At 62.2% G+C, this 56,737-nt stretch carries 53 protein-coding genes (2 of these 53 cut by a window edge); 24 read left to right on the top strand and 29 right to left on the bottom strand.

Annotated elements, in window-relative coordinates:
* The 5 genes from ACR9Y2_RS28730 to ACR9Y2_RS28710 all read left to right on the top strand — a co-directional run.
* A protein-coding gene (locus ACR9Y2_RS28730; RefSeq protein ID WP_435045314.1) for a carboxypeptidase regulatory-like domain-containing protein crosses the window boundary here: on the top strand, positions 1-629 show its 3' end. It extends 1,033 nt beyond the left edge of the window; only the last 629 of its 1,662 coding nucleotides appear in the window; its start codon lies off the left edge, out of view; it ends in the stop codon at positions 627-629.
* A 1-nt stretch (position 630) separates the two neighbouring features.
* Positions 631-2,385: a carboxypeptidase regulatory-like domain-containing protein gene (locus ACR9Y2_RS28725; RefSeq protein WP_435045313.1), complete on the top strand. Its 1,755-nt coding sequence runs from the start codon at positions 631-633 to the stop codon at positions 2,383-2,385.
* A gap of 120 nt (positions 2,386-2,505) precedes the next feature.
* Complete coding sequence (locus tag ACR9Y2_RS28720; protein ID WP_435045312.1) at positions 2,506-4,101, top strand: carboxypeptidase-like regulatory domain-containing protein; 1,596 nt, start codon at positions 2,506-2,508, stop codon at positions 4,099-4,101.
* A 1-nt stretch (position 4,102) separates the two neighbouring features.
* Positions 4,103-5,839 (top strand): carboxypeptidase-like regulatory domain-containing protein, encoded by a 1,737-nt coding sequence (locus ACR9Y2_RS28715; RefSeq protein ID WP_435045311.1) that lies wholly within the window; start codon positions 4,103-4,105, stop codon positions 5,837-5,839.
* Positions 5,840-5,849: 10 nt separating this feature from the next.
* Positions 5,850-6,692 (top strand): M55 family metallopeptidase, encoded by an 843-nt coding sequence (locus ACR9Y2_RS28710; protein ID WP_435045310.1) that lies wholly within the window; start codon positions 5,850-5,852, stop codon positions 6,690-6,692.
* On the opposite strand, the gene ACR9Y2_RS28705 is transcribed toward ACR9Y2_RS28710, so the two are convergent.
* Positions 6,689-7,288: a hypothetical protein gene (locus tag ACR9Y2_RS28705; RefSeq protein ID WP_435045309.1), complete on the bottom strand. Its 600-nt coding sequence runs from the start codon at positions 7,286-7,288 to the stop codon at positions 6,689-6,691. The genes ACR9Y2_RS28710 and ACR9Y2_RS28705 overlap by 4 nt on opposite strands.
* Before the next feature lie 223 nt (positions 7,289-7,511).
* Here ACR9Y2_RS28705 and ACR9Y2_RS28700 point away from each other — a divergent pair, with 223 nt between their 5' ends.
* The 3 genes from ACR9Y2_RS28700 (at position 7,512) to ACR9Y2_RS28690 (ending at position 11,658) form a co-directional block, all read left to right on the top strand.
* Positions 7,512-9,977 (top strand): glycosyl hydrolase family 95 catalytic domain-containing protein, encoded by a 2,466-nt coding sequence (locus tag ACR9Y2_RS28700; RefSeq protein WP_435045308.1) that lies wholly within the window; start codon positions 7,512-7,514, stop codon positions 9,975-9,977.
* 180 nt (positions 9,978-10,157) lie between these two features.
* Entirely contained in the window at positions 10,158-10,454 is a 297-nt protein-coding gene (locus tag ACR9Y2_RS28695) for a helix-turn-helix transcriptional regulator (RefSeq protein ID WP_435045307.1), read from the top strand.
* Positions 10,444-11,658: a type II toxin-antitoxin system HipA family toxin gene (locus tag ACR9Y2_RS28690; RefSeq protein WP_435045306.1), complete on the top strand. Its 1,215-nt coding sequence runs from the start codon at positions 10,444-10,446 to the stop codon at positions 11,656-11,658. Before ACR9Y2_RS28695 ends, ACR9Y2_RS28690 begins: the two co-directional genes overlap by 11 nt.
* A gap of 6 nt (positions 11,659-11,664) precedes the next feature.
* Here the strand turns inward: ACR9Y2_RS28690 and ACR9Y2_RS28685 are convergent, their stop codons facing one another.
* The 3 genes from ACR9Y2_RS28685 to ACR9Y2_RS28675 form a co-directional block, all read right to left on the bottom strand.
* Positions 11,665-13,626, bottom strand: coding sequence for a hypothetical protein (locus ACR9Y2_RS28685; protein WP_435045305.1), 1,962 nt, complete (start codon positions 13,624-13,626; stop codon positions 11,665-11,667).
* A gap of 307 nt (positions 13,627-13,933) precedes the next feature.
* Entirely contained in the window at positions 13,934-16,243 is a 2,310-nt protein-coding gene (locus tag ACR9Y2_RS28680) for a carboxypeptidase-like regulatory domain-containing protein (RefSeq protein ID WP_435045304.1), read from the bottom strand.
* Between the two features lie 178 nt (positions 16,244-16,421).
* Complete coding sequence (locus ACR9Y2_RS28675) at positions 16,422-16,919, bottom strand: DNA-3-methyladenine glycosylase (RefSeq protein ID WP_435045303.1); 498 nt, start codon at positions 16,917-16,919, stop codon at positions 16,422-16,424.
* 123 nt (positions 16,920-17,042) lie between these two features.
* Between ACR9Y2_RS28675 and thpR the strand changes: the two genes are divergently transcribed.
* From thpR to ACR9Y2_RS28635, 8 genes are all read left to right on the top strand, one after another.
* The gene (thpR, locus tag ACR9Y2_RS28670) at positions 17,043-17,606 is read left to right on the top strand and encodes an RNA 2',3'-cyclic phosphodiesterase (protein ID WP_435045302.1); all 564 of its coding nucleotides are present in this window, start codon (positions 17,043-17,045) and stop codon (positions 17,604-17,606) included.
* Positions 17,603-18,208, top strand: coding sequence for a glycerol-3-phosphate 1-O-acyltransferase PlsY (plsY, locus tag ACR9Y2_RS28665; RefSeq protein WP_435045301.1), 606 nt, complete (start codon positions 17,603-17,605; stop codon positions 18,206-18,208). Before thpR ends, plsY begins: the two co-directional genes overlap by 4 nt.
* Positions 18,209-19,207: an NAD(P)H-dependent glycerol-3-phosphate dehydrogenase gene (locus ACR9Y2_RS28660; RefSeq protein WP_435045300.1), complete on the top strand. Its 999-nt coding sequence runs from the start codon at positions 18,209-18,211 to the stop codon at positions 19,205-19,207.
* An 80-nt stretch (positions 19,208-19,287) separates the two neighbouring features.
* The gene (locus ACR9Y2_RS28655) at positions 19,288-19,920 is read left to right on the top strand and encodes an RNA polymerase sigma factor (RefSeq protein WP_435045299.1); all 633 of its coding nucleotides are present in this window, start codon (positions 19,288-19,290) and stop codon (positions 19,918-19,920) included.
* 7 nt (positions 19,921-19,927) lie between these two features.
* Positions 19,928-20,383, top strand: a complete 456-nt coding sequence (locus ACR9Y2_RS28650; RefSeq protein WP_435045298.1) for an anti-sigma factor family protein — start codon at positions 19,928-19,930, stop codon at positions 20,381-20,383.
* Positions 20,380-20,865: a DUF3106 domain-containing protein gene (locus tag ACR9Y2_RS28645; RefSeq protein WP_435045297.1), complete on the top strand. Its 486-nt coding sequence runs from the start codon at positions 20,380-20,382 to the stop codon at positions 20,863-20,865. The genes ACR9Y2_RS28650 and ACR9Y2_RS28645 overlap by 4 nt, the downstream gene beginning before the upstream one ends.
* Before the next feature lie 30 nt (positions 20,866-20,895).
* Positions 20,896-21,132, top strand: coding sequence for a hypothetical protein (locus tag ACR9Y2_RS28640; RefSeq protein ID WP_435045296.1), 237 nt, complete (start codon positions 20,896-20,898; stop codon positions 21,130-21,132).
* 32 nt (positions 21,133-21,164) lie between these two features.
* A complete protein-coding gene (locus tag ACR9Y2_RS28635) occupies positions 21,165-22,349 on the top strand; it encodes an acyltransferase family protein (RefSeq protein ID WP_435045295.1) in 1,185 nt (394 codons plus the stop codon).
* On the opposite strand, the gene ACR9Y2_RS28630 is transcribed toward ACR9Y2_RS28635, so the two are convergent.
* The 4 genes from ACR9Y2_RS28630 to acpP all read right to left on the bottom strand — a co-directional run bounded on the left by ACR9Y2_RS28630 (position 22,277) and on the right by acpP (position 25,624).
* A complete protein-coding gene (locus ACR9Y2_RS28630; protein WP_435045294.1) occupies positions 22,277-23,251 on the bottom strand; it encodes an electron transfer flavoprotein subunit alpha/FixB family protein in 975 nt (324 codons plus the stop codon). The genes ACR9Y2_RS28635 and ACR9Y2_RS28630 overlap by 73 nt on opposite strands.
* Positions 23,248-24,018, bottom strand: coding sequence for an electron transfer flavoprotein subunit beta/FixA family protein (locus tag ACR9Y2_RS28625; RefSeq protein ID WP_435045293.1), 771 nt, complete (start codon positions 24,016-24,018; stop codon positions 23,248-23,250). The genes ACR9Y2_RS28630 and ACR9Y2_RS28625 overlap by 4 nt, the downstream gene beginning before the upstream one ends.
* A 69-nt stretch (positions 24,019-24,087) precedes the next feature.
* Positions 24,088-25,335 (bottom strand): beta-ketoacyl-ACP synthase II, encoded by a 1,248-nt coding sequence (gene fabF, locus ACR9Y2_RS28620; RefSeq protein WP_435045292.1) that lies wholly within the window; start codon positions 25,333-25,335, stop codon positions 24,088-24,090.
* Between the two features lie 52 nt (positions 25,336-25,387).
* Positions 25,388-25,624 (bottom strand): acyl carrier protein, encoded by a 237-nt coding sequence (acpP, locus tag ACR9Y2_RS28615; protein ID WP_194449743.1) that lies wholly within the window; start codon positions 25,622-25,624, stop codon positions 25,388-25,390.
* Positions 25,625-25,734: 110 nt separating this feature from the next.
* Here acpP and ACR9Y2_RS28610 point away from each other — a divergent pair, with 110 nt between their 5' ends.
* Complete coding sequence (locus ACR9Y2_RS28610; RefSeq protein WP_435045291.1) at positions 25,735-26,361, top strand: YqiA/YcfP family alpha/beta fold hydrolase; 627 nt, start codon at positions 25,735-25,737, stop codon at positions 26,359-26,361.
* A 24-nt stretch (positions 26,362-26,385) separates the two neighbouring features.
* Here ACR9Y2_RS28610 and ACR9Y2_RS28605 read toward each other — a convergent pair whose 3' ends face one another.
* Positions 26,386-27,495, bottom strand: coding sequence for a hypothetical protein (locus tag ACR9Y2_RS28605; protein WP_435045290.1), 1,110 nt, complete (start codon positions 27,493-27,495; stop codon positions 26,386-26,388).
* A 185-nt stretch (positions 27,496-27,680) separates the two neighbouring features.
* On the opposite strand from ACR9Y2_RS28605, the gene ACR9Y2_RS28600 reads away from it, so the two are divergent.
* Entirely contained in the window at positions 27,681-28,469 is a 789-nt protein-coding gene (locus ACR9Y2_RS28600) for a S1/P1 nuclease (RefSeq protein ID WP_435045289.1), read from the top strand.
* 869 nt (positions 28,470-29,338) lie between these two features.
* A complete protein-coding gene (locus ACR9Y2_RS28595; RefSeq protein ID WP_435045288.1) occupies positions 29,339-30,589 on the top strand; it encodes an energy transducer TonB in 1,251 nt (416 codons plus the stop codon).
* Between the two features lie 163 nt (positions 30,590-30,752).
* Here the strand turns inward: ACR9Y2_RS28595 and ACR9Y2_RS28590 are convergent, their stop codons facing one another.
* From ACR9Y2_RS28590 to tgt, 14 genes are all read right to left on the bottom strand, one after another.
* Positions 30,753-32,048 (bottom strand): dicarboxylate/amino acid:cation symporter, encoded by a 1,296-nt coding sequence (locus tag ACR9Y2_RS28590; RefSeq protein ID WP_435045287.1) that lies wholly within the window; start codon positions 32,046-32,048, stop codon positions 30,753-30,755.
* Between the two features lie 111 nt (positions 32,049-32,159).
* Complete coding sequence (locus ACR9Y2_RS28585; RefSeq protein WP_435045286.1) at positions 32,160-34,490, bottom strand: alpha-L-rhamnosidase N-terminal domain-containing protein; 2,331 nt, start codon at positions 34,488-34,490, stop codon at positions 32,160-32,162.
* 40 nt (positions 34,491-34,530) lie between these two features.
* Positions 34,531-34,884, bottom strand: a complete 354-nt coding sequence (locus ACR9Y2_RS28580; protein ID WP_435045285.1) for a hypothetical protein — start codon at positions 34,882-34,884, stop codon at positions 34,531-34,533.
* Positions 34,881-35,252 carry a gamma-butyrobetaine hydroxylase-like domain-containing protein gene (locus tag ACR9Y2_RS28575; RefSeq protein WP_435045284.1) on the bottom strand — a complete coding sequence of 124 codons (372 nt, stop codon included), beginning with the start codon at positions 35,250-35,252 and terminating at the stop codon, positions 34,881-34,883. Before ACR9Y2_RS28575 ends, ACR9Y2_RS28580 begins: the two co-directional genes overlap by 4 nt.
* Positions 35,253-35,261: 9 nt before the next feature.
* Positions 35,262-37,448, bottom strand: a complete 2,187-nt coding sequence (locus tag ACR9Y2_RS28570; protein WP_435045283.1) for a RelA/SpoT family protein — start codon at positions 37,446-37,448, stop codon at positions 35,262-35,264.
* A 186-nt stretch (positions 37,449-37,634) separates the two neighbouring features.
* Positions 37,635-38,489: a hypothetical protein gene (locus tag ACR9Y2_RS28565; RefSeq protein WP_435045282.1), complete on the bottom strand. Its 855-nt coding sequence runs from the start codon at positions 38,487-38,489 to the stop codon at positions 37,635-37,637.
* 17 nt (positions 38,490-38,506) lie between these two features.
* On the bottom strand, positions 38,507-38,932 hold the full coding sequence (locus ACR9Y2_RS28560; RefSeq protein WP_435045281.1) for an ExbD/TolR family protein: 426 nt from the start codon (positions 38,930-38,932) through the stop codon (positions 38,507-38,509).
* Positions 38,933-39,022: 90 nt separating this feature from the next.
* Entirely contained in the window at positions 39,023-39,484 is a 462-nt protein-coding gene (locus tag ACR9Y2_RS28555) for a biopolymer transporter ExbD (RefSeq protein ID WP_435045280.1), read from the bottom strand.
* 120 nt (positions 39,485-39,604) lie between these two features.
* A complete protein-coding gene (locus tag ACR9Y2_RS28550) occupies positions 39,605-40,336 on the bottom strand; it encodes a MotA/TolQ/ExbB proton channel family protein (protein ID WP_435045279.1) in 732 nt (243 codons plus the stop codon).
* Positions 40,337-40,384: 48 nt separating this feature from the next.
* The gene (locus tag ACR9Y2_RS28545) at positions 40,385-41,140 is read right to left on the bottom strand and encodes an energy transducer TonB (protein WP_435045278.1); all 756 of its coding nucleotides are present in this window, start codon (positions 41,138-41,140) and stop codon (positions 40,385-40,387) included.
* Between the two features lie 149 nt (positions 41,141-41,289).
* Positions 41,290-42,462: a protein translocase subunit SecF gene (secF, locus tag ACR9Y2_RS28540; RefSeq protein WP_435045277.1), complete on the bottom strand. Its 1,173-nt coding sequence runs from the start codon at positions 42,460-42,462 to the stop codon at positions 41,290-41,292.
* Positions 42,463-42,528: 66 nt separating this feature from the next.
* A complete protein-coding gene (gene secD / locus ACR9Y2_RS28535; protein ID WP_435045276.1) occupies positions 42,529-44,154 on the bottom strand; it encodes a protein translocase subunit SecD in 1,626 nt (541 codons plus the stop codon).
* Between the two features lie 22 nt (positions 44,155-44,176).
* A complete protein-coding gene (gene yajC, locus ACR9Y2_RS28530) occupies positions 44,177-44,488 on the bottom strand; it encodes a preprotein translocase subunit YajC (RefSeq protein WP_435045275.1) in 312 nt (103 codons plus the stop codon).
* Positions 44,489-44,553: 65 nt separating this feature from the next.
* Positions 44,554-45,708, bottom strand: coding sequence for a tRNA guanosine(34) transglycosylase Tgt (tgt, locus tag ACR9Y2_RS28525; protein WP_435045274.1), 1,155 nt, complete (start codon positions 45,706-45,708; stop codon positions 44,554-44,556).
* 28 nt (positions 45,709-45,736) lie between these two features.
* Between tgt and cysS the strand changes: the two genes are divergently transcribed.
* Both cysS and ACR9Y2_RS28515 read left to right on the top strand, forming a co-directional pair.
* On the top strand, positions 45,737-47,137 hold the full coding sequence (gene cysS / locus ACR9Y2_RS28520; RefSeq protein WP_435045273.1) for a cysteine--tRNA ligase: 1,401 nt from the start codon (positions 45,737-45,739) through the stop codon (positions 47,135-47,137).
* A 28-nt stretch (positions 47,138-47,165) separates the two neighbouring features.
* Positions 47,166-48,347, top strand: a complete 1,182-nt coding sequence (locus ACR9Y2_RS28515) for a trans-sulfuration enzyme family protein (RefSeq protein WP_435045272.1) — start codon at positions 47,166-47,168, stop codon at positions 48,345-48,347.
* A 58-nt stretch (positions 48,348-48,405) separates the two neighbouring features.
* Here ACR9Y2_RS28515 and ACR9Y2_RS28510 read toward each other — a convergent pair whose 3' ends face one another.
* Positions 48,406-49,059 carry a hypothetical protein gene (locus tag ACR9Y2_RS28510; RefSeq protein WP_435045271.1) on the bottom strand — a complete coding sequence of 218 codons (654 nt, stop codon included), beginning with the start codon at positions 49,057-49,059 and terminating at the stop codon, positions 48,406-48,408.
* 119 nt (positions 49,060-49,178) lie between these two features.
* Here ACR9Y2_RS28510 and ACR9Y2_RS28505 point away from each other — a divergent pair, with 119 nt between their 5' ends.
* The gene (locus tag ACR9Y2_RS28505) at positions 49,179-49,595 is read left to right on the top strand and encodes a hypothetical protein (protein ID WP_435045270.1); all 417 of its coding nucleotides are present in this window, start codon (positions 49,179-49,181) and stop codon (positions 49,593-49,595) included.
* On the opposite strand, the gene ACR9Y2_RS28500 is transcribed toward ACR9Y2_RS28505, so the two are convergent.
* The 3 genes from ACR9Y2_RS28500 to ACR9Y2_RS28490 all read right to left on the bottom strand — a co-directional run bounded on the left by ACR9Y2_RS28500 (position 49,592) and on the right by ACR9Y2_RS28490 (position 52,442).
* Positions 49,592-50,716: a family 10 glycosylhydrolase gene (locus ACR9Y2_RS28500; protein ID WP_435045269.1), complete on the bottom strand. Its 1,125-nt coding sequence runs from the start codon at positions 50,714-50,716 to the stop codon at positions 49,592-49,594. The two genes, ACR9Y2_RS28505 and ACR9Y2_RS28500, sit on opposite strands and share 4 nt — an antisense overlap.
* Positions 50,717-50,743: 27 nt before the next feature.
* Positions 50,744-51,388 (bottom strand): peptidylprolyl isomerase, encoded by a 645-nt coding sequence (locus ACR9Y2_RS28495; protein ID WP_435045268.1) that lies wholly within the window; start codon positions 51,386-51,388, stop codon positions 50,744-50,746.
* Between the two features lie 70 nt (positions 51,389-51,458).
* Positions 51,459-52,442: a cytochrome D1 domain-containing protein gene (locus tag ACR9Y2_RS28490; RefSeq protein ID WP_435045267.1), complete on the bottom strand. Its 984-nt coding sequence runs from the start codon at positions 52,440-52,442 to the stop codon at positions 51,459-51,461.
* 162 nt (positions 52,443-52,604) lie between these two features.
* On the opposite strand from ACR9Y2_RS28490, the gene ACR9Y2_RS28485 reads away from it, so the two are divergent.
* Entirely contained in the window at positions 52,605-53,399 is a 795-nt protein-coding gene (locus tag ACR9Y2_RS28485) for a DUF1223 domain-containing protein (protein ID WP_435045266.1), read from the top strand.
* Between the two features lie 69 nt (positions 53,400-53,468).
* Here the strand turns inward: ACR9Y2_RS28485 and ACR9Y2_RS28480 are convergent, their stop codons facing one another.
* Both ACR9Y2_RS28480 and ACR9Y2_RS28475 read right to left on the bottom strand, forming a co-directional pair.
* Positions 53,469-53,963, bottom strand: coding sequence for a hypothetical protein (locus tag ACR9Y2_RS28480; protein ID WP_435045265.1), 495 nt, complete (start codon positions 53,961-53,963; stop codon positions 53,469-53,471).
* A complete protein-coding gene (locus ACR9Y2_RS28475; RefSeq protein WP_435045264.1) occupies positions 53,960-54,322 on the bottom strand; it encodes a hypothetical protein in 363 nt (120 codons plus the stop codon). Before ACR9Y2_RS28475 ends, ACR9Y2_RS28480 begins: the two co-directional genes overlap by 4 nt.
* A 79-nt stretch (positions 54,323-54,401) precedes the next feature.
* Here ACR9Y2_RS28475 and ACR9Y2_RS28470 point away from each other — a divergent pair, with 79 nt between their 5' ends.
* Positions 54,402-56,737 carry the 5' portion of a bifunctional YncE family protein/alkaline phosphatase family protein gene (locus ACR9Y2_RS28470; protein ID WP_435045263.1) on the top strand. Its footprint extends 199 nt past the window's final position, so only the first 2,336 of its 2,535 coding nucleotides appear in the window; its start codon is at positions 54,402-54,404; its stop codon lies beyond the right edge, outside the window.

Raw genomic sequence — 56,737 nt, 5'->3', positions numbered from 1 at the left:
GGCCAGCCATGCCAGTCAAGGGCCGCATTCGGGTGGAAGGCCCGAACGTCGGCGATCCATCGAGGATGAGAGTCCGCTTAAGCGGATCGGACACCGGCATCCTGCGTGTGCAATCCGCAAAGGTTGAGCCGGATGGTTCGTTCTCGATTCCGGCCGTCCCTGCCGGCGTATGGGAATTGGCGGTAGACACCCTCCCCCAGGGCGGCCACATCAAATCGGCCCTGCTCGGCCGGACGGATGTCCTGAAGGGCGAGCTCCTGGTTTCCAATGACAGTCGCGAGCTGCTGGAAATCGTGGTGAGCACAGTCAGCGCTCAACTCCGGGGCCGCGTGGACGACCGCCGCGCCACTGTGATCCTGGCCGCCCCACAGGGAGATCGAGCCGGAATGCCGCGTTTCTATTCGACAGTGGGCCTGGATGAGGACGGCCATTTCGAGTTCCGCGCACTGCCGCCCGGCGCGTACACCATTTATGCGTTCGAGGAACTGGCTCCGCACGCGTGGCTCGATCCTGAGTTCCTGCCGCACTACGCAGGGCTGGGTACCCCCGTGGAATTGCGCGAAGGCCGCGCGCCGGAGCTCGCCGTCAAAACGATCGTGGGCTCCACCGCCACAAAAAGGGTGCAGTGACATGCCACAATGGCCGCTTTCCTTCATCCTCTGTGCGATCGTGGTCCGGGGCCAGGGCGGAGCCTACCCCGGCAGCCAGGGTCCGCCGCAGAGCCGGCCTGCCTCGGAGCGAGGTTCCGTCAGCGGGCGTGTTGTCAACGCTGCCTCGGGCGAACCCATTGCCGGGGCCCGCGTGAGAATCGGTCGTTCTTCCACCACCGACAGTGTGAAGCTGGCCACCAGCGACCCAGTAGGAGGGTTCTCGGCGAGCGGCCTGACACCAGGCTCATACCTGGTCAGCGCCTCGCACAGCGAGTATCCGGGTGCGCTCAACCTGGCGCAGGCCGGAGCCCGCATCGAAGTCCAGGGAGGCAAGGAGACTACCGGAATCACGGTGAAGATGCACCCCGCGGGCACCATCTCGGGAGTGGTCCTGGACGACGGCGGAGAACCTCTTGCCCAATGCGGCGTCGCCCTGCTGCCGGTGCCACTGGGTGGCGTGGTTCCCCCGGAAGCCGGCCGGGCATCGACGGATGACAAAGGCCGCTTCCGACTGGAAGCCGTCGCACCGGACCGCTACCTGGTGGTGGTGTCCTGCGAACAGGATCTTCCGTCCGAGCACATCCTGGACGTTGTGGGCTGGATGGGCTTCGAACCGCAGGAGACCTGGCAGCGCACGTTCTATCAGAACGGCACGACGCGCTCGGACGCAGCCGAAGTCAGCGTCGCCTCCGGAGCCGAGGTCAAGCTCGAATTCCAACTGAAGCCCGTGGCCGTCCACACCATTCGCGGCACGGTGACACAGGCTCCAGGCGTGTCGTGGTCGACGGCACCCGAGATCCGCCTGATTCCAGAAGGACCACGCGCGGAAGATTCACTGGAGTGGACTGACTACCTCAACGTGGAAACAGGGGTTTTCCGTTTCGAGATGATCCCGCCCGGCGCGTACAGCCTCACAGCCTGGACGACGGATCAGTTCGGTCGTCTGCTGGTTTCGGAGGCCCGCGCGGTGGTGGTAGGACCAACCGCGCCGCCCCCGGTCCGGCTCGAATTACGATTCAGCGCAACGCTCACCGGTCAGGTAGAGAGGCCGGATGCTGGAACTTCCTCGGCGTCACCAGCTGCTGCCGGTCAACAAACCCGGCCAGCCGGAGGGCCGCCAATGGGACCACCGCGTACCTCTGCCGGGCCTACAGTCACCTTGACGCCCACTCGGCCGGGCGGCCCATTTACGACCCTCACCGGCCGGGTCAGTCTGCAGACTGGAAGCTTCCAGATCCCTGGAATGGCACCAGGCCGCTGGCTGGTTCGGTATGAGCAACCACAGCAGCCCGCTTGGGTGGAGTCCATGCAGTATGGTGAGGCGCCGGTTGTGAACAAGGAGATTGAGGTGACGCCGGATTCGACCGCAATCCTGAAAATACGCACAAATAGCAAGCTCGCCAATCTGCAATTGGAATATCTAGACAGCGCCGCGACGGCAAAGTCCAATTGCGCGCTCCAGGCAATTCCGGCCGGAGAGAGCGGCCGGACGATGCCCATTCACATGGACTTCAGCCGTGGCAACAGCCTGGCGCCCGGACGCTACTATCTCTTCGGCGTAGAACAACCGGAAGGAAGCGAGCGCCTGAATGAGCGCGCCCTTCGCCTTCTGGGCAGGCAGATAAACCCGATGGAAGTGGTGGCCGGCCGGGACCAGGCGCTCACCGTGAAATGTTTCTCCGCCGGGGAGCTTCAGAGAATCATCGAGAATTACATCGCCGGAGAAGCGCGCTGAATGATCATATCGCCACTTGCAGATTTCCACGGGCATGTCATAGTGAATAATTGAGAATTACAGTCGGCGTGCCTCACAATGGTCCAGTATAAACTTGCCGTTGTTCTCCTAATTCTAGGAATGGGCCGGGCCTCCGCCCAACCGGAGCGCAACAGCTCGATCGCGGGCCGCGTGGTCAACTCTGTCACCGGCGCGCCCCTGCACCGCGTGACGGTTGAAATCATCCTGGAAGGACGCGACGACGTTCGCGGCCAAGCCGGCACGGAGAGCGACGGGCAGTTTCTTCTTCGAGCGCTGCCCGCGGGCCGCTACCGCATCAAAGTGACCCGGCCCCGCTACGCCGCAATGAACTACGGCGCCCGGCGGCCCAATGCCCCAGGCCAGATCATCACCCTCGGATCCAACGAGAACAAGTCCGGGTTGATCATCCGGATGCCTGCCCTGGGGGCAGTGAGCGGGGCAGTCACCGGACTGCCGGCGACTGCGATGCAACCGCAAGTCGTGGCTCGGCCCGTCGAAGGCACAACCGAGAACCCCTTTGGGCGGGGCGGAATGTTCGAACGCCCGGGAGAATACCGCATTGATGGCTTGATCCCCGGCCGCTACCGCCTCTCTGTGGGCTACACCGTCATGCCCCGGCGGGATTTGTTTCCAGCTGACGCCAAGGTCGACCTCAATCGCCGCTTTACCTCCTACTATCCCTCCACTCTCAATTCCAACGAGGCGGTCATCGTCGAAATCAAGCCCGGCGAGGAACTCACAGGCTTCGATCTCGTCGTACAGGAGCCGGCCCAGGCCGTTCTGGGCATTCGTATCCTGTGGCCTAAGGATGTCGTAATCCCAAAGCCCGCTCCAGGCATGTTCCTAGGCTCCCTTCATCTCCACACACGTTCAGCCGGGAACCCCCAGGGCGTGTATGCCGGCGGTCAATCCCTCACGGCGGGCGATGAGCGCCTCCTCTATCAGTCGCTCATCCCCGGACGCTACACGGTCAGCGGCACTATCCAACTCCAGGGCCGATGCTACTCCGCTCGCGAGGAAGTCACGGCCACTGCGGGGACGCCCATACTGGAATTGCCGCTCCAGCCCTGTACAGACGTCCGTGGCCGCGTACGTATCTCCGGAGCCTCCACACTACCCGCCAAGCTCACCGTCAGTCTCCGCTCGCTGGAATCCGCTCCGGTCAATCTGGACCGTCCCACTCTCCAGCCCGATGGCTCCTTCGTCATCCCTGGCGTCCCCGCTGGTCTCTGGACCCTTGTCCTCTCGCCCCTGCCTCCCGGCAGCTACTTGAAATCCGTGACGCTGGGCAGTCTCGACGTGCTCGACCAGCCCCTCCTCATTTCGCCGGCAACTTCGTCTCGCCTCGAAATCCTCGTTGCAGCGAATGGAGCCGAGTTCAGCGGCCATGTGGAGGAAGGACTTGCCACCATCATCCTGGCGGCCCCGGAAGCTGCCGCTGACTCCCTGCCCAGCCGTTACGCCACCACCAGCGTCGACGAGCAAGGCCACTTCCGCCTGACGGGACTTCACCCTGGCGCCTACCGTGTCTATGCCTTCGAAGACATCGAGCCTGGAGCCTGGCTCGACCCCAACTTCCTGGCGGAGTATCGGGATTCGGGCACACCAGTCCAACTGAAGGAAAGTCCGGGGCCGGCCGTTACCCTCAAGGCCATACCCGCCAATCGTCCGGCAGCGAAGATAGGGGCTCGTTGAAATGCCCAGCCGCCTAGCCTTTCTCTTCTTCGCCGGGCTCGGCGCGATGGCGCAGCAGACACCCGGGACGCTTTCCGGCATCGTCGTCAACTCGGCTGGAGTGCCCATCAACGATGCGCGCCTGCAACTGGTGGACGGCGAGGGGAGTCCGACGAATCTCTTCACCTCCACCCTGGCCGATGGGACCTTCCAACTTGCCGGCGCGAGTCCCGGACGCTGTTTTCTGATTGTCTCCCACGCCCAGAACCCTGGCCCGCTGGGTGGCCCGCAGATTGGCCTTCGCTTGGAGATCAGGCCTGGCCAGCAGATTGAGGGCTTGAAACTGGCCTTCTCTCCGCCCACCGTCGTCTCCGGCCGTGTGCTGAACGATGAGGGCGAACCGGTTGGTGATTGCCACGTGTTCATTTCCCCTGTCGCGGCACAGGAAGGCAGCGCCAGCAGGCTGCACATGGCCGTCACTAACAATCGCGGCTTTTTCCGCCTTGATTCCGTGGCGCCCGATCGCTATGTCGCTTTCACCTCCTGCAACGCCATCCTGCCCACTGAGCACCTGCTCGATGTCGTCCCACGCGACGGTTTCGAGGCTCGCTCCACATGGATGCCGGTCTTCTATCCCGACAGCCCCACTCGTGCCGGGGCTCAGCCATTCGCGGCCGCGCCTGGACTCGACCCGCACCTCGAATTTCGCTTGCGGGCCACCCCCGTCAGCGCCCTCACCGGCCCGCTCACCGCTGCGCCGGGGGTCACCTGGCAGGAGCCGGTATCAATGGAAATCTATCCATCCGACGCCGGCGAAAACCGCGGCTTCTCAACGCTGGACGGAAGCTCCGACGACAAAACCGGAACTTTCTCATTCCGCACCGTGCCGCCAGGCCACTACCAACTCGTAGCCACTACCAGGGATCGCGGAACCAACCCGCCCGCCACGGCAAACTTCCCCTTGACTGTCGGCGATACTGCTCCGCCTCCCTTCCCCATCGTCCTGCGGCCCGGAATCCCCGTCAGCGGAATCGCGGAAGACAGTTCGGGCAGCCGCCTCATTCAGCCCAACCAGAATGTCGACTTCATCGTTGAGAACACCCCCACGGGAGAGGTCCGCCACAGATCGGTCCGGCCAGCCGGAACCATCACGCTGGACTCTGCCGACTCAGGATCCGGACTGTACGCTGCACCTGCCGACATCGATTCCGAGACCGGCCGGTTCACTCTCCCCGCCGTCCCGGCCGGCCGGTGGCGCATCCGCTGCCGTCTCAACTACGACCGCACCTACGTCGAAAGCGTGATTTTCAACGACAAACGAGTGGAAGGGGGCGTCATCGAGATCACGGGAGCGCTCGCGCCAACCCTCCGGCTCCGCCTCGCGCCAAAACCCAACATGAGTTATAAGCTGGAAAACCTGCCGACTGGCAGCGAGAGGAAATGGATGGTGCTCGCCGTCCCGGAGCAACCACTGTCGACTGAGCAGGCTGACCACGTCGTCGAAGGTGATCCGGAATCACTCAAGTACGCCAGCCGGATTGTTCCGGGCCGTTACCGCTTCATCGCGCTGGAAACGGACTTCGCCGGCAGCCGCGACCGCGCGCCGTTGCTCCGCGTCCTCGCCCCCAAAGTGGACCCTATCGACGTCCCCGCGACAGGTCGGCAGAACCTGCCTGTCCGGTGCTTCACCAAAGCCGAAGTGGAGAAGGCGATTCAGACCTACCTCTACGGAGACACCCCACCCCCAGCGGCCCCATAATAGGCTAGTCATGCTACGCAAGCTACTCGTCTTGACCGCCGCTTTTTGCACCTGCGCCGCCGCGCAATCGCCCAAGTCCATCCTGCTCATCACAGACGCGGAAGGCGTCGCCGGCATCTGCCGCCAGGAGCAGACTGAGCCCACCAATCCCGAGCTCCAGAAACTGCTGGCCGGCGAGATCAATGCCGCCATCCGCGGCTTCATGCGCGCCGGAGGTGCCGATGTCGTCGTCTGGGATGGCCACGACGGCAGCCGTACCCTGTCCGCGCTCCAGATCGAACACGCGAAACTTGTCATCGGCTCGCTGGGCCCCAAAATGCTCCTCGAGCGGAAATTCTCCGCCATCGGCTTCATCGGCCAGCACGCGCGCGCCAATCGTGAACGCGCCGTCATGGCCCACAGCTATAGTTCGCAGGGGATCCAGAAGCTGCTCATGAACGGCAAAGAGGTGGGCGAAATCGAAACCCGCAGCGCCCTCGCCGGTTGGTACAACACGCCCGTCATCCTGCTCACCGGAGACCAGGCCGCCACGGAAGACCTGCACGCGATTGTGCCGCAGGCCGTCACCGTCGCCGTAAAAGAAGGCGTCGGCTACTATGCCTGCATCTCGGACGATGCCGCTACCGCCAACATGCGAATTGAAGCCGCCGCCTACGAAGCCCTGCGCAGAATAAATCAGATTCCGCCCTATCGCATCGAAGGGCCCGTCGAGATCATCCAGGAATCCACCACGCGCTCCACGCCCTCGCCCGACGCCGTACTCCTGCCAGGCGTCGAACACATCGGCCCCCGCACGACGCGCTTCCGGGGCAAGGACTTCATGGAGGCCTGGACCCTCTGGGCAGGCCGCTAGTTCTTCGCCGGCTTCACTTCCGACACGACTCCATCCACCACCCGCACCGTACCTACCGCCACGCCGTGATTGGCGTAACGGTAGATCTCCGTCAGGTGCCCTTCCTCGGGCACGCTGATCTTGTACGAGGCCGTCCCCAGGCGCTCAGCCAGTTCGCTCTTGGGCGCGCCTGTGGCCAGCTTCGCGAACTCCTGGGGCGTCGCCACCACCCGCGCCGCCGCCGCGGCGTAGCTCCGCGCAGAAGCATAAGCAGCAGCCGGCTCCGAGGTGTCGGCCGCCGCCGTCTTCCTGCGTGTCACTCGAGTACGCCGCGCATGCGCCGCCGCTCCGGAGGTACCCGCGGATCCATCCACGGACTTCGCGCCCGCCTGAGCCTTGGCCTTGACCTTGACGTCAGGCTCCGGCTGGCCTTCTGCTTCCTTCGTCGCTGCTGCCACACGGCCGAAAACCTTATCCAAGCCGTTGCTGATCGCCTTGCCACCCACGCTGCCGGCCGTACCCACTGCCGCCGCCGCCGCGTGTTCTACCATTGCCTGACCAAGGCAACAGACCGCCGCGGCGGCCATCAGAGTCATTCGCAGGACCAGAATTTTCATGCGTACCTCTTACCGAAGATCCTAACGGGCCTGCCGGCCGCGAACCATCGTAGAACTCCCTTAGTACTCCGCCGAAAATCGCCCGGTGTTTCTCCTACACAACCGTAGCCGGGGAGGCCGCAACCGCTTGGGCGCGCCCCATCGCATCTGATACTGTGGCTCCACGGGAGCTGACTTCCAGACCCGAATACACGCAATGGCCGGGAGCCAGTTGGAGGCACTCATGGACACCACCCGCCGGACTTTCCTAGGCACCACCGCCGCACTGGCAGCCGCTGCCGCCCCCTCATCCGCCGCGCCGCTGGACACGCTCGCCATAGCCCGCCGCCACTCATTCCTGCGCACCCAGCCCACGCCCACCTTCTTTGAAGGACTCCTCCTCGGCAATGGCGACATCGGCGTCTGCCTCACCGTCCGCCCCGACGCGCTGGGCCTCCACATCGGCAAGAACGATTCCTGGGATATCCGCGTCAGCGACGAGCACGTCCCGCACATCAAGACTTTCGCGCAGGTGCTGGATCTCTGGAAGCGTGCCGGAGAAGAGGCCAAACGGCAGGGCAAGCCGGAAATGACCTTCCTGGAGTCGAAGATCGACTTCTTCCGCGAATACTCCGACCTCATGCAGTCGTCCTATCGCAAGCCCTGGCCCCGACCCTGGCCGTGCGGCACCGTCTGGCTGCATTGGGATTCGCGCATGGTGCGCGTGGTCCGGCAGGAACTCGACATCGCCACGGGCGCCGCCACCCTCACCTTCGAATACGACGACCTGCGCGGCACGGTCCGCCCGTTCCACCTGACGTGCTTCGTGAGCCGCGAAAACGGCCATATCAGCCTGTCGAGCGATGGCCCCATACCCGTACTCTCGGTCGCCTACCAGGCCAACTGGGACGACCAGGCCAAGCTGCCGGAACCCAAGCTGTGGGCGGAAGGCAGCCGGTTCTCGGGCTACCAGCACTTCCCGGCGACCGCGCCCACCGACGCCGTTCCCCATCCACCGGCTTCGCCGAAGGACACCAACTTCTCCCTCCACGGGATCCTCTCGGGAAACTGGACGGTCCAGCCGCAGGAACCGAAACGCCACCGTGTCCTGTTGGGATCCACCGCCCCGCAACCCTTCCGGCTCGACCTCACGCTCTTCACTCCACGCGATCACGCCGGCGCCGAGACCCACGCCCGCGACGAAGCCACCCGCCTCTCCGCCGTCCCCATCGCCACGCTGCGCACCGAGTCCGCCAAACAGTGGGCCGCCTTCTGGAACCATTCCGCGGTCGAGTTCCAGAACAAGGACCTGGAGCGCACCTGGTATCAGAACCAATACGTTCTCGCCTGCTGCCTCAAGCCCGGCACAATCGCCCCCGGCCTCTTCGGCAACTGGAGCAGCGGCCGCATCGGTACCGCCTGGCACGGCGACTACCACATGAACTACAACACCCAGCAGGTGTGGTGGGGCGTCTTCTCCAGCAATCACGTGGAGCAGCACGAACCTTACACCCGGCTGGTGGAATCGCTCGTGCCCATGGCCGAGTGGAACGCCCGCGTGCAGTTCGGCCTCCCCGGAGCCTACTTCCCGCACTCCGCCTATCCCGTACCCAGCGCCGCCAATCCCTACCCTGCCCCGCCCTGGGGTTACGAGATCTGCGAGACTCCCTGGACCGTGCAAAGCCTGTGGTGGCAGTACCTCTACACGCTTGATGAGGCGTACCTGCGCCGCGTCTATCCCATGCTGCGCGCGGCGGCCGACTTCCTGGTGGCCTTCGTCAAAAAGGGCGCCGACGGCAAGTACCACATCGCTCCCACTGTCTCGCCCGAGAACTGGGGCGCCACCGTCGACTTCCGCCTGAATCGCGACTGCATCATCGACATCGCCCTCACTGCGTTCCTGCTCGACGCCGTCGGTGAAGCCGCCACGCGCCTCAACATCGATCGAGACCAGCAGGCGCGCTGGAAGGAGGTCCGCCAGAACCTGGCGCCCTACCCCGACGTCGAGGGTCCCTATGGCCGCGTCTGGCTCGATGTGCTCGACGCCCCGGCCGAGTACGTCTACAACGTGCCAGTCACGCTAGCGCCGGTCTTTCCTGGTGAACAGGTCGGTCTCGACCTGCGGAAGGATCAACTGGAGATCGCGCGCCGCACCGCCCGGACCGTCCGGCTGGAGGGCGGCAACGATCTCGTGTGGCAGCCGCTGGCCCGCGCCCGCCTGGGCATGCTCGATCTCGACTGGTTCCAGCGCGAAGTCCGCTACTGCACTACCCCGCTCGGCATCGCCAACGATCGCCTGCGCCAGACCGGCGGCCGCTACCGCGACGAAACCAACTACGACTACATGATGGAGATGGGCGTCTGGACCGAGAACCTCTCCCTGCCCGCGGTGCTCAACGAGTGCCTGCTGCAGAGCTACAGCGGAGTGCTCCGGCTGTTCCCGAATACGCAGAACCTGGGTCCGGCCAGCTTCCGTGACCTTCGCGCCGCTGGAGCGTTCCTGGTCACCGCCGCCTGGAACGGGTCCACGGTGACAACGCTCACCATCAAGAGCGAGAAGGGCGCCAAAGTGCGGCTGGTAAATCCATGGTCGAATGCCAAGCCGCAGGTGATTCGTCTGCCGGGCGGCACGGCGTGGCCACACACCGTCCAGGGCGAGATTCTGGAGTTCGAGACGAAGCCGGGCGAGCTGTACGGTGTGCGCGGGTAGTGCGCATCTACTCCATCGACGTCATATGTTATAACATATCAAACACTCATCGCCATATGTGATTGCATATCAAACGAGTCGACTTCCGATTGACATGTCATATGCAATCACATATAGTTCTCATAGATCTATATGCCATCGCATATTGAATCACGGCGACTCGAAGGCCTCCCCCAAACCATGCGCCAGGCCCTCACCTCGGCTCGTCGCGCCCGCAAATGGAGCCAACTCGAACTGGGCCGCCGCATCGGGCTGCCCCAAGTCCATATCTCCGCCATCGAGTCCGGCAAGGTCACCCCGCGCTTCAACACGCTTCTCGACCTCGTACGTGTCCTCGACTTCGACCTCCTGCTCATCCCCAGGGCGTTGGTGCCTGCCGTCCAAGCGTTGGTCCGTGATCACGAGCAGCCCGCCAGCGAAGACGATCGCCCGCTCTACGCCACCGAACCTGACGACGAGGCCGGCCATGACGCCTGATCTCGAGCGGGTAAATGCTCTCGGCGTGTACCTGCACGGCCAGCTCACCGGCATCCTCACCCGGATGTCGGGAGACCAGCACCTCTTCTCCTTCGATCAGGACTACCTCGACGACTCCAACCGCCCATTGCTCAGCCTGGGCTTCAAGTCATCCGGCGGCGGACTGGTGACCCGAGCCCACCCGACGCGCCGCCGCCTGCCGCCATTCTTCTCCAACCTGCTGCCAGAGGGCGCTTTGCGAACCTACCTCGCGGCCAAGGTCGGTGTGGATCCGGAGCGAGAGTTTCCTCTCCTGGCCGTCCTGGGCGCAGACCTCAGCGGAGCCGTCGTCATCCAACCGGTCGAGAGTTCCAAACCGGCATCCCTACCTCAGCGCCAGGGAAGTCTCCACTTCTCACTCGCCGGATCACAACAGAAATTCCCAGCCATCCTCAATGCCGCGGGCGGTTTCGCCATGCCGGAGCGAGGCATCGGCGGCAATTGGATCGTGAAATTGCCCTCCACGCAGTTCGCCTCGGTCCCAGAGAACGAGTTCGTGATGCTGGAACTGGCGCGCTCCATCGGCATTCCAGTACCAGCCACGCGCCTGCTGCCCGTCGCTGAAATCGGTGGACTCCCGGCCGACGCCTCGCGCATCGCGGGCCAAGCGCTCGCTGTCCAACGCTTCGACCGTCTGGAAAATGGCCGCCGGGTCCACATGGAGGACTTCGCCCAGGTCTTCGGACAGTTTCCAGAGGATAAATACAAAAGCCGCAGCTACGCCAACATCGCAGCCGTGCTACGTGCGGAGACGGCGGGGGACGCCACCGACGACTTCCTCCAGCGCCTCGTCTTTTCCGTACTCATCGGCAATGGCGACATGCATCTCAAGAACTGGTCGCTGCTATATGCCGATGGCCGCGTACCCACGCTGGCTCCGGCCTATGACTACGTCTCTACCCTGCCCTACCTGCGGGAAGACCAACTGGCGCTATCGTTCGGAGGCAGTCGCACCTTGCACGAAATCACGCTCGATCAGGCGCGCCGCTTCGCCGATCGCGCCGGTCTGCCCATGGCGCCCGTCTGGGACACGGTCCGCACGACCGCCGAAACGACCGCCCGCGCCTGGAAGAACCTGCCGCACCGAGACCTCCTGCCGCCCGAACTGCGCCTGACGATTGGAGCCCACATCCGCAAAGTGGCCGCCGCCATTGCCGCCGCCTGACCCGCTTCAGCGGCCCAGCACCACCAGTTCATAGTCCGCCAACCGCGGAACCGTGAATCGTGTGTAGCCATCCACCACGGACACCTTCAGTTCCCCCGCGCTCCGCACCGTTCGTGCTCGTCGAAATACACCTTCCACCGACACTTCAATCCCCTGCATCGGAATCGGCGCGAAACTGGCCGTCTGCGAATGGCCTGACAGGTTGATCAGATGAACCTGCGACTCCCCTTCCCTCTCCATCAGCGTCATCTCGACCAGCGGATGCGCGTTCGTCACCACCTGGCGTTTCGGCATCATCGCTGACACCAAGTCGCGGAACAACCCGGCATGCGCGGGCAGGCTCAGCCGGTAATACATGGCCCCCAGATTCCACGGCAGCCACGTCATGCGGCCCCGCCCGATTGCGCTCGACCAAACCGCCGGAGTATCCGTGTCCTTCATGTCCACATGGATCTTCTCCGGGGGACCAATCATCGAGGGCGGCACCAACGTCAACGGAGCGGCGCCTTCCACCTCGAACTGCGTAAACGCGCCGTTTAGCATCAGCAGGTCTGTGGACTTCAGCGACGGGAAAGCGCCGTGGTCCCGTACACGTACATACCCTTTCACCTCGGCCTGCGTCCCCACCACCCTGGCCGCCTCAAACTCCGGCGGCTTCGAACTCACCAGCAGCAACCGGCCGCCCTGCTCCACATACCGCCTCAACTGCGAAGGCGCCCAATCCGAGGCAATCACCAGATCGTAAGGATGCGCGCCCATCCATTCCAGATTGTTCGAGACCGCAAACGGAATGTGCTCTTCGCTCAACAGCCGGAATAGGCCACGGTAAGACGCATCTTCCGCACTGTTCCTGCCCGCCTTCGTCAGCAGCAGGACCCGCGCCTCGCTGTGCAGTCCCAGATACTCCCGCTCATGCGCGGCCGCCCATTGGAAGATGGGCCGCGCGGTCTCGTAGGCCTGCCGGTCGTGCAGGTCCAACGTGCCGTTCACCTCAAACGTCAACGCCCCGCCGTGAGCCAGCGCCTGCCACATCCGGCGCGCGATCTCCGCCGGCGGCACCGTCGCGAAGCGCCAGGCGTAGTCGACAAACTGCATATTGAGATCCACCGCCATCTTGTCCGGCTGGCTGTTCCGGGCGCGATTCACGTTGTCGCTGGTTGCGTAGGGCCACAACGGCAACGGGCGGTTCACGGCCGTGTTCGACTCCGACATGATGCCGTCGGTGAACTCCTGCATGTAATTGAAGTAACCAGCCCGTTCGCGCTTCTCGCCAATCAGCCGGCCGATCGCCTGGGACACCTCGCGCGCACTCTGCTGCAGGAATTCGCGGTAAATCTCATCGGACTTATCCGGAATTTCGCGATGATATTCTTCCGCGTACTTCTTCCTGCAGGCATCGCAGTGGCACAAGCCGACATAGTTTCCGCTATAGTCGGTCGCCTGGTTGCCAAACATATTGAAGAACAGCCCGTCGACGTCGTACTTCTCCAGGCCTTCGCTCAGGATCTTCATCACCTGGCTGCGATAGTAGCCCCCATTGATGCAGGTGGAGTACAACCCGTTGTAGATGACCGGAGAGCCGTCGGCCTTCTTGAAGAACCACTCCGGATGCGCGTCGTAGACCGCCTTCTGCGTCTTGCTGAAGTCATAGCGGCCCACCACTCGAATGTGCCGGGCATGCGCCTCGCGCAGAATATCGCCGAACATATCCTTGCCTGCCGGCAGGTAGGCGCTGGGATAATGAAACTCGGTTTTAGTCGGATAATAAGCGCAAATTCCACCCATCCCCATCAGCACGACATTGGCCCGCATCTCAGCCAGTTGGGTGGCCAGGCGCGCAGTGTCCATGGCGGCATCGGTCTCGCGTAGATTGGTCTGGACCCAGCGGATCGGCTCGTTCATCCACCAGCCCGGCTGTCCGGATAACACAGCGCAGGCCAGACACACCAGGAGTACGGCGCGAAGCATGCTCCCGAGCATATCTCAATGGGTAGCGGAATCGGCCGGGCTGACCGGAGTGGGATCAAGCACTCCGGCCAGCCGCTGGGGGTCACGAGTTGGAGGGGATTACCAGCACCAGCAGCGACAGAAGCGCTGCCAGGATAACGAACACAACGAAGGCTTCGCGGAGCCAGTCCGCGACCTGGGGGGTGTGATAGCTGCGCATCGGCCAGATCCTCCCGGAAGCATAGTAATGCTGCCGGACGGGCGAATCAAGGATTTTCGGGCCGCGTTTCCCAGATGGGTGGAAATGTCCGCAGTCGCTCTGCAATGGTTAGCGCGCCACCGCCACTTTCACCGCGCGGGTTTCCGCCAGCACCTTGCCGATCCAGATGTGTTGCGCCTCCAGGCGAATGATCGAGCGCGTAATCCTGTTCGGTTCCACGAAGACTGACGCCTGCCCGAAGCCCTCCGGGCAATTGGCCACCATCGTGTACGGACCAGGAACGATGTCTTTCAGCGAAAACCGGCCGCGGCGGTCGAGCTTCGCCTCATAGGCGAGTTCCGGCTGCTTGATGTTGGCGAGCTTGACGGAACCTTCCGCGAAGACGCGCCGGTCTTTGGCAACCACCGTGCCCTCCAGCCGGCCGATTGCGACCTCCACATGGATGGTCACCCCACCCAGGGCCATCGGCTCCGGGTTCATGCGTTTGATCTCGACCGGGAACCGGAATTTCTCTCCGAGTTCGGCGCCCTCCCTGATCTGGAAGGCCACTTTGATCTTCCGTTTCTCGCCGGCCTTGAGGGTGATCTTCGAATCGGGCTCCAGCCCTTCCATTGTTGCCTTCGCCAGACGGCCCTCCAGGCGGCCGACCGGTTTCACGGTAAATACGGCGGACTGCCGCAACCGGTTGTGCAGCAGGAAGACCTTCTCGATCACCATCGGTTTCTGCTGCTGCGACTGGGGTGCGCAGTAGGCCGGATCCATATTGCGCTGGGCCTGATTGTCGTCCAGCAGCATGTCGGTGCCGAAGGGAGCCGCGGGATCGCCGGGACAGGTGGCCCGCGCCATCGCGCAGCGATGGATCAGGGCGCTGGGGAAGTTCCAGTCGACCCACGCGTAATCGTGGTGGCCCGGATTCACGTTGGTCACGGTGGGGCTGCCAACGACGCTGGTGCCGCCGCCGGCCCCAAACGACATCACACGCAGTTCCACCGCAACGTTGCGAGCCGGCGCGCAGCCAAAGTTGTGGACCCTGGCCACCAGCCGGTTCGGTGTGTCGGGGTGGTAGTTGTCGCCCCAGAAGGTCGGATTGCCAGGCACCGTGTTCAGGTCAGTCGGTGTCGTCGCCGGGTCGACCAGAAAAATGTCCGGGCTTTCCCACCAGTAAGGCGCCGCGCTATCCATCACGCGCAAGTCGGGCTTGCCCCAGAAGAGGTTCGTGCCCACACCAGCCGCGGAGACCCCATACTGCGGAGTTTCGATGCCGCTGATGGTGGTGGAGTGGTGCGCGTACATCTCCGTCTGCACAAAGTTCCAGGCGTCTTCGGCGCAGATCATGCCGTCGCCGTTGGAATCGTGCCAGGTCAATTCCCCGGCCGTGAAGCCCGGGAAATCGGCCGGAATGCTGGCCGGGAAACCCCAATTGAGGGATGCGACCAGGACGCCGGAGAAGTAGCCGCCGGCCGAAGACGCGCCGGAAGGATATGCGTTCTGGCTGTCGCTGCAGGCGGTCAGAATGGCGATCGAGCCGGGCCCCGTGCTCGTGAGGACATCCGTCACGAATCCGCCCGAGTAGCACTGGTTCATGGCGACAATCAACTCGCCGCAGTGGATGTTGTCCAACTTCTGTTTCATCCGGCTGCTCGGATAGTGCTGGTTCCAGGTGGGCGCCATGCAGAGGTATGCCTGTCCGGCGTCCGAACCGCCATGATCGAAGGTGTAGAGGAAGAGATGATCGTCCGCGCTCAGCACTCGTGTCCCGCCGGGAGCATAGGAATCCAATGCGGCATCCAGACCGGCAATGGTGCCGGCATAATCCACTAGCAGGTCGCTCCACACGCTGGGGGCGCCCATGGCGATGGTGATGTGCGCAGGATCGTAGCCGTAGCGGTCGATCAGCAGGTCCCTCATCCTCACGAAGTCGTTGTGAAAGTCGGGCATGTTATCCATGCCGGTGACGAATAAGGCGTAGCGATGCGCTGCCTGGGAAGATGGCAGGTCGTAGGACGCCGTGCCGGTGCGCTCGAGAACATCCTCCACCCGCAGGGGTGGCAGTTCAAAAAAATGGGCGTCCTTTGGCTTCTTGAGCTGGGGCAGGTCCGGAATGTGGACCGCTACGATTTCGTCGGTGAATTCCGGGTTCTCCAACGGGTACTTGCTTTGAATAACCCGAATGGCGCCTGTCTCCACGTCGTGCAGTTCATAACGTACGGGGTGCGTCCAGTACGCGCCGGGCGCCTCGTCGATAATCACCAGGAACGATTCGCTGGTGACCTCCTCCTGATCGGATCCGATGTGCAGCATCGTACGAGCTGGCATGGCGCGCTCGACAAGATGGATAGTTTTGGTGCTGAATTCGCGCGGTTCGCGAGCGACACGCGCGAGGAGTTTGCCGGTGAGTTCTTCCCGGGTGAGTCTCATGACCCTCTCCTATTGGTCCTGACTACTTTGGGGTGTGGCGGACGCGCAGCAAGCTGCACAAGTGCGGGTTGAATTGGCTCACTACTTCCGCCAATTTCGCACGGTCGCGGTAATGGTACGCCTACTCTTTCACGGGTTCAAGGGGAACAAAAAGCGTCGTTGCAGGGCCGGATGCAGCTCAGCCGCGCAGCACGAACCGCAGCGGTAGATCCGCATCCAGCCGGATCCCAATCCTCGGCGTTACTTCAATCGCCTCATGCTCAATCGGCGGTCCCGCCAGCACTCGAATTGGCCCCTTCGTCAGGTCGCAGCCGTTGTGCTCCAGCGTGATGCCCAGGGAGCGGGTCAACTTGCCAGGTCCGTTGCCTGCGCCTTCCACTGAACGGATCAGGACGCAGCCCGCCACACCATCCGGTTCCGCCACGATGTTCAGGCAGTAATACATTCCATAGATGAAGTAGACGTACGCATACCCCGGCGGCCCGAAGATCACCTTCGTGCGCGGAGTGATGCCGCGATGCGTGTGCGCCGCCCTGTCCCCTATACCGAGGTACGCCTCCACTTCCAGAATCCGGCCCCGGCGGCCGTTGAATTCCAGAATCTGCCCCAGGAGGGAGCGCGCGACCTCCACAGTGGGCCGTTCATAGAAGGAGCGAGGCAGGACTCGAGGGTGCATATCCGGGCACGTCAAGGTACGCTAAGTACGAGGATAGCGAGGCGAAGGGGAAAGCTGAAAGCTGTTAGCTGATGGCTGATAGCTCTCTCAACCACCCCGAACCCTCTCCAATCACCCCGCACTATGCGCCTGTTCATCGGTCTCGACGTGCCTTACGAAATGCGGCGCAACCTCGAACTGCTGCTGAAGCTGCTGCAGCCCAAGGCCGACATTGCCTGGAGCCCGCTCTCCAACCTCCACATCACTGCCAAGTTTGTTGGGATGTGGCCGGTTGAGCGCCTGGACGAACTCAAGGATGCACTCCGCCAGGTGCCACGCCCTGGCGCGATGCAGATCGGCATCCGCGGCCTGGGCTGGTTCCCGAATCCCCATCATCCCCATGTGCTTTATGCAGGGATTCAGGCGCCCGAGGCGCTGCGCCAATTGGCGAAGAGCTGCGATGAGGCCTGCGCGGAAATCGGAGTCCCGCCGGAGACGAAGGAGTTCCATCCGCACCTGACCCTGGCGCGCATCAAGACCACAGTGGATCTGTTCCCGCTGAAGAAGGCCATCGCTGACCTGCCCAACGCCGACTTCGGCGCCTACACCGCCAAGGAATTCCATCTTTACCAGAGCCGCCCCACCGCCACCGGCTCCGTTTACACGAAGTTCGCGACCTATCCCCTGGAAGCCCCCCAAGAAGTATGATGACCCCTTTGTTGGTTCTCCTGGCCGCCTACCTGCTCGGCGGCGTGCCGTTCGGCTACATCCTTGTAAGGTTAAAGACGGGCCAGGATGTCCGGTCCATGGGCAGCGGCAACATCGGAGCCACCAACGTGCTGCGCACCTCCGGCCGCGGAATAGGCATCCTTACTCTCTTGTTGGATATCGGCAAGGGCTGGCTCTCCGTCTGGATCATGAGCCACTTCACCAAGGGCGACCTGTCGTGGATGGCCGCCGCCGCCGTAGCCGTCGTTCTGGGGCACGCATTCCCCATCTTCTTGAAATTCCAGGGCGGCAAGGCGGTGGCCAGTTTCGCCGGTGCCGCGCTCGCCCTCGCTCCGGCTGCCTTGCTGGGCGTCATCATTGTATTTGTGCTGGTGGTGGCCGTCACCCGTTTCATCTCGCTGGGGTCGATCCTGGGCGCGGCGCTGTTCCCGCTGGGCGTCTGGCTCATCTACCATCCGGAGTGGCCCGTGATGCTGGCCGTCACATTCTGCGGCGCCTTCGTCGTTTGGCGCCACAAGGCCAATATCGAACGGCTGCGCGCCGGTACGGAAAACGTCTTCCGCTTTGGGGGTAAGAAGTAAGTGAAGGATCTGGCCGTCATCGGCGGAGGCAGTTGGGGTACGGCGCTGGCGATCGTCCTTGCCCCGCGTTTCGAACGGGTCCGCCTATGGGTATACGAACAGGATCTGGCCGAACGCATGCGCTCCTCGCGCAGAAACGACGTCTACCTGCCCGACAGCGCCCTGCCGGAGAACATCGAAGTCCTTTCCGATCTCCAGGCCAGCGCCGCGGAGGCGGAGGTGGTGCTGGGCGTCATGCCGTCGCACCATGCGCGGAAGCTGTACGCCCAACTCGTGCCGGTGCTCCACCCGGACATGCTGTTCGTCAGCGCCACCAAGGGGCTGGAAAACGGCTCACTGGCCCGGATCACTGAAGTGATGCACGAGGAGATCGCGCCCCGCTTCACACCCCGCGTGGGCGTGCTCAGCGGCCCGACCTTTGCCAAAGAGGTCGCCCGGGGTGAGCCGGCCGCCATCGTCATCGCCTCCCAGGATGCTGATCTGGCCAAGACAGTCCAGGTTGCCTTCTCCGGACCCACCCTCCGGCTGTACACGAATAGCGATCCAGTCGGGGTCGAAATCGGAGCCTCGCTCAAGAACGTGATCGCCATCGCGGCCGGGGTCTGCGCTGGGCTCGGCTTGGGCGCGAATACCATGGCCGCCCTCATCACCCGGGGCCTTGCGGAGATTACCCGGCTCGCCGTGGCGGCCGGAGGTGAAGGCCGGACCATGGCCGGACTGGCCGGGCTCGGCGATCTGGTGCTCACCTGCAACGGGGAACTCAGCCGCAATCGCACCGTCGGGTTCCAGTTGGGCCAGGGCCGCAAACTGGAAGAGATCCTGGGCGGTATGCGGATGGTGGCCGAGGGCGTCCAGACGACCTATGCCGCGATGGACCTGTCCGCGCGGCTTGGGGTCGAGTTGCCGATCACCCGGCAGATGCATGCCATCCTTCGAGAGGGGAAGTCCCCGCGAGAGGGTCTCCGCGACCTGATGGACCGGTCTTTGAAGGAAGAGTAGTACTCCAAACCAGACCGGCTCATAGTGAATTTCTGTTACCTGCTGTAAACCGGCGCGCGCTCGCCCGCGTCAAGAGGTGCATGACCAGCGGGATCTCTCTGCAACCTTCCACTCCTGGACGGGTTCAATCGGGTGGGGCGGTTGCGGCTGCGATCGATCTCGATGCGGCACTCATGCTGCGCGTGCGCGATGGCGATCCCGCCTGCTTCGCGCAATTGCTGGAGCGGCACCGGACTCCGGTCATCAACTTTCTATTCCGCATGGTCCAGAATAAAGCCATCGCCGAAGAGTTGGCCCAGGAGGTTTTTCTCCGGGTCTACCGCTCGCGTTTGAGCTACGAAGCCTCAGCCAAGTTCACCACCTGGTTGTTCCGTATCGCCACGAACCTGGCCTTCAACTGGCTGCGCGACGAGAAGAATCTCAAGTCGCAGGACAGCCTCCAGGACGACACCACGAGTGGGGCGACCCGGAAGATTACAGACGGGCAGCCCAGCGTGGAATCCGTACTGGTGAATCAAGTCAAGCTCCACGAGGTGCGGGAGGCTATCGCTAAGCTACCCGCGAAGCAGAGAGCCGCAATCTTGATGCACAAATACGAAGAGATGGAGTATGCTCAAATCGCGAAGGTACTCTGTTGCTCGGAGTCGGCGGTAAAGTCGCTGTTGTTCCGGGCCTATGAGAGCTTACGCGCGAGGCTGGCGCAGTACGCCTGATGCGGAAATGACTCAGCGTCCCGGTTGCCCGTTAGAATCCGAACACCATACTCAACTGCTAATGGAGTATTGTGCCGGGCGGCTGGATGAAGGGCATAAATCATTACTCGAAGAACACATCGCCAACTGCCTCCATTGTCTAGAGTTCTGCAAAGAGCAGCAGCGTGTCTGGACCGCCCTGGATGGGTGGGAGCCGGAGCCGGTCGACGCCGGGTTTGATGCACGGCTTATGGCCCGCATCGAAGCGCGGCCGGCGTGGCAATCGACATGGCGGCGCTGGCTGGGTGAACTCTCGTGGAAACCGGTGCTGCCCGCGGCGGCGGTGCTGGCCGCGTATTTTGTGGTCATGATGCCTCAACCTCAACCGCAGCAACCTTTGATGGCGGGCGCTGAGGTACAGCAAGTGGAGCAGGCTTTGCAGGACCTGGAAATGCTCCAGCAGCTAAAGTTGAGCAACAAATGAACCCACTGAAAGTGCTGCAATTCATAGCCTTAGTGGTCATTTGCAGACCGTTGTTCGCCTTGGCTCAACCGGCCCGGAAGCAATCAGGCGGTCCAGTGGATCAGATCCGGCGGATGCCCCAGGATCAACGCCGCCGCACACTGGAAACTCTGCCGCCTGACCGCCGCAAGCAATTTGAAATCCGGATGCAAAAACTCGATGCCCTGCCGGCCGAGGAACGCGAGGCCCTGCAGCGGCGCTATGAGGCCTTCCAGAAGCTACCAACGGAGCATCAGCAGCGCGCCCGGGACATGTTCCAGCAGTTCAATGCGCTCGACGACAACCGGCGTGGCAAAGTCCAGACAGAAATGGACTCTTTTCGCGGCTTGTCACAAAGCGAGCGCTCTGATCGACTTAAGAGCCAATCGTTCAAGAAAAAGTTCAACCGAAACGAGCAATCCATTCTGTCCGACTACTCTGCCCTACTGGACGAGACGCCTTAGTTGCTGCATTCTAGAAGGAACGAGGGCGGGATGGAACTCCCCACTGACCAGGAGTCACGGGCGATCGAGCGGCTGATTGCCGAGATCGATCAACTCGATGCCTATCGGGATCGAGTGGGTCGACGTGTGATTCTTGCCTTCGTCTGCACCTTTGCGATTGCGCTGAGCCTGCTGGTCTACGTCGCGCTGTACGGCGGCCCGGCCCGGTCCAGCGTGCGGCATCCCGGCCCGCGGGTGCCTGGCGTTCTCAAAGACGCACCGCGCTGAGAGCTTTCGTCTCCCCTGCCCACTATGCCTGCGTGACCGGTGATTCCGACACCACGCTCAATCAGCGCATTCCGGCCTTGGATGGACTGCGCGGACTTGCGCTGCTTCTCGTTTTATTTCTGCACTTTAGAGCACCAGACTTAGTGCATCCATGGAAGGGCATCCTGGGCCTTGGATGGGTGGGCGTGCAGCTCTTCTTTGTGCTGTCGGGGTTCCTGATTACCGGGATTCTGCTGGATAGCCGGCGCGCTCCGAACTACTTCACCGCGTTCTGGATGCGGCGGATCCTGCGCATCTTTCCGCTCTACTTCGCGGCCCTGGGGGTGCTCCTTTTTGCCTTCCCAACACTTGTCGTTTTAGGGGACAAGTACCTTCCAAATCAGTCAGATCGAATCTACTACTGGATGTACTTGAACAATTGGGTACCTTTGCCGGTGGACGGACGGCTGGAACATCTACTGGGGCATTTCTGGTCACTGGCGGTCGAAGAACAGTTCTACCTGGCCTGGCCGGTGGTCGTTTGGCTGCTGCCGGCCCGACGGCTATTCCGGTTTTGTGGCGTGGCTTGTTTGCTTGTACTTGCAGCCAGAACCTCATGTGTCTGGATGGGTTGGGATCCGAACTGGATCTATCGCAATACGATCCTGCGGTCCGATGCGCTGATGCTGGGCGCCATGGCGGCCGTCCTGGTGAGGGAGACCGACTGGCTGGCCCGGGTGCGGCCCTGGCTCCATACCGCACTGTGGGGTACTGGTATGGCGAGCCTGGGCGTGATGGCGGCCGGACGCGGCACGCACTATCTCCACCCGCCGATTCTAGCCGCCGGTTTGACCGTGTTTGCGGCGGCATTTACCGTCATTTTGACGGTGATTGTGACCGCACCGCGCGGCGGCGGGTTTCTGGGGCATCCGGTTCTCGGCTGGTTTGGGCGGCATAGCTACGGGATGTACGTCTGGCACTGGCCACTGGCCTATGCCCTGTACTATTCCTATCCTGCGATGGGCCTACAAAAAGGAACAGGCCAGCTCGCCTTGTTGGTGGCGGGTCTGGCCGGTTCAAGTCTGCTGGGCTGGCTCAGCTACGAGTTGTACGAGAAGCCGTTCCTGCGGTTAAAGCAGTACTTTCAAGTACGGCCTGAACCCGTTCAGGAGCGAGCCTTCTTCACGGCGTCGGTGAGTGCGGGCACAACCTCGAACAGGTCGCCCACGATGCCATAGTCGGCTACCTCGAAGATGGGGGCGGCGGAGTCTTTGTTGATGGCGACGATGCACTTGGAGCCCTTCATGCCGACCAGGTGCTGGATGGCTCCGGAGATGCCCACAGCCAGATAGACTTTGGGGGCTACGGTCTGGCCGGAGCTGCCGACCTGGCGTTCCATGGGGAGCCAGCCGGAGTCGCAGATGGGGCGGGAAGCGGCGAGTTCGGCGCCGAGGGCTTCGGCTAGTTCCTGGACCAGCGGGACGTTGCCCTCTTCCTTGATGCCGCGGCCGACGGCCACGATGAACTCGGCGGCCGAGAGATCGACGGCGCGGGCGGACTCGCGGAAGGGCGCTTCGGGCTTCTGGCGAATCTTGGAGGCCTCGAGGAGCGGATTGCGGGTTTCGACCGGGGCCGAGCCGGCCACAAGCGCTTCGGCGCGGTAGGCACCGGCCTGGAGCGAGACGAAGACGGGCGCTCCGGCGGCAGAGGCGTAGGAGGCGTTCAGCTTGCCCTGGAAGAGCTGGCGCTCGAAGACGACGCTCTGTCCGTCGACCTTGAAGGCGATGACGTCGCTGAGCAGGACGCGTTCAAAGCGCGTAGCCAGCTTTGGACCGAAGTCGCGGACCTGGTAGGTGTGCGGCAGCAGGACGTAGTCGGGCTCGAGATCCCTGATGAGGCCGGCGAGGGCATTGGTGGCGCCATCGGCGGTGTACTGTTCGAGCAGGTCATGCTCCAGCGCGATGACGCCGTCCAGCTGATAAGCCGCCAAGTCGGCGGATGGACTGGACTTGCCGAAGACGCAGGCGCGGACGGGCAGGCCGAGGTCGCGGCCCAGTTGCTGGCCGGCGGCGAGCGTCTCGAAGGACATCTTGTGCCAGGCGCCGCCCGACTGTTCGGTGATTACAAGAATGCCGCTCATAGCGCCCTCACTTCAAACTTGAGTTTCTCGACCAGGGTGGCCGCCTGCTGGGCGGGGCTGCCCTCGATCATTTGGGTCTGTTTCACGCGCTGGGGCTGATACACGCTCTGGAGGCGAACGGTGGCGGCGGGAGCGACGCCCAGGTCGGCGGCGGAGAGGCGCTTCACTTCCTTGGTCTTCGCCTTTTTGATGCCCATGAGTGTGGCGTAACGGAGCTTGTTGATGCCGCTTTGAATTGTGAGGACTGCGGGCAGGGGCATGGAGACATGCTGGAACCAGCCGCTCTCGAGTTCGCGCTTCACGCGGAGAGTGGCGCCGTCGACCTCGACGGCCATGATGATGGTGGCGTGGGGCAGGCCCATGACTTCGGCCATGACAACGCCGGTCTGGCCGCTGCCGAGGTCGTCGGACTGAAGGCCGGTGAGGATGAGGTCGGGCTGTTCGGCGGCGGCGGCTTTGGCGAGCAGGCGGGCGAGGCTGAGGGTGTCGTAGGCCCCGAGGGCATCCTCTTCGATGTGAATGGCGCGGTCGGCGCCTTTGGCCAGCGCTTCGCGGATGGCGGAACTGGCGCGTTCGGGCCCGGCGCAGAGCACGACGACTTCGCCGCCATGCTGTTCCTTCAACTGTAGAGCCGCTTCCAGGGCATAGGCGTCGGGCTCATTGATCTCAAAACTCAATTCGGACTCGTCCAGCCAGAGGGCAGCCGCATCGACTTTCAACTGCGAGTCGCGCGCCGGCACCTGTTTTAGGGCGACGAGGATCTTCATAGGCACCTCGCGAAGGTAAATAGAGACACGCCCTCCCCGTGAGGGAAGGGCGCGCCGGTTGTCAGGGACTTATTCAGTGTAGCGCTTGAAGATCAGGCTGCCGTTGGTGCCGCCGAACCCGAAGGAGTTCGACAGGGCGTAATCGATCTTCATCTTGCGCGGGGTGAGAGGAACGAAATCGATATTCTGGCACTGCTCATCGACCTCGTAGAGGTTGATGGTGGGCGGGGCGATCTGGTCGCGGATGGCGAGCACGGTAATGCCTGCCTCGAGACCGCCGGCGCCGCCGAGCAGGTGGCCGGTCATCGATTTGGTGGAGCTGACGGCCAGCCCGTTGGTGGCGTGCTCACCGAAGGCGCGATTGATGGCCTTGCATTCGATGATGTCGCCGACGGGCGTGGAGGTTCCGTGAGCGTTGATGTAGTCAACGGTCTCCGGCGCGAGTTTGGCGTCCTTGAGGGCGTTGCGCATGACGCGGAAAGCGCCATCGCCATCTTCGGACGGGGCAGTGATGTGATAAGCATCGCCGCTCATGCCGTAGCCCACGATTTCAGCCAGGATCTTCGCACCGCGGGCTTTGGCGAACTCGAGTTCCTCGATGACGAGGATACCGGCGCCTTCGCCGACGACGAAGCCATCGCGATCCTTATCCCAGGGACGGGAGGAACCGTGAGGATCGTCATTGCGCGTGGAGAGGGCTCGCAGGGCGGCAAATCCACCGACACCCATGGGCGTGATGCAGGCCTCGGCGCCGCCGCAGATCATGGCATCGGCATAGCCGTGCTGGATGAGGCGGAAAGAATCACCGATGCAATGCGCGCTGGTGGTGCAGGCTGTCGCGGTGGCGGAATTGGGCCCTTTGGCGCCAAACCGGATCGAGACGTTGCCGGAGGCGAGGTTGACGATGGTGGCGGGGATGAAGAAGGGGGAGATGCGGCTGGGCCCTTTTTCGAGGAGGTTCCGGTGCTCGCGTTCAATCACTTCAAAGGCACCGATGCCGCTGCCGATGTAGACACCCACCTGTTCGGCGATGTCCGGCGTCACCTGGAGGCCTGAGGCCTTCATCGCTTCATCCGACGCGGCAACCGCAAACTGGATGAAGCGCCCGACCTTCTTCAGTTCCTTCTTTTCAATGAACTGAAGCGGATCGAAGTTTTTCACTTCGGCCGCGATCCTGGCACTAAACTGCGTGCTGTCGAACTGAGTGATCGGTTCGATGCCGCTTTGAGAAGCGAGGATGCCAGCCCAAGTCTCTTCAGCCGTATGGCCGAGAGCGGAAAGCAAACCCACTCCGGTGACTACCACCCTACGTGACAATGAGATTCTCCCGGGGGAAAAGAGTGTTCTGGGGACCGGCGCCTACAGGCTGTTACTTCTTAGCCTTGGCGTCGATGTATTCGACGGCGTCTTTCACCGTCTGGATCTTTTCCGCGTCTTCGTCCGGGATGTCGAGGTCAAAGGCCTCTTCAAACGCCATGACGAGTTCGACGATGTCGAGCGAATCCGCACCGAGGTCGTCTACGAACGAGGCGGTGCTATCCACCTGTGCTTCGTCGACGCCGAGCTGCTCGACAATGATCTGCTTCACTTTTGCTTCAACAGACATGAAACCTCCAAGAAGTCCACAAAGCTCCGATTCTACCGACAGCGCGGATATATTGCAACGAAGGACGGCCTGAATTTCGGTGTCGCAGGTCCGGTAACATACAAGGCAGCATGAATTCGATCCTGTACTTGCATGGTTTTGCCTCTTCTCCGCAATCGAGGAAGGCTCGCGTTTTTCAGGAGCACTTTGCCTCGCGGGGCGTGGAACTGCTGGTTCCAGACCTGGCGGAGGGCGGATTCCGCAATCTGACGATCACGGGGCAGCTGGCAATCATCGAGCGGACGGCGGGCGGCCAACCTGTATCGATCATTGGTTCGAGCATGGGCGGGTACCTGGCGGCGTTGTACGCCTCGCGCCATCCTGAGGTGGAAAAGACGGTACTGCTGGCTCCGGCATTTGGCTTTGGGCGGCTGTGGAGCGGCAAGCTCGGACCGGAGGCCATGGAGACCTGGAAGCGGACCGGCGTGATCGAGACGATGAACTATGCGGAGGGCGGGTTGGCCGAACTGGGCTGGCAGTTGATGGAAGACGCCCTGCGCTATGAGGACGAGCCGGCGTTGACCCAGCCCACGCTGATCTACCACGGTATTCACGACGATGTCGTGCCTGTGGGCGTCTCGCGGGCGTTCGTCCGGACGAGGACGTGTGCCGAGTTGAGGGAAGTGGATTCCGATCATGAGCTGGCGAATGTAGTGGATGAGATCTGGAACGGTATTGTGTTGTTTCTAGGACTGTAAACAGCCCAAGCCGGAGACGCCTGATCAATCGCCGGGCGGAAGGACCCAGAGTTCGGGGTGCCCTACGTTGGAGTGGACGGCGCGGCTGAGCAGGCCGAAGTTGGCCCAGGACAAGTAGAGGGCCATGCGGGCGGCCAGCCAGGCGCCGTAGGGCTGATGCTTCGAGTCGAGCGCGTTCAGGCGATTCTCCACGGAGGGCACGGTGCAGAAGAGGATTTCGAACCAGCCGGGGCGGCTGAGGTCCTCATCCTGCAACTGGTCGATCTCGCAGATGGCGGCTTCGAGTTGGGGACGGGCAGCGCCATTGGCAGCGGCATAACGATCGGCTTCGAGGGTGCCGGGGCGGCTGAAGGACGGCAGCACGAGCAGGCCTAGAAACGACCAGAGCGTACAGCCGAGCAAAGTTTCCAACAAAGAATAGATGGTATCGACACCGCCCCAGGGCAGCGAGGCGGAAAGGACGAAGCCCAGCAGGTTCCAGCCTAGAGCAAGGAGCACTCCGCGGGTGCGGGCTCCGGTTTTGGCGAGTCCCTGGCGGCGGAGGTGTTCGGCGAGGAGTGCGGGTGGGGAGAGGGTAGTATTCCAGGACAAGGGCTGGACGTTGTGTTCCAGGCCCGGAAGGCCGGCGAGGCCGCCGGTGAAGCCCACATCCCCAGCGATCGCGGTGATTGCATCGGAACCTGGGTGGGCCGGTGCGGCGGCGAGTCCGCCGGTCCAGCGGGCCAACGGCCACTGAAAGGCGAGCAGGGCGAGTTGGAGCGCGAGTAAGGTGCCCGTGGCAGCCCAGATGCCGGCGAGCTTGCCGGCCTGCAAGAGCAGCAGGGCGCAGAACGTCATGACGAGGCCTTGGACGAGGAGCCCGCGCGACCACTTCAGAAGGAACTCCGGGAACAGCAGGCTGTGGCGCTGGTGGCTGTGGGGGAGGGTGAATCCGCCCCAGATATCGAAAGGCAGGCTGAGGCCGGCATAGGCGAGGAAGCAGACGACGAAGCCAGCCCAGTCTGAGTACCAGGGTCCGCCGAAGTACGGGAAGAACGTGGAAGGCATTTGGTACACATAGGCGGCGAGGGTGAGGAACAGGAGGAGGGCCGTTCCGGTGAGGCCGGGACCGAGCCGCGCGCGAGCGTACGTCATCAAGATCTGATATTCCTTCCAACCAGCTGAGCCTGTGCGGCGCGCCACCCCTGGCGGGTGGAATGGCCGGTGCGGCCGGAGGAGCGAGGAAAGCTCCTTACTGATTGATGTTCGCGCAGATGCGGTGGTTGACAAAATCCTCGTTCCGGTTGTGGCCTGGGGATTGTCTCCCAGATACTGAAGACATGAGCCGTTTTCGAGTTTGCTGCATTGGGCTGCTGTTATTGAGCGCACCATCGCTTTTCGGATGGGGGCGTGAAGGGCACCGGCTGATTGCAGAGATCGCGACGAAGCAATTGAACGCGAAGGCGCGCGCCGAGGTGCAGAAGCTGCTGGACGGCCAGTCGCTGGAAAGCATCGCGTCGTGGGCGGACGAAGTCAGACCGCAACGGAGGGAGACGTCGACCTGGCATTTCATCGACCTTCCGCTGGACATTCCGCGTGGAGACTGGAAGAAGTTCTGCCCTGAAACAGGATGCGTCGTGGGCCGGATCCCTGAGATGGAGAGCCGCCTGAGGAATCAGAACCTGGCGCAGCGGGACCGGGCCGAGGCATTGAAATTCCTGGTGCACCTGATGAGTGACATGCACCAGCCGCTGCATGTGGGCGAGAAACACGATCGGGGCGGCAATGACGTGAAGGTGGTGTTTTTCGGCAAGCCGAGCAATCTGCACTCAGTTTGGGACTCGAGCATTTTGGAGTTGGCCCTGCAGAAGGACGCGAACTTGAAGGCGGCGTTGGGCCGCAAGCCGGGTTACTTTGAACGGCGGCGGCTGGCGAAAGGCTCGCTGGAAGATTGGGCTTGGCAGTCGCGCGATGTCTCGAGAGACGTGGTGTATGCGAATCTGCCGGCATCGACTCCGGCTTCGTTGGGTGACGATTATTTCAAGAAGTCCCTGCCGAGCGCGGAACTGCAACTGCGGCGGGCCGGCGTCCGGTTGGCGCGCGTGTTGAACGAGGCGTTGGGCAAGTAGGCCCACTGCGAAATGGGAATACTGCTGCTGCTCGCCGCGATATTAGATTCGCGCGGTTTGGAGCGGATTCCGTTGGGACCGTGTGCGGAGGTGAGCGAGGGCCGGGTGGTCTGCCGCTTTCCGGCACCGGCCGGATTGAGCAGGCAGCATGTTCGCCTGGAGAGTGGTTGCGGGGCAGGAATCGTGGTGAATGGGATTGCAGTGGTTCGGGAGGAGGGGGCGATTGCGTTGACGCCCTATCTTTCGAGCCGGGGTTCCAACGAGATTTCGGTACCGGCGGGGTGTTTACCGGCCGCGCTGCTGGTGACTCCGAAGGTCTTTTTGTCGTCTTTGCGGGCAGAGCCGGCATCGGGCCGGGCGTTGGCGATGGTTGAGAACACTCTGGATAACACGGTGAATGTGAGCGTGGCCTGTAGGCCGGTGGAGAGTCGGGACGGCGAGTGGCGGCGAGCGGGAGGGACCATTGCGGCGGGCGGGCGGCAGGAGTTGGAGTTGGATGGGCCGCTGGAACCTCCAAATCGCCTAGTACGAATGGTTTGCAGACTCGAGAAACAGGCGGAAGCGGTGGAAGGGTCCTATACCTTTGAGACAGTGTTGAATTTTCAATCACTTACGAAAAATGGAAGACCTAACACTCGTTGACTCTGCGTGATACAATTTTTTGAAGAGCTGGGATGAGTTTCAGGCGCGTTTCCTGCAACCTTGAGTTGGACGGCGCGTCTAAGGAACAGAGACAAGAGATTCGAACGGCCATAGGGCTGACGTTTGGAATGTGAGAGTCGAGAGGTATGTCGGCGAGCAATCCCAACCAATTCAACGAGCCTAACCAGGCGAACCGAGTACAGCCGGGGAACCCGTCGCAGGCGCCGATGTCCAGTCCGCTGGACCACGCGCTGGAACTGCAGGACGGCTCGAAGCCATGGTTCCTTTCGCTGATTGAAAACCTGAAAGAACTGGCCGCATACAAAAAGCTGCCGCCGCTGCAGGTGACCTTTAAGCCGTTGAGCGAAGACGAGTTGCTGCATGGCAGCGACACCTCGTTGCGTCAATTGGCGGAGATCCAGCAGAAGAAACCATTTTTCCGCACACTGCGGGAAAACATCGCCGATCTCTTCAGTCCCGCTCCCCCGCCGCTACAGATCACCTCCCGTCCGTTGACGGAGGAGGAGATCGGGCTTTCGGGCATGGGCGAACTGGCTAAGACTTCCCTGCCCTGGTACCGGACGATCTTCGCAAACGCGAAGGATTTGTTCTTCCCGCAGCAGCTTCCGCCGCTGCAGGTGACCTCGCAACCGGTGCAGGTAAAAGAGATGTTCGCCCGCGACGAGTATCGCGGCCGGTCGCAGATGATGTCGGTGTTCGTGCACGTCGGGTTGGTCGCGCTGGCGTTCTTCCTGGGCACAAACAAGACAATCCAGACTGCGGTTAAGAATTCGATTACGCTGGTCCAACCGGACATCGACCCCTACATGCCGAAGATGGCCGTGAAGAAGCAGGCCATGGGCGGCGGTGGTGGTGGCGGCGATCGTTCGCCCCTGCCGGCCAGCAAGGGTAAGCTGCCGCGCGCGGACCTGAAGCAATTCACACCCCCAGTGGCGGTGATCAACAATCCGAATCCGCGCCTGGTGATGGAGCCCACGATTATTGCTCCTCCCGACACGCCCCTGCCTAACGTGAATATGCCGAACTACGGCGATCCGTTCGCGAAGGCGGGCATTCCGTCGAACGGCCCGGGCTCGGGCGGCGGCATTGGTTCGGGCAGCGGCGGCGGCGTCGGCTCAGGCCGGGGCGGCGGTGTTGGACCTGGAGAAGGCGGCGGTTTTGGCGGCGGCGCGTACCGCATTGGCGGTGGCGTCAGCGCTCCGGTGCCGGTGTTCCGCGTGGAGCCTGAGTACTCGGAAGAGGCCCGCAAGGCCAAGTTCCAGGGCACGGTCATGCTGGCGATCGTCGTGGACGAGACCGGCAAGACGACGAATGTGCGAGTCGTCCGGCCGCTGGGAATGGGCCTGGATGAGAAGGCCATCGAAGCGGTAATGAAGTGGAAGTTCCGGCCGGGGTATAAGGACGGGAAGCCCGTCCCGGTACAGGCGAATGTGGAAGTGAACTTCCGGCTGCTATAACGGCAGATTCATTGAGAGTGGAAAAGGGCTGCTCCTTCGGGGGCGGCCCTTTTTGTTGGTATGCACTCCTAGTTGGAGGGAAAGACAGGGGGGCTGGCTGGCTGCGGACCTGAGGCTCTGCCCTCCCAGGTAAGGGGGGAGCGCTTTGATCCTTCCAGAGTGGCTAACCGGGGATTGGTTCCTCGGCGGGCGTGCGATCGGGCGGACCGGATTTGAGGCGGGCCTCCATGGTGGGGATGTCCAGTTCTCCGGTCCAGCGGGCGACTACGAGGGTCGCTACGCCGTTCCCGATCACGTTGGTGATCGCGCGGGCTTCGGACATGAAGCGGTCGATGCCCAGGATGAGCGCCAAGCCGGCTACGGGGACGTGTCCTACCGCGGAGAGGGTGGCAGCCAGGACGATGAAGCCGCTGCCGGTGACGCCGGCGGCGCCCTTGGAGGTCAGCAGCAGGACAGCCAGGAGCGTGATCTGCTGGAAGAGCGTCATCGGCGTGTTGGTCGCCTGGGCGATGAAAATGGCCGCCATCGTCAGGTAGATCGAGGTGCCGTCGAGATTGAACGAGTAGCCGGTGGGGATGACCAGGCCCACGGTGGAGCGGCTGGCGCCGAGGGTTTCCATCTTCGCGAGCATGCGGGGCAGAGCGGCTTCCGAGGACGAAGTGCCCAGCACGATGAGCAGTTCTTCGCGGGTATAGCGCAGGAAGCGCCAGATGCTGAAGCCGTGCAGGTGGGCGATGCTGCCCAGGACGACAAACACGAAGATCACACAAGTGGCGTAGAAGGTGCCCATCAGGCGGGCCAGGTTTAGCAGGCTGTCGAGGCCGTACGAGCCTACGGTGAACGCCATGGCTCCGAAGGCGCCGACGGGCGCGAGCCGCATGACGTAGCCGACGATGACGAACAGGACGTGGGATCCCTTTTCGATGACCTGGAAGACCAGGTTCTCGCGGGCATTGAGGCGCTGAAGAGCGACCCCAACCAGCACGGCGATGAAGAGCACCTGGAGGATCTCGCCCTTGGCGAACGCATCGACCAGGGTGTCGGGGATGACATGGAGAAGGAAGTCCTTCGTGGTGCCGAGCTTCTGGGGTGAGGCGTAAGCAGCGACGGAGCCGGCGTCGAGGGTCTTGACGTCGACATTCATGCCCGCGCCCGGCTGCACAAGATTGACGATGATCAGGCCGATGATCAGGGAGAGCGTACTGACGACTTCAAAGTAGAGGAGCGCCAGGGCTCCGGTTTTGCCCACCTTCTTCACGTCCTCGGTGCCGGCGATGCCGACCACGACCGTGCAGAAGATGATGGGCGCAATCAGCATCTTGATGAGCTTGATGAAGCCGTCGCCGAAGGGCTTCATGGCGGTGCCGGTGGCGGGCGAGAGGTAGCCGAGAAGGGCTCCGGCCGCGATGGCGACCAGTACCTGCAGGTAGAGCGACTTGTACCAGGATTTCGCGGACATGGGCGGATCCGAATTCTCCAATGGCGGCGGACATCGAGCGGGACGGGACGGCATGCCGGGCGGGCGAGGCCCGAATGCCGTCTCTCGATTGTAGCGACAAGCCGGTGCGGGTCAGGCCTGCGGCGGGCCCAGGACCTGGACACCGGGAGGGGCCTTGGCGGTCCAGCGGTAACCGGAGCCGGCGCGTTCGACGGTGACCTCGATCAGGCCCTTGGGATGCGGCACCGTACCGCTGGCTTTGGTGAGCTTGCCGAGGTTGGGCGCGAGGCGCACCTTACTGAAGCCGGGGGCGGCGGAATCGACACCGAGGACGGTGCGGAAGAGCTCGACATTCGGGCTGGAGCCCCAGGCATGGCAATCGGAGCGGGTCTCGCCGGAGTCGGTTTCGGCCCAGGTGGTGAGGCCTTCCTTGACCATGAACTCCCAGGTGGCGAGGCGGTCGAGGTAGCGGTCTCCGAGACCGGCCTTGACCATGGCGCGATCCAGGTAGTAGCGGAAGTAGACAGAGCACTTGTAGAGCGACTTGTCTGGTTCCACCTTGAGCATGAGCTCGCGGGCGGCGGCCGGCGTGGCCGGCAGATCGGCCAGGACGGCGAGCACATTGGCGTGCTGGGAGAAGTGCTTATGGGCCAGATCCTCACTATAGAGGCCGCGCTGGGCGTCGTGGAACTTGGCCTGGATGGCGGCGTGAAGGCGGGTGGCGGTCTCCTTGTGCTGTCCGGCCAGGGCGCGGCTGCCGAGGGCGGCTTCGAGCTCCTCGGCCCAACCCAGGGCCAGCAGGAGCTGCAATTGGATGGTAGCCGGCATGACGTCGGGCTCGGAGGGTGGGCGGCCTCCGCGCCAGGTGGCGACCCAATCGACGTAGTTCCACCAGGGCATGGCTCCGAGGAGGCCGTCGGTGCGCAGGAAGCTGGTGTACCAGCCGAGCACGGCGCGGACGCCGTTGAGCATGCGGCGGACGAAGGCGGGGTCGTCGACGTACCACCAGTAGTCGCGCACCATTCCGATCCACCAGAGGGAGAAGGGGGGGATGTACTGCTGGAGGACGCTGGGGGCTCGGGAGAGTGTGGCGCCTTCGGCCGTGCGGGAGCTATCGATCTGCTCGATGGCATTGCGAACGAGTCGTGGATCGCCAGTCATGTAGAGCGTCACCATAGCCTGGATGCGGGTGTCGCCGACGTATTGAAGCTGCTCGTAGTAAGGGCAGTCCATGTAGGTCTCGTGGGCGCACAGGCGGGCGGTGCGCCAGCCGATGTCGAGCATCTTCTGGTGGAAGGGGACGCCGGTGTCGAGCTTGGCCTTGACGGTGAAGGGGTAGCTGGTGAAGATGCCGCGCAGGTCCTCGATCACGAGGGGCTCGGACTTGGTTTCGACGGTGAGCTGGATGTAGCGCCAGGTGCGCCAGTAGAGGGGGCGATAGACGCGATGCTGGCCGTCGGCGGTGTAGATATCGCCGTAGCCCTTGAACTCCTTGCCGGCGACTTCGTCGCGGTTGCCTTTGACGGCGCGGGGCCGGAGCTGCTGGAAGAGTGCCTCGGCGTAGCGGACCTGGATCCGGGCGCCGCGTCCGCCATTGACCTCGAGTTCGAGGAAAGCGGTGGTGAGGTGGTCCTGGTCGAGGAGGAGGGTCGCCTTGGTATTGGCGGGGATCGTGAAGGCCGCTTTCTGAGCCGGGAAGGCGGGCGGGGGCTGGATGCCCTGAGCCTGGCGGACGCGAGCCAGCCGGGCGGGGGTATCCTCCATCGGAGGGATGTTGCGGGCGACGAGCATCCAACGGCTGGGTGCATCGGTCTGGTCGCGCGGCGAGGCGTTGGGCCCGACTTCGGCCGGCTGCCAGGCGGAGTCGTCGAATTCGGGGCGTTCCCAGCCCCAGAGGTGCTTCGCGGCGTCGAACTGCTCCATGGGGCCGATGGCATAGTAGCCGGGGGCGATGTCGCCGCGCTGGCCGCCGGGCAGCGGGATGGGGGCGTAAGCGGCACTGGTGGTACAGAGCCAGCCCTTCCCAGTGTTCACGGATTCAAATTCGGTGTCGCCGGCCTGGAGGAGGAAGGCGGTGCGGTTGGACCACTGGCAGACCGCGGCATGGGGGGTCTCGTTCCAAACGACAGCAGCGAGGACGTTGCGGCCCTGGACTGTGTGGGCGGCGGCGTCTACGGTTTCATAGCGCCAGTGGTTGAGATCGCCGCGCGCCGGACCGCGTGAGATGCGGACGCCGTTGAGGAAAAGCTCGTAGCGGCTGTCGCCGCTGACATGCAATTTGAAGGAAGCGGGTTTGCTGTCGAGTGTGAAGGTGCGGCGGAAGTGGTAGACACCGTAGGCATTGGGTGGGGCGCCCGCGGGGAAGATCCAGCGCGCCTTCCAGGCATTGGTGGCTACGTCGACATCAGCGGCGGCAAGCAGACCGGTAGCGCCGGCCTGCAACAGGAACTCTCTGCGCAACATGCATCGAGTATATCGCCACAGGCTGTGCCAGACTTCGGAGTTACTTATCCTTTTGTGCGGTGAAGGTGCCGTCGGCCGCGCCGCCAAAATCGATGGTGCCCTTCATGCTTGTGGGGGACTCGATGGTGCCGGTGTAGACGACGTTCATGGCATTGCCTTCGTAGTTGGCCTTGAACTCCCAGCGGACCTTATTGCCATCAACGGTGCCGGTGAGTTTGTACTCGCCCAGCATACCGGTATAGGTGCCGGTGAGCTTGGCGCCATCCTGCTGGAAGGTGAAAGTGGGGTTCCCGGTGTTGCCGGCGATCTGGACTTCCGCCTTCCAATGGCCGGTGAGATCAGCCGCCGCCAGGGGCAGGGCCAGGAGGACGAACAATGCGAAAAGGAGCTTCATAAGCGGCCTTCCTGTCGTAACTTCATGCACTCGGCGCATGGACAGATGCGGCGCAGGTGCTCGTAGGAGTATATCCCGGCATTGTGCCCGTCGTTCCAGTCGATTCTTACAGCGTAGGTGCCAACCTCCTCGATGTTGTTCATGCGGATCTTCGGCTTGTACATCTGGAAGGGGTCGGCGGCAGGGGCGGGCTTGGAATAGTCAGTCCGCTGGGGCTCAGTTCCGTGGGCTCCGGTGCAGGTGGCGCACGGGCACTCGTCGCGCAGGAGTTCGCAGGAGTAGTCGCTCTTGTGGCCGTCGGACCAGTCGATTTTGATGCCTTTGGATTTGGAGACGGCGAGGTGGAGCGGATCCGTGGAGATGGTCATGGGAGATTCCTAGTGAACGCGTTCAATGTCGCGCACGCCGGAGACGCGGCGCATGGCGGAGACGATGCGTTCGAGTTGCTTCTTGTCGCGCACTTCCACCGTCATCTCGACGATGGCGGAATCGAACTGCTTCTCGTCGGCGTGCGCTTCGACGCTGCGGATGTTCACGTCTTCGTCGAACAGGATTTGGGTCAGTTGGTTGAGCATGCCGGCCCGGTCGTCGGTGTGAACGACGAGGCGGACATGGAACGACTCGCCCGCGCCGCGCGCCCATTCCACCTCGATGCGGCGCTCGGCCTCATACATCAGGTTCTGGACGTTCGGGCAGTTCTTGGAGTGCACGGCGACACCCTTGCCTCGGGTGATGTAGCCGACAATAGGCTCGCCGCGGATGGGGTTGCAGCACTTGGCGCGATAGGTGAGCAGGTCGTCGATACCCTTGACCTGGATGACGTAATCTTTGGCCGCACCGGACTTATCCTTATCCTGCGAGGGAGTGGGCAGGGGTGCGGGCGAAACGGGTGTCTCGGGCTCGACAACATCGGGCGCCAACTTAGCCAGCACCTGCCGGGCGGAGAACTTGCCCCAGCCGAGAGCGGCCTGGAGATCCTCGATCTTGCTGTAGCCGTAGTCGCCGGCGACGGATTCCATCTGAGCGCGGGTGATGCGGCTCATCGCCACGCCCAGTCGGCGGGCTTCCCGTTCCAGCAATTTCTGGCCGAGTTCGACAGCCTTTTCACGCTCCGTCGCATTGATGACGTGGCGGATCTTGTTGCGGGCGCGGGCGGTCTTGACGAAAGTGAGCCAGTCGCGGCTGGGCTGGCCGCCGTTCTGGGTGAGCACCTCGACGACGTCACCATTGCGCAGGGGGTGCTTGAGGGGCACCATGCGGCCGTTGACCTTGGCGCCAATGCAGGTATGCCCGACGTCGGTGTGGATGGCGTAGGCGAAATCGACGGACGTGGCATCGCGCGGCAGGACGACGACGCGTCCTTTCGGCGTGAAACAATAGACCTCCTCCGGATACAGGTCGACCTTGAGGTTGGACATGAAGTCGGAGGGATCGCCCATCTCGCGCTGCCACTCGACGAGTTGGCGCAGCCAGGCGATGCGTTGATCGTCGTCGCCCGGGCCCTTCTTGCCTTCCTTGTACTTCCAATGCGCCGCGATGCCCTCTTCGGCCAGGCGATGCATCTCCTCAGTGCGGATCTGCACTTCGAAGACAACCCCATTGGGCCCCATGACCGAGGTGTGCAGCGACTGGTAGAGGTTCGGACGGGGGATGGCGATGAAGTCCTTGATACGGCCGGGAATGGGGTGCCATTCATTGTGAATGACGCCGAGGGCGGCATAGCAGTTCTTCACGGAGTCGGTGATGATGCGAATGCCGAGGAGGTCGTAGACCTGATCGATGGGGATGCGCTGTTTGCGCAGCTTCTGATAGACCGACCAGGGCCGCTTCACTCGCCCCTGGACGCGCACGGGGATGGCCTCTTCGCCGAGCTTATTCTGGATGGTGGTGCGGATCTCGTCCAGCACCTCTTCGTTCGCCAGGCGGCGGGTTTCGATGGCTTCGCGGACTTCCTTGTAGGCCTCGGGGTCAAGGTACCGGAAGCCGAGGTCCTCGAGTTCGGCGCGCAATTTGCCCATGCCGAGGCGGTGGGCGATGGGCGCGTAGAGCTCGATGGTCTCGGCGGCGATGCGCTCCTGGCGGTCGCGGGAGATGGAATCCAGCGTCCGCAGGTTGTGCATGCGGTCAGCCAGCTTCACGATAATGACGCGGATGTCCTCGACCATGGCGAGCAGCATCTTGCGGACGCTCTCCGCCTGGCGGACTTCGCGGTTGTGAAGGTTGATCTTGCTGAGCTTGGTGACACCGTTGACGCAGCGGGCCACGTCTTCGCCGAAGGCTTTGCGGATCTCCTCAGAGGTGGTCTGTGTATCTTCGAGCGTGTCGTGCAGGAGTCCGGTCTCCAGGCAGACGAGGTCCATCTGCATGTCGGCCAGGATCTGGGCAACAGCGACCGGGTGAAACATGTAGGGCTCACCGGAATCGCGTTTCTGCGGCGCGTGTTTCTCGCAGGCAAATTCGAATGCGCGGCGGAGAGGGGCGAGGTCGTCGTTGGGGCGCCGGGCGCGAACGGTCGCCTCGACGAGGGTGTAGGCGGCCTCGAGGGCCGGTGTAACTCCAGGCAAGGTAGGGGTTTCCGGGGGGACAGGTGCCGCGGGTTCGAGGCGAGTCGGGGAAGAATCCATCTTCACGGCCAAGAGCGCCGGCGTCGTGGCCGCTGCGCGAGTAGATGCAGAAAGAGCGAGGGCATCCCAAGATGAGATGCCCTCGCTCTTATTCTAACGGATCTGGCGGCCTGCGGTACAAAACGCTTACTTAGCGGGCGCTTCTTCCGCGGTGATGCCCTGAGTCTTCGGAGCGCGTTCGGCCTTGATCTTACGCGTTTCGAGAGCCTGAGCCATGAACTTATCGGCCGTTTCGGTCTCCGCCTTGTAGTCGGCATCGGTTTCGGCGATGTCGGCCCGTTCGCGGTGCAGCAGGTTCAGATAAGCCATCGCGTCGTCATACTCTTTGTCGATCGTGAGGGCCTTTTCCAGATGCTGGATGCCTTCGGCGACGACGGCGGAGTACTTCTCAGCCAGCTCAGCCTTCACCTTCTTGTCCTTGATGGGACCAGGAGCTTCCGGCTTCATGCCCAGCTTGTTGCGAGCGCTCATCCAAGCCGGGTAGAACTTGGCCCAGGCGATGACGCCGAGGGAGTAGAAGGCTTCCTTCTCGTTCGGGTCGACTGAAGCGAGCTTCTTGTACCATTCAGCGGCTTTGTCGAGACGAGCCAGCTTCTCTTCGGGCGTCGGAGCGCCGGTGACCTGTTGGTAAGCCAGGGAGGCCAGCGATTTCAGAGCAGTGGTGTCGCCAGGGTTGGCGCGCAGCACCTCAAGGAAATTGTCGTTGGCGTTCTTGGCAAACGCTACGTTTTCGGGGGACTCAGCACCGGGGATGTACTGGCTCATGTAGGCCGTGGCCAGATACAACCGGGCGGTGGGGTAAGTAGGATCCAGTTCAATGGCCTGCTTGAAGAACTCGACGGAATCAGAATACTTGGCGTTCTTGAAGGCCTGAACGCCTTTATTCAGATTGTCGCGAGCCTGCAGCTTTTTGCAGCCAGAGGACATGCCGGCGAGCAAGAGTGTCGCCGCGGTGAGAATTACGAGCGCTTTGCGATTCATCAGCGTACCACCTCAGGCTATTCGCCGGCCTCCATCTTGGCAGTCATCAGGCCGACTTTGTCCATCTGCGCGCCCTTGGCGATGTCGATCGCCTTGGCAACATACTGGAACTCAAGATCGGGATCCGCCTTGACGAAGCAGATACGTTCCGCACGCGTTTTGAAAACGTCAAGCAGACGTTCCGCCAATCGTTCTTCGGAGATCGGCTCGGTGTTCAGCATCATCGAGCGATCTTTATTGATGATGATGACCACGGTACGATCCACCTGTGGAGGAGGTGCGTTCGGCGGCGGCGGCTGCGGGATCGTGGCCTCCAGACCTTTGGGGGTGAGGGGCGTGATGACCATGAAAATAATGAGAAGAACGAGGAGAACGTCGATCAGCGGAGTCATGTTGATTTCTGACTTCGGTCCGCCGCCGTCTCCGCCAACTGCCATGCCCATAGGAAATCTCCTTTAAACCTGTTCGAGTCGCGCCGCCAAACCTTTCAGTCAGGTAGCGCCTGGGCCGGCCCCGGGGGCGGCCCGACGATATTACTTCGCTTCCGTGGCGATCGCTTCGCCGACGCCAGCTTTCCTGGCCTTGGCATCCAGGTCGGTGAGCAGACCGATGTTGTCGACGCCTGCCGCGCGCAGGTTATCAACCACATCCACAACCTTCTCGTAACGAGCGCGTGAATCTGCCTTCACGTAGCAGGTCTTATCGAGCCGGGTGGAGAGTAGGTCTTTCACTTTCCCAGGAAGGTCGGCAGGATTGACCTGGCTGGAACCGAGCCAAGCCCGGCCATCGCGAGTCACGGCCACCAAGACAGCATCTTCCTTATCGGCATTCTGCATTGCAATTGGGTTCATCGTCTTGGCAAGGTCAACGCTAACGCCCTTGGAGAGCATGGGCGTGATGACCATGAAGATGATGAGCAACACGAGCATCACGTCGACCATCGGAGTGACGTTGATGTCCGCAATTGTGCTTGCTGCCGTCTGTTTCTTAGACATTCGAGTTCTCCTTATCCCGGCAAGCGGAACTCCGCGCTGCCCGGGGACTCCAGAACTGGAGCCCCCGGCAACGGCGAAATCAACTCGCCGGACTCGCTAACTGTTCCTGATGTGACGGACTTACTTGGTCGCAGCCTTCTGCGACTTCTTCAGGAAGTAGTCGATCAGTTCGGAGCTGGAGTTGCCCATCTCCACGTCGAACGCCTTCACGCGATTGTTGAAGTAGTTGAACATCCACACCGCGGGGATGGCCACAAAGAGGCCGATAGCGGTGGTGACCAGGGCTTCCGAAATACCGCCGGCCACAGCGCCGAGACCGGTGGACTTTTCGGACGAAATGCCCTTGAACGCGTTGATGATGCCGACGACCGTGCCGAACAGACCCACGAAGGGGCCGGTGGAACCGATGGTGGCCAGACCGCTGATGCCGCGCTCCATTTCGGAGTGCACAATCGCTTCGGCGCGCTCGAGGGCACGCTTGGAGGCTTCCATCTCTTCGCCGGGGATCTCAGTGCTCAACTGATGAGCGCGAAATTCCTGCAGGCCAGCCACGACGACCTTGGCCAGATGCGACTTCTTGTAGCGGTCAGCAATCTTGATGGCTTCATCGAGCTTGCCTTCGCGCAGGGCGCCAGCAACGGCCGGAGCAAACAGACGGCTCTGCTTGCGAGCGGCATTGAAAACGATCAGGCGATCGATCATCACGCCGATTGACCAGGCGGACATGATGAACAGAACGATGACGACGGCTTTGGCCAGCCATCCCATCTGAGACCACATCGACCGGAGGTCAAAATTGACGGCCGCCTCCTGGAGCAACAGGAACGACCATACTTGGAACTGAAGAATCATCTTCTTAAATCTCCTGCGAGTTGATTTGTCTTGAACGAATGCGGACTATTACTGGTTCAACGTGAAGTTGACATCAATCTGAGTCACAACTTCCACCGGTTCGCCGTTTAGCAGTGTGGGCTTGTAGCGCCACTGTTTGACAGCTTCGGTCGCCGACTGCACCAACAGCGGATGGCCCGAGACCAGGGTTAGGTTCTGGATCGTACCGTCGCGGCCGATGACAGCGGTGAAGCGGACTGTTCCGGAGATGCGCGCCTGCTTGGCCAAGGGAGGATAAGTGGGCCGAGGCTGGCTGACGAGCATGGCCTGTTGCACGTTGCCGCCCACCGAAATGCGCTTGGGGGTAACGGGCTTGGGAGCTTCCTTCACCGGAGGAGGAGGCGGCGGAGCGGCGCTGCTGATAATGCCGCCGATAACACCACCCGGGGCTCCACCCGGGACGCCACCAGGAACACCACCCACCACGCCACCAGAGGTGTTGGCAGGAATTTCGTCTTCCTTGATCATGGCGATTTCCTTAGGCACCTGCTTTGGAGCCATCAGGCGTGAACCGTCGAACTGCTTCGGAACCACCTTCACAACCTTCACCACTGCTTGCGCCGGAGGAGGAGGAGGGGGAGGAGGAGGCGGAGGAGGCGGCGCCACCAGCATGGAACTCAAAGCGGTCTTGGGGAGAATTTCCGGATTGAGCAGCGGAAGGATCACTCCTCCCCCGATCAATGCGATCTGCAACGTTGTGGATATGATGACCGTCCAACCTTTGTTGGTTTTAGCCGTTCCATCCACGAAGGTCTGTTCGAACATTGGGCTGTTTCTCCTTGCGTCCGGCCCCCGACACTCCAGAGACCGTTCTCACCTATTTGGACACCGAAGTTTGCTACCGGTTCCCGGGAATTCCGGTCCCCGGTGTCTTTTTAGCTCAACTTTCTATTCGCCCTCCGGCATGGCGCGGCCTACTTGGCCTGAGCAGCCGCCGGGGCCTTCTTCCGGGCCTGGATATAGTTGTGCCAGAACACGAGAATCGGGCTCGCGACGAAGATCGACGAATAGGTACCAACGATAATACCCGCAACCAGGGCGAACGCAAAGCCATTCAGTACCGGGCCGCCAAACAGCAGCAGCGAAATAGCCGATATGAAGGTCAGGCCTGAGGTTAGGATCGTCCTGCTCAGCGTCTGGTTGATGCTCAGGTTCACGATCTCTTCACCCAGTTCCTTCCGGGAGAGCTTCAAGGTCTCGCGGATGCGGTCAAACACGACGATGGTGTCGTTCATGGAGTAGCCGACCAGGGTAAGGAGAGCGGCCACCACGTTCAATGAAATCTCTTTGTTAAAGAGCGAAAACAGGCCCAGTGTGATGATCACGTCGTGGAAGACGGCGATGACCGCCGCCAACCCGTAGATGAACTCAAAACGGAAGGCCAAGTATACCAGCATGCCTCCCAGCGCGTAGAGGGTGGCGAGCACGGCTTTGCTGCGCAGTTCCGCACCGATCTTCGGTCCCACCACTTCAGCACCAATGATGGAGAAGGGAGTGAGGAAACACTCCTGCTTGATGACACCCAGGATCTGCGGTGTCACGCCGCTTACGCCGCTCAGCTGATCGAGATTGGTCACGATGCCGGAACGGGGCGGAGTGTTCTTGAAGTCCAGAACATTCTTCGCAAGGGACTGCAGTTGCTCCTCGTTGAGGGCCACACCAGCGCTCTGCATGGGCCCGCGAAGACGGTCGGCCAGCGTTTGCACGCTGGCGTTGTTGAAGTCGAATTTGCCGCCGGACTGACCGAAGCTGGCCTCCAGCGTTTCGGTGATGGCGCTCCGCTCCGAGTTGAGTTGAATCTCGTCCTTCAGTGGTGTCCCGATGATGACGGAGTTCTGCCCAGGAATCTCCTGAACGGAGATTTCGCCCGGGATCTTGGAAGAGATTTCCGAACGGAGCTTATCGACAGGGGGTGTTGTAGCGAACTTGACGGTGATGTTGGCGCCACCGGTGAAGTCGATGCCGTACTTGAGCCCACCTTTGCCAATCCAACTGGCCAGGCCCACGACAGTCAGGACCAGCGAGGCCCCGATGAAGATTCCCTTTTTTCCAAGGAAATCGATGTTTGTGTTCTTAAATAGCTCCATGTACCGTACCGAACCCGGACTCCGGGGAGCTGAACCCTAAGTTGAGCTCCCCATTTTCTATCACAGTTATACGCCGATGCTCAACGTGGCATTCGGGCCCTTGCCGGCCATCTCCATCTGGAACAGGGCACGGGACACAAACACAGAAGTGAACACGTTGGCCACAAGACCGATTACCAGCGTCACGGCAAACCCGCGAACGGCCGGCGTGCCGAACATAAACAGGAACCCACAGCTCACCACAGTCGCGACGTGTGTATCGATGATGGTGAGGAAGGCCTTGCTGAAACCCGTATCAATTGCCGCGAGCACCGCCTTGCCGGTGCGCATCTCTTCGCGGATACGCTCGAAGATCAGAACATTGGAGTCGACCGCCATGCCGATCAGGAGAATCACACCCGCAATGCCGGGCAGCGTGAGCACCGCCTTGAGATAGGCCAGGGCGCCGATGAGGATGATGGCGTTCAGGATCAGCGCGATCGTCGCGTTGACACCGCTCATGTGGTAGTAGATCAGCATGATCACGATGACAACGACGAGGCCGACGAGGCCGGAGATGAGGCCCTGCTGGATGGAGTCGGCGCCGAGGGAAGGTCCGACGGTCTGCTCCTGCAGGTAGATGACACCGGCCGGCAGCGAACCGGCACGCAGCACGAGGGCCAGGTCACTGGCATCCTGTTGCGACCCGGCGCCGGTAATGCGGCCCGACTCCTCGATGCGGCTCTGAATCACCGGAGCGCTGCGGATCTGGCTGTCGAGGACGATGGCCAGGCGCTGCCCGACATTCGCCTCAGTGAACTTGCCGAAACGGCCCTTGGCGTCCTGGGCGAGAACGAAGGACGTCTCCCATTTGCCGAACTCATCCTGCGCCGGCTTGGAGTCGCGCAGGTCGCGGCCTGTGATGACAGGGGTGCGAGTGACGATGTACCAACCCTCGTTGCCCTGGTCACCGGCGCGCGGCTGTGACCGCAGCAGCTTGGTGTTGAGCGGCAGTACGCCACCGGTCTTGGCAAGCGCATCCTGCTGGCGGGGGAACGGACCATCCTTCACTTCGTAGAGTTCCAGCATGGCGGCCGTCTGGAGAATCGCCTTCACACGGGCCGGATCGTCCAGGCCGGGCAGCGAGACCAGGATCTCGCCGTCGGCGTTCGCGCCACCGCGCTCCTGCACGCTGCTCTCCGCCAGGCCGAGACCGTTGATGCGGCTCTCGATGGTGGTGCGCGAGCGGGCCAGTGTGTCCTTGGTCAAAGCCAGCGCCTCGGTCGGCTTCATGTTCAGCCGGTAGTCGGTGGAGTTGACCGGAGTCAGCACCCAACTGGGCATTGATTCGGAGATCAGGGTGCGGAAGGCCGATGTTTTGTCGGAGGGAATGCCCTTGATGTCAATCTGGATCTTGTCGGCATCGGCAATCGTCTTCGGATCGCTGTGATCCATCGAACCGTAGTTGATGCTCTGCTTGCCCAACTCATCCTTCAGCCGTTCAATTTGCTGAACCGCCTCTGCCTTGAACGCATCCTGTACCTGAACCTGCAGTACCAGGAGAGTGCCGCCTTTCAGGTCCAGCCCCAGGCGGATGTTGTTCTTCCAATTCGCGATGAGCTCATCCTTCGACTTGGGTAGCCCGATCATGCCGTATACGCAGATGAGCACGACGGACACGATCAGGACGGCTTTCCACTTAAGATTCTGCATGTGTTCTAACTTTCCGCTGTGATTAAGACTTCTTCTCCTGGTTCGCCAGGCTCGCCACGGAACCTCTGGCGAATTGCAGTTTCACGTTGTCGGGCTTGACTCGCAACACCAGGGTGTCGTCGTCGTTGATCCCGACGATTGTGCCGACCACGCCGCCGTTGGTGACCACCTGATCACCCGCTTTGAGCTCGGTCAACATCTTTTGTTGCTGCTTCTTCTGCCGCTGCATGGGCATGAAGAGTAGGAAGTAGAAGATCCCGAATATCAGGAGTATAGGGACGAATTGCAGCAGCGAACTAGCCGCCGCGGGCGTCTGGAGAAGGAGGAAATTCATTTCCGTTCCGGTGTCACCCAAAAGTTTGGACTCGATGTCTGCGACGCGCGGAACCCGCCCTGCATCTAAGGCGTGTGGGCTGAGTTTGGACTTGAGGCGAGCCTGCGCGCAGTCTTCAAGAACTCGGGGAATGTCCCAAGCAAAATAGCCTCTCGCATCCGGCGCATGATGTCAAGGTAATGCGTCAGGTTGTGGAGCGTGGCCAGGGTGCTGAAGAGGATCTCACCCGCCTGAAACAGGTGCCTGAGGTAGGCCCTCGAGTAGGTCGTGCACGTGTGGCACCGGCAATTCTCGTCAAGCGGCCTAGAATCTTCACGATACTGTGCTTGTTTGATGACCACCTTTCCCCCTGACGTGAACAGATAACCGTTCCGCGCATTGCGGGTGGGCATCACGCAATCCATCATGTCGACGCCTCGAGCTACGTACTCCGGCAGCTCCTCAGGAGCCCCTACGCCCATCACATAGCGGGGTTTGTCCACAGGTAACAGCGGTACCGTCGCCTCGGTCATCTCCATGCTCAGTTCACGCGGCTCACCTACGCTAAGCCCACCCACCGCATAGCCTTCCGCCTCCAGTTCCCCCAGTTGCTGGACGCATTCGCGCCGCAGATCAGCGTACATGGACCCCTGCACTATGGGAAACAGGGCGTTGTGCGGCTCGCGGGACTCCATTCTTTCCCGGTAGTGGCGCATGCCGCGCCGCGCCCAGCGGACCGTCATTTCCATCGACTTGCGCGCTTCCGCGTGCGACGAAGGATAGTCGGTACACTCGTCCAGCATCATCATGATGTCGCTGCCGAGCGAGAGCTGAACGTCCACCGTCGACTCCGGCGTGAACATGTGCTGGTCGCCGTTCAGGTGCGAACGGAACAGCACACCTTCTTCCTTGAGTTTTCTTAATTGACTGAGTGACCAGACCTGAAACCCGCCCGAGTCCGTCAGGATTGCCCGCGGCCACTGCATGAAGCCGTGCAACCCGCCGAAATTCTCGATCAGCTTATGGCCCGGACGTAGATAGAGATGGTAGGTATTGCCGAGAATGATCTTGGCGTCGAGTTCTTCCAACAGGTGCTTGCGGGTGAGGCCTTTCACCGTCCCCTGCGTGCCGACCGGCATAAACACAGGGGTTTCGATAGTTCCGTGGGCGGTGTGGAGCAGGCCGGCGCGGGCGCCAGTTTCCGGACAGACGGCCTGTTTTTCAAAGTGAAGCGTCTTCAAGGGGTAAACTAGTTATTCTAACTCCCCCATGGCACTGCGGTTCTATAACACTCTCACCCAGGAACTCGAAGAGTTTCAGCCACAGGACGGCAAGACGGTCCGCATGTACACCTGCGGCCCGACTGTCTACTCCTACGTCCACATCGGGAATTTCCGGACGTTCTCGTTCCAGGACATCCTGCGGCGCACGCTGAAGGCTCGCGGCTTCACGCTGGACCACGTCATGAACATTACAGACGTGGAGGACAAGATCATTCGCAATGCGATGGCGGCCGGGCAGACGATCCAGGAGTACACGGCGCAGTATACGCAGGCCTTCAAGGACGATTCAGCCACACTGCGGCTGCAATCGCCTGAGCGGCTCGCCTTTGCGACTGAGCACATTCCGGAGATGGTCGACGCCATTGAGCGCCTCGCGGCGGGCAACCACACCTACGCGAACGAGGGCTCAACCTACTTCCGCATCTCGACGTTCCCCGAGTACGGCAAGCTGTCACACACGAATTTCAGCGGCAACATCGCCGGGGCGCGCGTGGAAGTGGACGAATACGACAAAGCCGACGCACGCGACTTCGTCTTGTGGAAGGCCCAGAAGCCGGGTGAGCCGGCATGGGAGACTCCGCTGGGCGAGGGCCGGCCGGGGTGGCATATCGAATGCTCGGTGATGGCCATGAAATACCTGGGCGAAACCATCGACATCCACACCGGCGGCGTCGACCTGGTCTTTCCGCATCATGAAAACGAGATCGCGCAGTCGGAGGCAATCACCGGCAAGCGCTTCGTGCGCTACTGGCTGCACGCTGAGCACCTGATGGTGGAAGGGCAGAAAATGTCGAAGTCGCTGGGCAACTTCTACACCCTGCGCGACATCATCGAGAAGGGCTACTCGCCGGAAGCGATTCGCTACCTGCTGGTTTCGGCCCACTACCGCAAACAGCTCAATTTCACGTTCGACGGCTTGAAAGGCGCGGCTGCTTCGCTGGAGCGCCTGCGGAATTTCGAACTGCGGTTGAAGAACGACCGCCTGCCGGAAGGGCTCAATCCCCAGGTGGAAGAGCGGACAGCCGCGGCCAGTACTGCGTTCAACAAAGGCCTGGACGACGATCTCAACACATCGGACGCCCTGGCGGCCATTTACGAATATGTCCGCGACGCTAACACAGCCATGGATGCCGGGCAGTTCCAGGCCGGAAATGCGGCGGGCGCGCATGCGCTGCTAGCCGAGTTCGACGCGGTCTTCGATGTATTGAAGCCGACACTCCAAAGCGGCGCGCTCACTGACGCCGAGATCGATGAGAAGGTGTCCGAGCGCAACAAGGCGAAGAAAGCAAAAGACTTCAAACGGGCCGACGCCCTGCGCAATGAGTTACTGGAACAGGGCGTCGTCCTGGAAGACACCAAAGACGGGGTCCGTTGGAAGCGCAAGTGAGCGCTCCGGGCCAGATACGCGACACGAAATGAAAATCCAAACCAAAGCTGTTCATTCAGGAGACAGAAAGCAGCCGCAAAAGCAGATTCCAGTGGCGACGCCCGTGCATTTCGCGGCCAGTTGGGTTTGTTCCGATCAGGCTGAGCAGGATCGCATCTTCGCCGCTGAGGAAAAGGGCTTCGCGTATTCGCGCTACCACAATCCGACCAACGAGGCGCTGGAAGAGTTGATCACCTCGCTGGAAAACGGTGCAGGCGCGCTGGCCTGCGCCTCGGGCATGGCCGCACTACAGCACGCGCTGATGGCCGCGCTGATGGACCGCCGGCGGAAGGTGCTTTGCGCGCGTGACGTCTATGGCGCCACCATCAAACTGCTGATGGACGTCCTGGGACCCTTCGGCGTCGAGACTACTTTCGTAGACACCGGCGACCTGGCTGCCGTGGAACGCGCGCTGGAAGAAGAAAAGCCCGGCGTCCTGCTGATGGAAACGATCTCCAACCCGCTGCTGCGGGTGAGTGACCTCCCTGCCCTGTCGGCACTGTGCCGCAAACACGGGGCGGCACTGGTGGTCGACAACACGTTCGCATCGCCCCTGCTGGTGCGGCCGCTGGAGATGGGGGCGAATATTGTCGTACATAGTTCGACGAAGTACCTGGGCGGCCACGGCGATACGCTGGGCGGCCTGATCGTCAGCGACCAGGAGCACCTGGAGGGCATTCGCCGGCTGTCGCGCATCGTGGGACCGGTGATGGGTCCGATGGAGTGCTTCCTGACTATGCGCGGCATCAAGACCTTCCCGCTGCGCGTGGAACGGCAGTGCCGGAACGCGCAGGGTTTGGCGGCCTGGCTCCGCCAGCAACCTGGCGTGGAGTGCGTGTACTACCCGGACGATCCGCGGCATCCCGATGCCGAAGTCGTCTCGCGGCTCCTGCCCGACGGTCTGTACGGCGGCATGGTGAGCTTCGAGTTGAAGGATGTCCAATCGAAAGAAGGCGTGTTCCAGTTCCTCGATCGCCTGAAGCTGATCGTAAAGGCGACCTCACTGGGCGACGTGCACACGATGGTGCTCTACCCCTGGATCGCGTCTCATCGTGATGTTTCGCCGAAACAGAAGCAGCGCATGGGCATTCGCGAGAACCTCATCCGGGTGTCCGTCGGCATCGAATCGCTGGACGACATCATCGCCGATGTGGCCCAGGCCTTAGCGTAAGCCAGCCTACACAATTCGCGGGGAGACTGGGCTCGATCGGGACTGGTCTCCACCCCCCCTAATCCTTCTTCACGACGCGCCACCGGACACGCACCCCTCCCTGGTCGTCCCATTCCGACCATGGCAGCGAACCGTCCAAAGTCCGCGGCAGGTTCAGGCGGTAGTAGTGCAATCGCCCCTGGATGGACACCGTAACCGTGCTTGCCTGTTCGGTCGAAATCACATAGGAACTGCCGGCCACGACGCAACGGCCGTCCGCGCATTTCTTGCCGAAGAAGTGCGAGATCGCCTCTTCCTGCTTCAGCACCTTCGAATTGGTCCAATGGACATCCTCGATGGGGCCGCTGCCGAGAGCGTCAGCCGGGTAGTCCAATTCGAATTCAACCACAGGAACCTTCGAGAAGATCCGCTTGTCGCGCGGATTCGCGCTATAGACCATCAACATCAGGCCTAAGGCGAGAACCACGCCGCCAGACCCCAACAGCCAGTTACCCCAGGACAGCGAGTGGCCTGAGAATCGCAACACGGCGCCGCTCCCCAACAGCAACCCCACCACCGCGCCGATAGGCCCAAAAATGAAGAAGCCATACATCGCCGCGGCGCCCTCGCGCGGTCCGGCCACTGAGGTGAACCAGGCAGCCGCACCATAACCCATTCCGAAGCCGGTGAACACAGCCAGCACCAAACCGGCCAGAATTGCCCCAAATACCATCTCAGTAGACTAGCATCGGCGGCGCCTTCCGTTTGGTGATTTGCGCCACCCATTCACGTCGCTGCTCCGCTCAACTGAACTCGCTGGGCGATCCGGCCGCCAACACGTAGATTGCACTCATGAGGCAATTCAAAAACCTTCGATGGGCGCTGTTGAGCCCCTTCCTCATCGCGATCAGCGCTCTGCCGGCCAAGCCCGCCGGCCACTGTGACGCTAATCCGGTGAGTCCCTGGTGCCGGGCGAAGACGATCTTCATTTGTTCCCGCTCGGGCTATATGCGGGAAGCGGAACTCGAGCGGGCGATTCTTCAGAAGCCGGAGTTCGTCAAGACGGGCCTTGTGATCACGCGGGACATGAACAGCGCCGACCTGGTGCTGGAGGTGCGCCGCAAGGCGTTCACTTCCCAATTCACACTTTCCGTGATTGACCGGCGCGCTCAGCTACTCATCGGCAGCGACCGCTCGAACTCAATCGGTGGTCACATCGAACCGAAGCTCGCCAACGACTTCATCAAAATGCTGCGTGCCAACCGCTAGGATCTGGCTCGCTCTGAAACCGATTTGAGCACCTGCAATCGGGCGTCGGTCAGCCCGTTCTCGGCAAAGATCGAGACACCGGCCGCGCCCGCCTGCAGTGCCTGGCTCACCGTTTCGGAAAACTCGGCCTCCTTCATGCCGCCCAGGAACAGACCGCTGTAGAGCGGGGCCTTCGCGGCGCCAACGCCTTCCCTGGTCATCTTCCCCACCCAGGCCGGTGTCTCCTGGTAGAACGAGTGGTAGATCATCGGCAGGAAGCCGTCAAGCTTCCAACGGCCCCAATCCTGCCGCACGTTGACGCGAGCCAGGCTGGGCCCGGGAAACACAGCGGCAGTGATCTGTTTTTTCGCGGCGCGGGCGGCCGGCACAAGGTAGCCGTTCACCAGGCCGGTGACCATGTCCAGCCGGAACTGGAACCATTTCTCGTCCAGCTTCGCATCCATCTTCTGCATCGGGTCCGCGCCGTATTTCTTCTTGAACTGCGCCCGCTCGTACTCCGTGTACCCGTAATCGTACTCTGGGAAAACGTGGTCCTGAACGATGTTGTACTTCTTCCACAAACCGCTGGGCAGGATCGCGTCGGGATGGCGGATGTAATCGAGGTGAACTCCAGTGAGATCGGAGATTGACGCCAGTTCTTTGACCGTCCCCTGCACCCACTCCCGCACCTCAGGCCGCCCTGGGTCAAGGAACTTGTAATACTGCACATAAGCGGGCTTGTCTGACGCGGACTCACCCTTGGCATTCACGTTGTACCAGTCGGGGTGCGCCTTGATCATCTCGGGATTCATGCAGGGCATGCACCACATCCAGGCGTGCACCTCAAGGCCAGCCGCCTTGGCCAGCGGAAGGATGAGGCCCAGCCAGTCCTGCTTCACAGGCAGGCGGGTGCTGGCGAAGAAGGCCTCCCTGCCCGCGTATACCTCCGGCAGAATGGCCTGAATGCCGGCCGCGCGCAGTTTCTCGAAACGCAGCTTCCACTGGTCCGCGGTCGGGCGCGTATTGGTCGCGATCCACGCCCAATTCTTCACGCCCGCGGCACGCGGCTTCGCCGGGAGAGTCTCTAATGCAGCGGCGGCCAGAAGGCTCTGCCGGAGGAATGAACGCCGATTCACACCCATGGCGCCCATCATAGAGCTTTCAATGGTTTACCGCACAACCTTGGCGCGCAGGATTTTGTCCAGCCGGGGGTAACGCGCATCCAGATAGTTGTTGCCTTCGGTCGAGATGCGGGTGGCATTGGGTCCACGTCCCGGCGGCTCCCATTCGCCGTACCCGGCGTAAAGCTTCTCGAACACATCAAGGCCCAGGGTGACCTTGCCGAAGGGTGCGAACCCATCCTTGTCGAGATCCGAATTATCCTTCAGGTTCACGAACACCTGTGTGCGCCGTGACCGCTTGCCGCTCTGCGCAAATGAGATCGTCCCCTTCACGTTCTTCTGCTTCACGGCATCGTCCTCAATCGGCGTGGCGCTCAGCATCGCGTTCGTGTTCGGGTCGCCGGAAAGTCCAAACTGGGCGATGAACTCCGGGCGCACGCGGAAAAACCGCGTGTCGTTGAAGAAGCCCGTGTTCACCAGCATCCAGAAGCGCTCTGCTCCCTTGGGCGCCCAATCCTTGTGCACTTCCACGACAAACGAGCCCTTGGAGGTGTCGAACAGCACCTTGTAGACCTCGGGCATCGGCTGGTCTTTCAATGACTTGCCGGTGTCGATCTTCTTGACTGGCGGGGCGGGCTTCTCGCCGCAGGAGATCAGCAGCAGGCTGGCGGCGAGACACAGCAGATAACGCATGACGCCATTATTTCATTTCGCCGCAGGTTCGTCGCGCGGCCGGGGTTGGGCCGGCCGCATTCCATCTAGCCTACCGCCCAGCCCAAGCCAGCCCGTCGGCACCCTTACCTGCGTCGATCATCTGTTCGACTGACCAGTCAGAGGTCCGAATAGCCGCCACCTTCTTGCTGGAATCGCACGACACGTAAGCCACCTGGCCGTCCGGACGCACCAGCACTTCCTGCGGAGCCGCCGGCACATCGATCGTCTTCATCACCTTCATCGTGCCGAGATCGACTACGGCCACTTTGTTCGCTTTCGACACCGCCACAACGAGGTACTTGCCATCCGGAGTCGGAGCCGTGCCGTAGCCTGGCGCCGGCAAGGGCACCCACGTCTTGATCGTATTCGTGGCGGCGTCGATCACGGCCAATCGCGGCGCCGTCTGGTCTGAGGTAAAAACGAGCTTGTCGTCCACCGAGAGCGCGATGCGTTGCGTGTTCTTGGAAATCGGGATGATCTTGACCGTCTTTTTGGCGTCCAGATCGAGGACCGAGACCGTACCGGGGCCCACGTTGGCAGTGTAGCCGCGCTTACCATCCCGGCTAATGGCCAGCATGTGCGACTCCGCCTGTCCCGTTGGGATCGTGCCCACGATCTTGAGCGCCTTGGGGTCGATCACGGTGATGGTATTGTCCAACTCCGTGGTCACATAAAGCAGCCCATTCTTTGGACCGATTACGGGGCAGTGGGGCCGGATGCCCTTCCCGAAATCGAGATTGCCGGAGACTTTGTGGGTCTTCAGGTCGACCACAACCATATTGCGGCCATCCGTGCCGGGCTTGCCGACGCCGGAGTTACCGTAGATGGGGGCGTACGCCACACGCCCATCCGGCGAGGCCACCAGTTCGTGAGCAGTCTCTCCACCCTCGGGTATGGCCGCGAGGGACTTGCCGGTTTTGGGGTCGATGATCGCCACTGCCTGATCGCCTTTATTCGCTACCAGCAGCAGGCCGCCTTGCCCAAAAGCCGTGTTCAAACAGAGTGATAACAGCAGGATCCAGGTATTACGCATAACCAAAAAGCTCCTCTATTCTCCGGCGCTCCCCGGCGCGCCCAGCCCCAAACCCGCTTCGTGCCAGCCATTCTCTCACCCGGCTCCCGTTGAAACAACCCACCGGGAATCAATCGGCGGCCCGCGGGCATCTATCAACTGCAAGCTCAACAAAGAGGGCCAATGAAACTGGGATATCGTGCCGTTTGCACAGCCGCTGCCGCTGTGTCGCTCGTGTGCACCGCAGCCATTTCAAGCGACACCCGGCCCACCGCGCCGGTGCTGGTGGAGCTCTTCACCTCCGAGGGCTGCTCGAGTTGTCCGCCAGCGGATGCGATCCTCGCCAGGCTGGATCAGGAGAAGACGGTGTCAGGCGTACCCGTCATCGTCCTGAGTGAACATGTCGACTACTGGAACGGCATCGGCTGGAAGGATCCCTTCTCGTCCGCGCAGTTCAGTGCACGCCAGCAGGCTTACAGCCAGTCCTTCCGCCTGGAATCCGTCTTCACGCCACAGATGGTGGTGGACGGGAGGGAGCAGTTCGTGGGCAGTGATACCGCGGCGCTGAACCGCTCGCTGGACAAGGCGTCCAGGGAGGCCAAGGCGGAGCTACGCATTGTGAAGGCGGCCCGCAATGGCTCGGAAGCCGAGATCGAGGTCGAGGCCGGGCCAGGCAGTCTCAATTCAAAAACCGACCTGAACGTTTGGGTGGCGCTGGCCCGCGACCGTGAATCCGTGGCGGTCAGGAATGGTGAAAACTCCGGCCGCAACCTGACCCATGCGGCGGTAGTCCGGACACTGGTGAATGCGGGCACCATGAGACGCGGAGGCGGCTTTCACAAGACCGTGCGTGTCCCGCTCGACTCCAAGTTGACGGGCATCCGTGCCGTGGTCTTCCTTCAGCCCGCCGGCGCAGGTCCAGTCGCCGCCGTGGCCCAGCGAACCCTGGCCGACTCGTCCCGCTCACTCCAACCCTAGCCGTTGAATCGAGAGGAGGCCCTGCAGCGGGCCGCTACGCTTCGAGACCCGGAAACGCCCGTGACGACGTCAGGCAAATCGCAGCACGATGACCCATAGTCCATATCCACTCAGCCCTAATGTAGCGAGGGCGAGCACCGAACTGGCGCCGCCCAGCCGGCTGAGTACCATCAGCAGCGACACCAGAAACAGCACGGTCAGCAGTGCGCCGCCCGCAATCCTCGACCACATTTGCCCGGCGTACAGTCCCCGGCTCGTGAAGTAAAGCGCCACGGCGAACAGCAAAGCCCCAGCCGAACCGGCGAACAACCCCTTCGCCAGCGCAAAAGCCGCGGCATCGAACACACGACCGGCCTTCCCGGCGGCGTAATCCATCATTTCGAGACCAGTGATAATAGCCCCCCCCTTTCCGCTGGGTGGAGTGGGCGGCGGCTTCGGACCCTCGCGCGCCATCTGGAAGGACTTGAACCCGAAGTAGCAAGTACCAATGACCGCCGGCACGCCCACGATCGCCGCAAACACCAGGAACCCCTTGGCCAACGCCAAAGCCTCTCGCGAAATCATAGTCCTCTCCCCCACATCGTCAGTCCGAAATAGATACCCCAGAGCCCGAAGAACCCCAGGTACAACGAGCCCTCGCCCGGGTTCGTTGGCAGAATCGTCAGGCAGCCCGCCATCGCGGCGGCGACGAACACAGCAATGACACACAGGAAAGTCCGGGCGTGCGGCAGAAAGACCGAGGCCAGCATCGCCACGAGGAGGACCGGCACACCCACCGTCATCACGTCACGCACCAGGTTCGCGACGCCCGCGCCGCTTCGATACGTAAGCGCCAACCCCTTGCCCACGGTCAACACCAATACAAATCCAGCCAGAGCCGCAGCGCTTGCTATGCCCACTACCCAGCGCAGGAACAGAATCATAAACCAGAAACCGGTCTCTGTAGTATAGGGCCAATCCTCACCCCGCCTTCGCTAGACTGTAGAGTCACCAAGGATTCCCATGCCTCACTTCCGCCTACTGGCATTTCTCAGCGCGGGTCTCTGCAGCGCGGCCGCTTTCGCGCAAACGAAAGAACGCCCTGTTCGCGCCGTTACTGATCCCGGAGTCATCACCACCCGGCAGAGCATCACCCCCGCCGGCATTCCACTGGTGTTCCAGGGCAAGGTCTATGGTGTCGCCTTTGGCAAAGACGATTCCGAGATCTGGGTCCTCAATCAGACACAGCTCTACCAGGTCGACTGGCGTAGCGGCCGCATCCTCTCGAACATCGCGCACAGTTCGACCCCCGCCTACCAGGGACTGGTCACACATCAGGGAACACCCTACGTCGCCGCCACCCCGCGCCGCGGCAATCCCGGACTCTTCGTCGTAAATGGCGGCCGCGTTCAACCCCTGGCGGCAGATCTCGGCAAACACAATGCCGGCGGCCTCGGCTTCGGCGGCGGGCGAATTGTCCTGCCAATCACCGCGCAGAACAAAGCCGTCGTCGTGGAACTGCCGTCGGGGAAGAACCTCGGCGAAGCCACCACCGGCATCGCCCCTTTCGCAGCCGTGGTGAGCGCCGACGGCAGGACCGCCTATGTCTCCAACTGGGGCGGCCGCACCGCCAAACCAGGCGAGCGCACCTCGCCCGCCGGTCCCGGCGCCGACGCGGATCAGGTGCTGGTAGACGACCGCGGCGTCTCCGCCTCAGGCACCGTCTCCCGCATCGACCTCGCCACCCTCAAGACCACCCATACCGTGCCCACCGGGCTCCATCCCAACGGGATGGCTTGGGACGAGCCACATGCGCGCCTCTACATTGCCAACAACAACGACGACTCCGTCACAGTGGTCGACACCTCCGCCAACCGGGCCGTCCGCCAGATCAGGATCCAGCCGTTCGCCGGAGTTCCGTCCGGCATCGCCCCCACGGCCGCCACGATCTCCGCCGATGGCAAGCGCCTCTTCATCGCCTGCGGAGGAATCAACGCCATCGCCGTCGTCGACACCGCCAGCGGCCGCATCGATGGACTGATCCCCACCGGTTGGTATCCCAGCGGGCTCGCCCTCTCCCCCGACGGCAAACGGCTCGCCGTGACATCGATGCTCGGAATCGGCTCCGGTTTCGCCGAGAAGCCCGAGCGCCGCTTCGTCCACAGCTACCGCGGCACCGTGCACGTCCTCGACCTGCCCGACTCTCCTCAACTCGCCAGCTACACGCGCGCCGTGGCCGACAACAACCATCTGCCGCTGACCACTGTCGCCGCCACCGCCGCCCCGCCCAACCGGACGCCCAAAGCCGTCCCCGAACGCGCCGGCGACGCCTCGCTCATCGAGCACATCGTCTACATCGTCAAGGAAAACCGCACCTACGATCAGGTCCTCGGAGACATGCCGAAAGGCAACGGCGATCCCTCGCTGGTCATGTTCGGCCAGGACGTCACTCCGAATACTCACCGTCTGGCCGACCAATTCGTCCTGCTCGACAACTTCTACGCCTCGGGCGGTAACAGCGCGGACGGCCATCAGTGGCTCGCCCAGGCCAACGAAGTATCCTACGCCCTGTGGCCCGGTTACGAAGGCCGCAGCTATCCCTTTGACGGCACAGATCCGCTCGCCATCGGACGCGGCGGCACCATTTGGGACATGGCCCGCAAGCTGGGCAAGACGGTCCGGCTCTACGGCGAATACGGCGGCACGCTGCCCGAACCGCCCAAGCGCCGCATCGAATACCTGAATCGCTGGAAGGGCGGCGAGGACTTCACCTCCACCTTCCACATCAAGCCGCCCAGCGCCCACCTCATCCCCTTCTTCGCCGCCAACTACCCGCCGTATACGAACTCCATCCCGGACGTGATCCGCTCACAAATCTTCCTGAAGGACCTCAAACAGTGGGAGCAGGACGGCCGCATGCCCAACATGACCGTGATGCTCATCAATTGCGATCACACCTTCGGCACCACGCCCGAGACCTCCACCCCAAAGGCGATGGTCGCCGATAACGACCTCGCCCTGGGCCAGATCGTCGAAGCCCTCACGAAGTCAAAATTCTGGCCGAAGATGGCCATCTTCATCGTCGAAGACGACGCCCAGAACGGCGTGGATCATGTCGACGGTCACCGCACCGTAGCCCTCGCCGTCAGCCCCTACACGCGCCGCGGTCACGTCGACTCCACCTTCTACTCGCACCAGAGCATGCTCAAGACCATGGAACTGATGCTCGGCCTCCCTGCCCTGTCGTTGTTCGACATGATCGCCAATGAGATGCGGCCCAGCTTCACCAACCAGGCGGACCTCACCCCTTACACCCACGTCCAGCCCAAGCAGGATCTGTTCGAGCTGAACCCGCCGCT

It is taken from the genome of Paludibaculum fermentans, from assembly GCF_051172195.1.
GTDB lineage: Bacteria > Acidobacteriota > Terriglobia > Bryobacterales > Bryobacteraceae > Paludibaculum > Paludibaculum fermentans_A.
The sequence above is the reverse complement of the archived record's forward strand: the minus strand, read 5'-3'. Positions and strand labels throughout refer to the sequence as shown.

Coding starts and splice junctions, on each gene's coding strand:
- acpP (WP_194449743.1), bottom strand. CDS start 25,624: ATGTCTGTTGAAGCAAAAGTGAAGCAGATCATTGTCGAGCAGCTCGGC.
- ACR9Y2_RS28715 (WP_435045311.1), top strand. CDS start 4,103: ATGCCCAGCCGCCTAGCCTTTCTCTTCTTCGCCGGGCTCGGCGCGATG.
- ACR9Y2_RS28710 (WP_435045310.1), top strand. CDS start 5,850: ATGCTACGCAAGCTACTCGTCTTGACCGCCGCTTTTTGCACCTGCGCC.
- ACR9Y2_RS28555 (WP_435045280.1), bottom strand. CDS start 39,484: ATGTCTAAGAAACAGACGGCAGCAAGCACAATTGCGGACATCAACGTC.
- ACR9Y2_RS28625 (WP_435045293.1), bottom strand. CDS start 24,018: ATGAAGATCCTCGTCGCCCTAAAACAGGTGCCGGCGCGCGACTCGCAG.
- ACR9Y2_RS28565 (WP_435045282.1), bottom strand. CDS start 38,489: ATGAATCGCAAAGCGCTCGTAATTCTCACCGCGGCGACACTCTTGCTC.
- ACR9Y2_RS28495 (WP_435045268.1), bottom strand. CDS start 51,388: ATGCGTTATCTGCTGTGTCTCGCCGCCAGCCTGCTGCTGATCTCCTGC.
- ACR9Y2_RS28545 (WP_435045278.1), bottom strand. CDS start 41,140: ATGTTCGAACAGACCTTCGTGGATGGAACGGCTAAAACCAACAAAGGT.
- ACR9Y2_RS28690 (WP_435045306.1), top strand. CDS start 10,444: ATGACGCCTGATCTCGAGCGGGTAAATGCTCTCGGCGTGTACCTGCAC.
- ACR9Y2_RS28600 (WP_435045289.1), top strand. CDS start 27,681: ATGAGCCGTTTTCGAGTTTGCTGCATTGGGCTGCTGTTATTGAGCGCA.
- ACR9Y2_RS28650 (WP_435045298.1), top strand. CDS start 19,928: ATGACTCAGCGTCCCGGTTGCCCGTTAGAATCCGAACACCATACTCAA.
- ACR9Y2_RS28505 (WP_435045270.1), top strand. CDS start 49,179: ATGAGGCAATTCAAAAACCTTCGATGGGCGCTGTTGAGCCCCTTCCTC.
- cysS (WP_435045273.1), top strand. CDS start 45,737: ATGGCACTGCGGTTCTATAACACTCTCACCCAGGAACTCGAAGAGTTT.
- ACR9Y2_RS28500 (WP_435045269.1), bottom strand. CDS start 50,716: ATGGGTGTGAATCGGCGTTCATTCCTCCGGCAGAGCCTTCTGGCCGCC.
- ACR9Y2_RS28725 (WP_435045313.1), top strand. CDS start 631: ATGCCACAATGGCCGCTTTCCTTCATCCTCTGTGCGATCGTGGTCCGG.
- secD (WP_435045276.1), bottom strand. CDS start 44,154: ATGCAGAATCTTAAGTGGAAAGCCGTCCTGATCGTGTCCGTCGTGCTC.
- ACR9Y2_RS28550 (WP_435045279.1), bottom strand. CDS start 40,336: ATGATTCTTCAGTTCCAAGTATGGTCGTTCCTGTTGCTCCAGGAGGCG.
- ACR9Y2_RS28655 (WP_435045299.1), top strand. CDS start 19,288: ATGACCAGCGGGATCTCTCTGCAACCTTCCACTCCTGGACGGGTTCAA.
- ACR9Y2_RS28645 (WP_435045297.1), top strand. CDS start 20,380: ATGAACCCACTGAAAGTGCTGCAATTCATAGCCTTAGTGGTCATTTGC.
- ACR9Y2_RS28475 (WP_435045264.1), bottom strand. CDS start 54,322: ATGATTCTGTTCCTGCGCTGGGTAGTGGGCATAGCAAGCGCTGCGGCT.
- ACR9Y2_RS28485 (WP_435045266.1), top strand. CDS start 52,605: ATGAAACTGGGATATCGTGCCGTTTGCACAGCCGCTGCCGCTGTGTCG.
- ACR9Y2_RS28705 (WP_435045309.1), bottom strand. CDS start 7,288: ATGAAAATTCTGGTCCTGCGAATGACTCTGATGGCCGCCGCGGCGGTC.
- ACR9Y2_RS28695 (WP_435045307.1), top strand. CDS start 10,158: ATGCGCCAGGCCCTCACCTCGGCTCGTCGCGCCCGCAAATGGAGCCAA.
- ACR9Y2_RS28515 (WP_435045272.1), top strand. CDS start 47,166: ATGAAAATCCAAACCAAAGCTGTTCATTCAGGAGACAGAAAGCAGCCG.
- secF (WP_435045277.1), bottom strand. CDS start 42,462: ATGGAGCTATTTAAGAACACAAACATCGATTTCCTTGGAAAAAAGGGA.
- ACR9Y2_RS28700 (WP_435045308.1), top strand. CDS start 7,512: ATGGACACCACCCGCCGGACTTTCCTAGGCACCACCGCCGCACTGGCA.
- ACR9Y2_RS28480 (WP_435045265.1), bottom strand. CDS start 53,963: ATGATTTCGCGAGAGGCTTTGGCGTTGGCCAAGGGGTTCCTGGTGTTT.
- ACR9Y2_RS28595 (WP_435045288.1), top strand. CDS start 29,339: ATGTCCAGTCCGCTGGACCACGCGCTGGAACTGCAGGACGGCTCGAAG.
- ACR9Y2_RS28685 (WP_435045305.1), bottom strand. CDS start 13,626: ATGCTTCGCGCCGTACTCCTGGTGTGTCTGGCCTGCGCTGTGTTATCC.
- ACR9Y2_RS28580 (WP_435045285.1), bottom strand. CDS start 34,884: ATGAAGCTCCTTTTCGCATTGTTCGTCCTCCTGGCCCTGCCCCTGGCG.
- ACR9Y2_RS28560 (WP_435045281.1), bottom strand. CDS start 38,932: ATGGGCATGGCAGTTGGCGGAGACGGCGGCGGACCGAAGTCAGAAATC.
- ACR9Y2_RS28630 (WP_435045294.1), bottom strand. CDS start 23,251: ATGAGCGGCATTCTTGTAATCACCGAACAGTCGGGCGGCGCCTGGCAC.
- ACR9Y2_RS28510 (WP_435045271.1), bottom strand. CDS start 49,059: ATGGTATTTGGGGCAATTCTGGCCGGTTTGGTGCTGGCTGTGTTCACC.
- ACR9Y2_RS28680 (WP_435045304.1), bottom strand. CDS start 16,243: ATGAGACTCACCCGGGAAGAACTCACCGGCAAACTCCTCGCGCGTGTC.
- ACR9Y2_RS28640 (WP_435045296.1), top strand. CDS start 20,896: ATGGAACTCCCCACTGACCAGGAGTCACGGGCGATCGAGCGGCTGATT.
- ACR9Y2_RS28605 (WP_435045290.1), bottom strand. CDS start 27,495: ATGACGTACGCTCGCGCGCGGCTCGGTCCCGGCCTCACCGGAACGGCC.
- ACR9Y2_RS28490 (WP_435045267.1), bottom strand. CDS start 52,442: ATGCGTAATACCTGGATCCTGCTGTTATCACTCTGTTTGAACACGGCT.
- yajC (WP_435045275.1), bottom strand. CDS start 44,488: ATGAATTTCCTCCTTCTCCAGACGCCCGCGGCGGCTAGTTCGCTGCTG.
- ACR9Y2_RS28675 (WP_435045303.1), bottom strand. CDS start 16,919: ATGCACCCTCGAGTCCTGCCTCGCTCCTTCTATGAACGGCCCACTGTG.
- ACR9Y2_RS28575 (WP_435045284.1), bottom strand. CDS start 35,252: ATGACCATCTCCACGGATCCGCTCCACCTCGCCGTCTCCAAATCCAAA.
- plsY (WP_435045301.1), top strand. CDS start 17,603: ATGATGACCCCTTTGTTGGTTCTCCTGGCCGCCTACCTGCTCGGCGGC.
- ACR9Y2_RS28720 (WP_435045312.1), top strand. CDS start 2,506: ATGGGCCGGGCCTCCGCCCAACCGGAGCGCAACAGCTCGATCGCGGGC.
- thpR (WP_435045302.1), top strand. CDS start 17,043: ATGCGCCTGTTCATCGGTCTCGACGTGCCTTACGAAATGCGGCGCAAC.
- ACR9Y2_RS28585 (WP_435045286.1), bottom strand. CDS start 34,490: ATGTTGCGCAGAGAGTTCCTGTTGCAGGCCGGCGCTACCGGTCTGCTT.
- ACR9Y2_RS28610 (WP_435045291.1), top strand. CDS start 25,735: ATGAATTCGATCCTGTACTTGCATGGTTTTGCCTCTTCTCCGCAATCG.
- ACR9Y2_RS28590 (WP_435045287.1), bottom strand. CDS start 32,048: ATGTCCGCGAAATCCTGGTACAAGTCGCTCTACCTGCAGGTACTGGTC.